Below are 57,671 nucleotides of genomic sequence, written 5' to 3' on the forward strand. Positions count from 1 at the left end.
TAACCTGTTTCACCATGAATATTGACTTCGGGTAATCCTCCAATATTTGAACTGATCACCGGCACACTGCAGCTCATCGCCTCAAGTGCGGCCAGCCCAAAAGTTTCTGACCCTGATGGAATCAAAAACAGATCGGCGATTGACAAAATATCCTCAACTTGATCCTGCTTACCCAAAAAACGAACATGATCACATATCCCCAGCTCGCGGCAACGCTTTTCTGCTCGTTGTCGATCAGGACCATCACCAACCAAAAGTAGTTTTGCCTCAATATCATTCTCCAAAATTCGTGCAAAAACACTGACTACTTCCGGAACCCGTTTCACCTCCCTAAAGTTAGATACATGTACTACTACCTTTTCACCATTCGGACAAATGGCCTTTTTAAAATGGTTTTTATCTGATTTTTGAAAGCGATCGAGATCAATAAAGTTGGGAATAACCTCGATATCCCTTTTGATATCGAAACGTTCGTAGGTTTCCTCACGAAGATACTCAGACACTGCCGTAACGCCATCGCTCTGATTGATCGAAAAATCAACCACATTCTTGTAGCTGGGATCGCTCCCCACAATGGTAATATCGGTACCGTGCAACGTTGTAATGAGAGGGACGTGCTCTGCCTTTTCTCCTAATATCTGCTTCGCCAAATAAGCGCTGGTTGCATGCGGAATAGCGTAATGCACATGTAAAATATCAATCTTTTCGTACTCGATAAGGCTCGCCATCTGGTTTGCCAGTGCCAAATCGTACGGTGGGTATTCAAACAGCGGATAGGTATTCATGTTCACTTCGTGATATGATATGTTTGTCCGAAAGGTATCGAGCCGGGCCGGACGTGCATAACTTAAAATGTGAACATTATGATCGCGCTTGCCCAATCCCTTAGCTAATTCCGTAGCAACAACACCGCTTCCACCAAAAGTGGGATAACAAACAATTCCTATATTCATCTAATAGTTACTTTAAAAAATTAAGCCGGTATTACTGTTTTTGTAATACTTCATTGAGTTTAACATTTCATCCGAACAAAATAACAGTGTATCTCATTTCGTACAATCCCATATTAGGTGCAAAGTCAGTTATCTATTATATTAAAGGCTTAGGATTTTTTTGGAGATCCCCTGTACCCAAATACACTTTTTGTTCAAAAAACAGATATCAACCTATGGCTGGTCATTCCAAATGGTCTAATATAAAGCATAAAAAAAAGAAAGAAGACAAAAAGCGGAATAAGATTTTCAACAAGCATCTGCGTGAAATTTCTGTTGCTGCACGCGAAGGCGGCGGCGATCCGGAAATGAATCCCAGGCTTGATACAGCCATCAATAATGCTAAAAGCGATAACGTTCCGAAGGATAATATCGAGCGTGCCATCAAAAAAGGTACGGGCGAACTCGACGAGGGCGACGGTAAATATGAAGATGCCACCTATGAGGGATACGGTCCCGGTGGTATCGCTTATTTTATTGAAGTAACGACTAACAACTACAATCGTACGGTAGGTGAGATTCGCCATATTTTTTCGTCCCACGGCGGCAACTTGGGCACGGACGGCTCCGTCGGCTATTTATTTGAACAAAAAGGAATGATCCGCATTAAAAAGGAAGAGCAGGAGCAGGAAATCGACGAAGAAGAATTTATGTTGCAAGCCATTGATGCCGGAGCAGAAGATATTGATACCGATGGCAAGGTTTTAAACGTAACAACCGGCCGCGAATCGATGTACGAAGTGAAGGATGAGCTCGAGGACATGGGCTACGATATTGATTCGGCCGAGCTGATTCGCATACCCATGACCGAAGTGAAAGTAGAACCTAACGTGGCAGAATCGAACTTTAAGCTGATGGAAAAGTTCGAAGATAATGATGATGTATCCAATGTATTTACGAATATGAAAATGGATGACGAAACACTGGCTATAGCGGAGCAGATAGAGTAAGTTTTACAATTTTTAGTTAACCTTTTTCGTTAATGCGATGAACAATAATTAAGGACAGTACAATGAGATACGTTTGGGCTTTGATGATAAGTTTTTTACTCTTGGGGGCGTCCCTCGAAGACGCCCGTAAGGCCAATGAGGCCTACAATGAAGGCAACTACGAAGAAGCCATCTCACTATACAAAAAAGCTATTGATGCCGATCCTGAAAATACAAAACTCCATTTCAACTTAGCTTCGGCCCTGGCTAAATCGGGACAAAGTGAAGAAGCCATCCGCGCGTTCGAGCAGTATAAATCGATGACCAACAGCGCCGAAGAAAAAGCCAAAGCCAATTATAATATTGGTAAAGTATTATCTGATAATAAAAAGTGGGATAAGGCTGTTGACTATTTTAAAAAATCGCTTCGTTATATGGCCGGGGATGCCGATGCAAAACATAATTTTGAGCTTGCCAAGAAAAAGAAACAAGAGCAACAGAATCAGCAAAATCAAAATAAACAGAACCAACAAAACCAGCAGCAAAAGAATAACGAGCAGAACCAAGATCAAAAACAAGACCAACAACAGCAGCAAGATCAACAAAATCAGCAGGGCCAGCAGCAAAACCAACAGGACCAGCAAAATCAAAATAAGCAGAACCAAAAAAAGCAGCAGCCCCAAAAGATGAGTAAAGCCCAGGCACAAAAAATATTAGAAGCCCTGGAACAGAAAGAGAAAGAACTGCTTAAACAATTTAAAAAACAGAAAACGGAGTCCAGCAATAGTTCCAATGAGAAAGATTGGTAAATCATTTTTAACAGTCGGCTTTTTTCTCGTTTTCGTACTCCTTGGGAGTCCATTCAGCTGGGCACAATCGAATGTTACTGTTGAAGCCAGCTTGTCTCAAACCACCGTATATACTGGCGAACGTGTTAGCCTATCGATTGAAATAAGTGGCAATTTCAACAATGTATCCCGGCCCGATCTGCCCCAGTTTCAAAATTTTCGCTTACTGAGCGATAATCCATCCACCTCCCGAAGCTATCGTTATGTAAACGGTCAAAGCTCCGTGTCATACACTTATAGCTACTATCTTATCGCCCAGGAAAAAGGGGAATTCCAATTACCGGCTGTCAACGTTTCTATTGATGGGGAAACCTATTCCACTGATCCCATTCCGGTAAATGTGATTGATCGCAACGAGTCGGCCACGTCAGAGGATTCTTCGGAACAACCGGATATTTTTCTAAAGCTCGAAGTTTCCGACAAACAACCGGTAACCGGCCAACAAATTATTACTGATGTCATCTTGTATTTCAGGGATGGATTAGAAGTCAACTCTTACCAGCCCGTACCCGGATGGAAGGCTGAGGGATTTTGGAAAGAGGAACTGGAAAATTCCGGACGTCCCCGAGCTAAATCTACTGTTTTAGATGGTGTTCGATATCGCAAAGCTCGGCTGCTCCAATTTTCGCTATTCCCTACCAAATCAGGCGAACTGGAAATTAGTCCCTATAAAATTGTTGTTGCCGTCCGCTCGGCCCGATCCAATAACGATCCATTCAGCAGTTTCTTCAGCGGTTTCGGCAGCAACCAGCGTGAGGTCGAACTATCCAGTGATCCCATAACGGTAGATGTTCAACCCCTTTCGCCCACTAATGATGCCACCTACTTGGGTGCAGTCGGTGATTTTGATATTTCCCGAAGTATCAGTATCAGCAATGCCCTTGTGGGCGAATCTATCGAAATTGAAACGCGCGTAAGAGGCTCGGGCAACATCCCGCTTATTTCAAAACCTAATTACGATCTGCCCGACGGACTTGAAATTTATGAGCCTCGGGAAAACACGCGACTTAATCGCAGAAACAGTACTATTAGCGGCAGCAAATCATTTACTGATGTTATAATTGCTCGTTCACCGGGCAATTACACTATCCCCGCAAAAACAGTTTCATACTATAATCCATCGCGCGACCGATATATTACCACCACCCTCGAATCGCTTACCTTTTCTATTGACGAAAATCCGGAAGCCACAACCGCCTCAGAAAGTCCCGGACAATTCCCCATTTCACCTATTACAGGACTTGCCAGCTGGATTACCGTATCACCAGAGCCAACAAATCTTCTGGGAGTATGGTGGCTTTGGGGGGGATTAATTATACCACTGATTATTGCTGGAATAGCATACTGGAGAAAATCGTATGCCGAAAAAATGCAAACGGATACGGCCTTTGCCCGATCAGTCAAAGCATCCGACAAAGCACAGCAACGCCTCGAGAAAGCTGTTGAAGTTTCTAAACAAGGAGACATCAAGCAGGCCTATAATTTACTACAAAAAGGGATCACAGGATTTATTAGCGATCGACTGAACATGCCGGAAGCAGGATTGTCTAACCAGGATTATATAGAAGCGCTCAAAGAACAAGACATCGAAGAAAATTTAGTTAAGAACGTACGCATGCTATTGGATAAATCTGCTTCTATAAGCTACGCTCCTAATACCACCCATGCTTATCTTAAATCGCATGTTGGATTGGCTAAAAGTACGCTCGAAAAACTGCAAAAAGTATTATAACCGTGTTTACCAATCGATTTACAAAAACATTTCTTTTCCTATTTCTTTTCGGGGGATTGGCTACCCTCAGCTTTGCCCAGCAAAATGCACAAGCTCTTTTCGATAATGCCAATGAAATGCTCCAGGAGGGTGACTATCAACAGGCCATATCGTTGTATCAAAATCTGGAGGAACAAAACACTGTCTCAGGTGCGCTATTTTTAAATATGGGCATCAGCTACCAGCGTATCGACTCGCTTGGAAAAGCAAAATATTACTTTTTAAAAGCTTCCCAATTCGAGGAGACAGAGCAACAGGCTCACAATGCACTGGAGTTTGTAGAATCACAATTCAGCCGCCAATCAGCCGTGCTCCCCAAACTGCCTTGGGATATAGCTACCGACTGGCTGCAGGACCATTTCGGGGCTAAAAACATTCTACTGATAGGAATCATCACCCTGAATATTGGAATATTTATTTTTATTGCACATTGGTTTTTACAGGCCTATCCCAATGTATTACGTATCGGGGGCATTTCTCTTATTGGGGCAGCACTAATTATCATCGCCACCAGTTTTTACACGCAATACATTAGCGAACGATACAGCAAAGCAGTGATGGTAACCGAAAAGGTATCTGTCTTAGAAGAACCTACCGAGGAAGCCCCCATTGTAAGTCGCGCTTATGAAGGATATACATTCACCGTAGACCATCGTCAAAGCAATTCACAACAGGGCTGGGCGTATGTACGCATGAGCAATGGACTGTATGGATGGATTCCGAACCGTGAGATACTTATACTCTGATTGTTATTGCGTATTCTGTAGCGCGTTTTTATTTACCTAAACGGAATACAAAATACGCAACACAACAATCTCCTAACAAGGACAAATCACAATCATTTTATTATGTCTGAAGTAGCCGATTATATTGATATGAACAAAGAACAGTTCAAGCACGAGCTGTTCGATTTTTTACGCATTCCCAGCATTAGCACCGATTCGGAATACAAAAACGAGGTCATCGACGGCGCAAACTTCCTGCTCGATAAGCTCAACAACCTTGACCTTGATCGTGCTGAAGTTTTTGAAACCGACGGTAATCCCATTGTTTACGGTGAACTCATTACGGATGAGTCGAAGCCTACGGTATTAGTGTACGGACACTACGATGTACAACCGCCCGATCCTATGGATTTATGGGAAACCCCACCCTTTGATCCCAAAGTACGCGACGGCGATATCTATGCCCGCGGTGCCGCAGACGACAAAGGACAATTATATACTCACATAAAGGCACTGGAAGCCTACCAGAAAACCGACACCGACTTTCCGGTAAATATTAAGTTTATTTATGAGGGCGAAGAAGAGGTAGGATCTCCCAACCTTGTGCCATTTATCAAGGAGCATAAAGAACTGCTCGAATGCGACATGGTGCTCATTTCAGATACGGCCATGTTTGCCGAAGATACGCCATCGATCACCTACGGACTTCGCGGACTGGCGTATATGGAAATAAATGTTCAGGGTCCCAATAGAGATCTACACTCCGGCGTATATGGCGGAGCCGTTGACAACCCCGCTAATGTATTATGTGAAATTATTGCTCAGCTCAAAGATGACGACGGGGTTATCCAGATTCCCGGATTTTACGATGATGTGATTAAGCTTACCGACGAAGAACGTGAGACATATAGCAACCTTCCTTTCGACGAAGAAGAATACAAAGAAAAACTGGGCCTTAAAGCGCTCAAAGGCGAAAAAGGATACAACACCTTGGAACGCACCTCCGCTCGTCCCACGTTGGACGTGAACGGCATGTGGAGCGGTTACCAAGGTGAGGGGGCCAAAACAGTACTTCCTGCAAAAGCCGGAGCCAAAGTAAGTATGCGCTTGGTGCCCGATCAGGATCCCAAGAAAATAGCAAAGCTCTTTAAAGAACATGTCGAATCGATAGCTCCGGATACTGTTACCGTTGAAGTAGACGAGCATCACGGGGGGCATCCGGCTATAACAGATTTAACATTTTATGGACTACAAGCTGCAGCCGATGCTTTTGAAGCAGTCTATGACAAAGAGCCACTCTTTACCCGCGAAGGAGGGTCGATTCCTATTGTCGCCGATTTTCAGAAAGTGTTGGGCGCACAATCCATCTTGATGGGCTTTGGCCTGGACAGCGATGCCATCCATTCGCCCAATGAAAAGTTTGCACTTAAGGATTTCTATCGGGGTATTCACACTTCGGCTAAATTCTTTGAGGTGCTGCCCAATTACAGCTAATATTTAAAATCGGGAACGTTCCGCACCAGAGGTACGGAACGAGAATTATATACTGTAAATCTATCAAAAACTTCATCTGGTCACGGACCTCTGGTTCGTGACCTTTTTTTATTTCGGCAACCTAACCCAGTAGGGTTTTCTGAATAATAAGGAAGTATTTATTACAGACTCATCTAATTGGAAAAGAACCCTGTGGATTGTACCAATCAATATTTAAACGAACTATTTATCCGTACGATATCGCTCGAACCAAGCGATAATGTTTTCAACTTTATCGATAAGCTGACTCGGACGATTGGCAATAAAATGTGACGCACCGGGCATCTCAACATAAGCGGTTTCAATCTTGCGAAGCTGAAGCGCGCTATAAAGTTGTTTAGCTTCGGAAGGTGGTGTGCGCAGATCATCAGTCCCAACCATCACCATCGTCGGTGTTTCTATATTACCAACTAAAGAAACGGGAGAATGCTCCCAGTATGCATCAAAATTTTCCCATGGCTGACCCGGATAGCGGTAATGGGCATAGCCATAATAATTATCGGCCGTAAGTGTTTTACTGATCCAGTTCATCACCGGCTTAATAACCGCCGCAGCCTCAAATTGATTGGTCTTACCAACCATCCACGAGGTCATCGTACCTCCGGCACTACCGCCAGTAACAAACAAGTTGTCTTCATCTATATATCCTTTTCCAAGCACTGCATCCACTCCATCCATTACATCATGGTAATCATTGCCGGGATAGTCGTGGTAGAGTAAGTTTCCAAACTCTTCTCCGTAACCGGTACTGCCGCGTGGATTGGGATAAAACACCACATAACCGGCCGAAGCGTAAAGTTGAATTTCAGGAGAAAATCGATCGCCGTAATTCGAAATTGGTCCGCCATGATTTTCGACAACTAACGGATATGTTTTATCGGGATCAAAGCTGGGCGGCTTCACAATCCAGCCCTGAATTTGACGTCCGTCAACGGAAGAAGTGTACCAGATTTCTTCTACCTGCCCCAGCTCACGATAGTTGAGCAACGCATCATTTAGCCCTGTGAGCCTGCTTCGTTCTCCTTGATTTCGCTTGGTTACAGCCAACTCTGCAGGGTAGTATGGCGTGGTTTCATTATATGCAATCGTGCCATTATCGGCTACCGAATAAGAGCCGCCACCATACGGACGAGCAACCGTAGTTCCGCCCACGTTATTGGCCACTACGGACGTTTCTCCTTCGAGCGTAGTGTAACCAATTTTGGTATTGCCCTCATCATCGTACATAAAATACAGACCCTGCCCGTCTTCATCCCACTGAATAGACGAGATACTTCGATCCAAATTTAGTTCAATTTCCTGTTTGCTACTTCCATCAGCATCCATCGTATAGAGCTCAGTTAGCTGATAGGTCTGTACCTTGTCATCATACCCCAGGTACGCAATTGTTTCTCCATCAGGCGATACTCTTGCTCTGTAATCCGGCCCATCTCGATCAGTCAACTGTTCAATATCACCGCTTTCGACATCCACTGTATACAACTCTGACTCCCTTCGATCACGCTCCCAGTCCTCGTTCAAGTTGGCCGAGAAAAACAACCGTTCGCCGTTACTACTCCACACAGGATCGCCTGAGTAATGATAATCACCTTCAGTAATTTGACGCGGCGCTCCACCCTCGGCCGGCACGGTAAATATATGTGTAAAGCCCGGATCAATATAGCCGGAGCCGTCAGACTCGTAATTAAGTCGAGTCGTTACTCGAGGACTTTCAGCCCACTCAGCTCCTTCAGGAGGGGGTTTAGAATCTGCCAGTTTAGGATTAGCCTCCTTCACCTTCATATTAAAAGCCAGATGCTCTCCATCGGGCGACCACGTTATGCCGCTCGGCGACTCCTCCAGCTGAGTGATACGAGACAAAGCACCACTCTCCACCCAATAAATATAAATTTCACTGCCGTCATCTTCCGATGAAGAAGTAAAGGCAATCCGGCTGCCGTCGGGCGACCATCGTGGATTGCTTTCGTTGATATCCCGACCGGTAAGCTTACGGTGATTGGAACCATCGGCACCCATTATCCAAAGCCGAGATATGCGTTTGTCTTTCATTTTGTCCATCTGCCCACGAGAATAAACAATGTGTTCTCCATCCGGAGAAATTTGTGGGTCTTGAACCCACTGCAATTCAAACACATCCATGCCGGTAAAAGGTTGCTCAGATTGCGCAACCGTCATGAGAGGTAATAAAATGAGGATAAAAAGAGGAAGCAGTAAACGTTTCATAAAAAATTATTTTGTGAATCTGAATCAGCTATACAACAGTAATTCAGCAATTATAGCTAAAACAATGATAGTTAATTGAATGCCGTGCTTCAATCTATATTACCACAGATAAACAAACTTTTACCTAATATTTCTCAGAAAAGCCCTCTCTTGATAAAAAACCATCAAAAATGCATCCTGCCGGGTTGGAGTAATTCTATTGTTAATTCAACTCCCAGGTTTGATACACCATTGATTATTATTTGCTAACAGAATTATCCACTACTCCCTTTTCGAGGTCATACTTAGTGGCATATTCAGATTCATCCACAATAGTTTTGGGATCATTATTCTCATCCACAATAACTACTTTGGGCTTGAAGTCCTTGGCTTCTTCGGGCGTCATCTCGGCATATGAAATGATAATAACCCGATCGCCCACCTGTGTTTTTCGTGCAGCAGCTCCATTCAGGCAACACACACGCGAACCGGCATCTCCGGGAATCGTGTAGGTTTCAATACGTTCGCCGTTGGTAATATTTACGACCTGTACTTTTTCGTAGGGAAGGAGGTCCGCTTCATCGAGTAACTCTTGGTCAATCGTAATGCTTCCCTCGTAATGAAGGTTTGCCTCTGTTACCTTCATCTGATGCAATTTGGATTTGAACATCGTCAGCTTCATGGTCGTAGCTATTTTTCAATAATAAGATTATCAATTAAGCGTGTTTCCCCCAAGTAAACGGCTCCGGCCAAAATATATTTGCTGCCGGATTCCGGCTTTACAACCGGTTTCATCTTCTCGAAAGAAAACAGGTTAAGATAATCAATTTTGAATCCTTTTGCTTCTAATTCATTTTTTTGATGCTCCAGCAGCAGCTCAACGTTCTTAGCCCCGTCAGAAATTTGTTTTCCCACATATTGCAGAGAGCGATATAAGCCGGGAGCCAGCTTACGCTGCTCATCATTCAGATACTTGTTACGGCTACTCAGTGCCAGACCGTCATTGGCCCGTTTAATTGGACCCATAACCAGTTCTACATCATGATTAAACTCCGTTACCATCTGCTGCAAAATACGAAACTGCTGAATATCTTTCTGACCAAACACAGCAAAGTCAGGCTCAATAATATTAAATAGCTTATTCACAACCAGCAGGATTCCCTCAAAAAAACCGGGCCGCGAACCCCCGTCCATATATTCATTAAGCTCCTCAATTTCGATACTCAAATACTGCTCCCCGGAATACATAATTTCATCCGTAGGAGCAAAAACTTCCGCAATCCCTTCTTCCTCACACTTTGCCAAATCGTTTTCGAGCTCACGGGGGTATTCCTCAAAGTCCTCGTCGGGAGCAAACTGCTCGGGATTTACATAGATAGAGGCGACCACTTCATCGGCATGTTTCTGAGCCAGCCGAAAAAGAGATAAGTGTCCCTCATGAAGGGCGCCCATGGTAGGGACAAACGCAATGGTATTACCCTCTTTTTTCAGGGATTGTACCTTCCCACGAATGTCATCAATGGTTCGCTGTGCTTCCATGGCAATCACAAAAAAGAAGGGGCTTATTGCAATAAACCCCTTCTTCCATATTATTATAATTTGAGTTGTCTAAACCGCACGTTCGGGATCAAAATCCTCCAACAATCCCTTAACACGATTGAGAAATGCACCACCGTGAGCACCGTCGACAATACGGTGATCATAACTCATCGACAGATACATCATATGGCGGATCGCAATCACATCGCCTTCGGAAGTTTCGCGAACAACCGGACGTTTTTCAATAGCACCCGTTCCCATAATTGCTACCTGCGGCTGGTTGATAATGGGGGTTCCCATTAAGTTGCCTACACTTCCGTAGTTGGTAAGCGTAAAAGTACCGCCCACAAGATCATCAGGATTTAGATTTTTATTACGCGCTTTAAGAGCTAAATCATTGACCGACTTGGCCAGCCCAACCAAGTTCTTTTCCTGTGCTTTCTTAATAACAGGAACAATCAATCCACCCTTACCGCCTTCGCCCAGCGCAACGGCCAAGCCAAAGTTTATATCGCGCTTCAGGATAATCTCATCATTCTCGGTATCCACCGAACTATTAATAAGCGGAAATTCGCGCATTGCCTGTATAATCTTTTCAATAAAGAGCGGCGTATAGGTCAATTTAACACCGGCTCGCTCTTTGAACTCCTGCTTATGAGCTTCACGCCAGCGTACAAGTTTAGTGACATCCACCTCGGAAAATGTCGTAACATGTGCCGAGGTTTGCTTAGAGCGAACCATATGCTCGGCAATCATCTTACGCATACGATCCATCTTAACACGTTCCACGTTTTCGGATGGACGCTCAATATCGAGTTCCCCGGCAGAAATAGAACGCTGTTCACCTTGTGCAGGGGCCGCCTCTTTCTTGCCAGGCTTGCTCAGTTCAGGCTCCTGTGCAGCAGGTTGCGCTTGCTGTGTTGGCTGGGCCTTTCGTTCCTCAAGGTAGTTCATCATATCTTCCTTGGATACGCGTCCGCCCTGCCCCGAACCTTCAATACTTTCCAGCTCTTCCTGAGAAATGCCTTCCTCTTTTGCAATAGATCGCACTAATGGTGAGTAAAATCGTCCGTCACTGCCAATACGCTGCGGCTCAGACCCACCGGATGGCGCTCCATTAGAACTTGTAGTTTGAGCAGGCTGAGACTCTTTTTTCTGTGTAGATGTAGTTTCTTGTTTCGTTTTTTGAGTATCGGAAGTAGAAGCACTTTTCGTATCGGCAGAAGCTGATGCTGCTTTTCCGGTTGCAATAATTGCAATAGTCTGACCAACTTCAACGGTATCACCCTCTTCGACCAGAATTTCTACCAGTGTACCGGCCTGTGGTGAAGGCACTTCAGTATCTACCTTATCAGTAGAAATTTCGAGGAGCGTTTCATCTTCTTCGACTTCATCACCAACTGACTTTGCCCATTCGATGACCGTTCCTTCCATCACGGATTCTCCCATTTGAGGCATCTGAACCTCTATGCGTTCTCCTTCCTCATCACTATCTCCGCCAGAAGGTTCTTCGGATGATTCCTCTGCCACTACTTCTTCTTGCTGTGGCTCTTCCTCGCTTTCCTCGGCCTGCTCTTGAACTTCAGCTTCTTCAGCAGCTCCACTTCCACTATCAGAAGTATCCGCTGCATCAGGGTCGGTTTCGATAACCGCAATGGCCTGACCAACTTCAATAGTGTCCCCTTCTTCGGCTAACATTTCGATGAGGATTCCGGCTTGGGGTGAGGGCACTTCGGTATCCACCTTATCGGTAGCAATTTCCAAAAGGGTTTCATCTTCTTCCACTTTGTCACCTACTGCTTTCGCCCATTCAATGACAGTCCCTTCCATTACCGATTCGCCCATCTGGGGCATTTCTACTTCAACTCTGGCCATCGTTACTCAGATTATATTATTAAAATTTTGAATATAAATACCTTCAATAAAAATACTGCTTTCAGCGTTCAGAAAACAGCTCCCAAAGATCACAATAAATGGGGTTAGATCAAAATATTTAGGACAGTAGGACAAATATTTAAGTAACTGTTTAGTTAACTCAATTACTATTCCGAAACTACTTTATCGAGTAGCTAAACCAATAAGCGCCAAGCTAACAGAAGGCAAGTGGCGACAAACACAATCCCAAAAACACCAAATAAACGATCGGATAACCATTCCGGCAAAAACAGGTCTGCCACCGATCCGACTTCAGCACCATGTTGCTCGGCCAAATCGGTAAGCGGACAGCGCCAGTTATTCAACAATAAGACTAACAGTTCTACAATAGCAACTCCAAATGCCCACCAGGTAAGCGCATTCACCTGATCCAACACTGCCGTTACTAAAACACAAACGGTACTGATCCCAATCAGTAAAAAGAGGAAAGAATGAACCAGTTTTATGTAAAATACGATTTTGGACATCTTTGTGAGATTTGTGCGGATTTCGTATTGCTTAATCAGGTTAGATAATACGCAATACGTACCACGCTTTACGCTAACGCTTGCTCCAAATCCTCCAAGAGGTCATCTGCGTGTTCTAAGCCAACGCTGATGCGAATTAAGTTTTCAGGTGTAATTGAACCTTCGCCCTCACTGCTACGGCGATGTTCCCAGGTACTTTCTACGCCACCCAAACTGGTTGCCCGGCCAATCAGCTTAGATCGTCCAACAATATTAATCGCTTCATCAGCATTGCCGTCAATCAAAAATGAAATCATACCGCCAAACCCGCTCATCTGTTGTTCGGCAATTTTGTGGCCAGCATGTGTCGCCAAGCCAGGATAAAACACCTTTTCTACCTTTGGATGATTTTGCAGAAAACGAGCCAGCGTTTCAGCATTTTGGTTATGTCCTTTCATGCGATATGGCAACGTTCGCGTACTGCGGGCCAGCATCCAACAATCATCAGGGGAAGGCACCGCGCCGCCTACGCGCTGAACCAATCGGATCTTCTCAAAACGTTCATTCTGTTTTTTTGCTATTACTGCCCCGCCCAAAATATCACTGTGTCCCCCAAAATATTTAGTCGTTGAGTGTAACACCAGATCAGCCCCCAGCTTCAGTGGCATCTGATTGATGGGGGTCGGCCACGTATTATCTACGCAAACAATCGCTCCATTTTCATGCGCTAAATCGCTGATCGCCTCAATATCCATAATGCTAAACAACGGATTCGAAGGCGTCTCTATCCAGATCAACTTGGTATCATCATTAATATGATCTGCGATATTTTGCAGGTCGGTCATATCGATAAAGTCTGCCTGCAACCCCCAAGGCTTCATCAGCTTATTAACCAACTTCCGATTCCCGGCATACACATCTTCGGGAATGATGATATGATCACCCGGATGCAGCGCCCGTAGAACGGCCGAAGCTGCTGCCACTCCACTTGAAAAAGCCGCGGCTGCTTCGCCTTCTTCCATCACTTTGAGCACCTGCTCCCACTGCACCCGGTTGGGATTTTCAAGTCGCGTATAGTGCCAGTCGCCCTCGGAGCGGCCTTCTTTATCAAGTTCATAAACAGTTGACCGATGTACCGGCGGAACGATATCCGGATTATTATTTGCCACTTCCATGGCGGCGTGAATAGCTTTGGTCTCGGTACGCATAATAAGTGAGAGGTCTTTTTTAGAATGATGTAATATTCTTTTGCACAATTTAAAACACGAACAGTAAGGTCGTAAAGTTCTTCTAATTAGAAAAACCCGATCCCAGTAATTAGGGATCGGGTGCAAATTTATGTTTTAACAACACGCTTTTTCTTCAGCCGTGTAACTTTCACTTTCTCCGAAAGTATGAAAAGCCTCCCACTCTACGCCTTGTGGATCGCTAATCCAGCTTTTATCGGAATTAGCGTAACAGCAGGTCGTTTCACCTTCATCTCGGGCCAGTCCATGCGTGCTATCAATATTGGATCGCAGCTCTTGAAGCTCTTCTTTAGTCTCGGCCTCGATCCCAAGATGCTCAATTCCTTTAGCTCCCTCACGTTCGGCTATTGAAAAATTTACGCGGGGATCATCGAGCATCCACTTCGCGTAATCCTCCTTTTGCTTCGTTGGGGCTACGCCAAAGAGCGTGCTGTAAAATTCCACTGATTCATTAAGGTCATTCACTTTTAACATTACGTGCATACGTTTCATAATAGTCACCGTTTTGTTTTAGGATGATTGTTAATACGTCTTCACCCTATGTAGTCGTGGACCAATCGAAAAAGACGCAAAATTAACTCAGATTATTTTTAATTATCTGTTGAGCCTGTTTTGTACCTAATGGAATTAAGAAAATGAAGTATTTGAAGGAGGAGATCGCTTGCTATAAATTTTTCCGACCTAATTAATTATAATTGCAGAACAGGGGGGATAATTTCGTAACGGTATAGTAACAGAAGCAAGCTGGATCGCTCCATATGTTTAGCTTTACGATTGTAGGTCGGCCTAAGAATTGGAAGCTGAGACAAAAGAATGTGATTGTGGATTTTGTACCGGTAATTTTCTAATCTCAGGGACATATAGAAAAAGGACCATCGAAATCCACCTATTCTTTAGGTGAAGCTGGTTTACAATTCTTGAGCCTTGATCTTTTAGTCCCTTTTGGATCAAGCCAAAAGGGACACCACCAAATATTCTTGATTCGTATTTTCTTATGATAATAAGCTCAAGAAATTTCTATCAATCTTCGCAGGATTCATCTTTATCCTCATCTCTAATTTTGTGATAGGCCACAGCACGTCCCTCTTCTCCAAATTGCACCTCACAACAGGCCGACAAAACCTCACCCAGCTTTTGTCGCGCCCGTTGAACTCGGGATTTTGCCCCCGATAGCGACAATCCCAGATAATTAGCAACCTCCTGCTGGGGTTTGCCCTCCACATCTGCCATTTTTAGCGGTTTGCCATACTTTTCCGGCAGTTCATCAATCATCGGTATCAGCCATGAAAGCACCTCTTCGTGCACATCATGCTCCCCCTCGAACTTATTCAAATCCAAAATCGGATCTTCATCCCCATCCATTTTAATCTCAGTACCGGCTGGCTTTTCCTTATCTCTTCCTTTTTGCCGATAGTGATCAGCCAAGGCACGACGGGCTATCCCAAACACCCATGACTGCACACGATCTTCGTGCCGCAAATCCTCAATTCCTTTATGGATACGAATAAAAATATCCTGGAGCACATCATCGGCCTCCTCATCATTTGACACTTTGGAACGGATAAATCCCCGCACCTGGTCACTGAATTTTCGCCAAAGTAATTCGGTATTGAGCTGGTTGTCTGACATACGTCTTAAAATACGAATTTCAATTTTTTGAGATATAAATTAAGCCGATTACATCGTTTCAAAAAATCAATCCTCCTGTCCTCCTTCTCCAAGGAGGAACTCGTTGTTTAAATTGATGAATCTTTAAGTCCCTCTTGGAGAAGAGGGATTTAGGGAGATTGATGAACCATTATAATTTAATCCTTCTGTCTTCCTTTTCTAAGGAAGAACTCTTTTACTACATTAAGTACCTATAAATACTCAGTAAGAGAAAAAGAGATTACAATTACGAATACATCAAGAGAAATGAGTAAAAAGAAATCACATTACAATAAGGAACACAAAGAACTGGCTAGAAAGCTTCGAAAGGATGGAACTAAAGGAGAGGCTATTCTTTGGAATAAAGTTTTACGAGCCAAGCAATTCCACGGCTACCAATTCAACCGCCAATTTTGCATCAACGATTATATCGTAGATTTCATTTCCAGAAAACTTAAACTAATTATCGAAGTTGATGGCTACTCTCACAACTTTAAATTTGAAGAGGATAAACTAAGGGATAACAGCTTAGAGAAATTGGGCTATACTACTGTGCGATTTTCTGAGACGGAAATTCGTAATGATCTTAATAATGTTATTCGAGTCTTGGAAAGTTATCTGCCAGGTAACATGTAATTTCAATCCTCCTGTCCTCCTTCTCCAAGGAGGAACTCGTTGTTTAAATTGATGAATCTTTAAGTCCCTCTTGCCTGTCCCGAGTATTCGGTGGGAGAAGAGGGATTTAGGGAGATTAATCTTACAAACAGCATCTTGTCATTTCGAATGTAACTATGCGAAATGAGAAATATTAGTTTTTAACTTACTGCTATTTATCCAAAACAAAGATCGCTCCCTTCGGTCGAGATGACAGGGTTCTCTCATTCCATAACACTACTGCGGGTCGAGACCACGATATCTGTGTTAATCTGTAGCCCTAATCGCTTTTATTCGCTCCAGCACCGGGGGATGTGAATAGTTCAAAAACACGTAAAACGGATGAGGCGTCAGGTTCGACAAGTTATCCTTTGAGAGCTTTTTCAAGGCGTCGATCATCGGCTCTTTTTTGTAGGTCTTCGAAGCAAACTCATCAGCTTCGAACTCATATTTACGCGACAGTATCTGCATAAAGACCGACACAATCATATCTATGGGCGCATAAAGCATCCCAAAGAAAATAAGCCCCGCATAGACCGACATCTGCTCCATAAAGAACGCATCGAATAAGCCCTCCGAATTCAAAAATATCGACAGCAAAAAGAACATAATACCGGTCTGAAAAATGCTGATCCCCATATTCTTAATGATATGCTTCTTTTTATAATGACCGATTTCGTGGGCCAGCACCGCCACCAGTTCATCTTCCTCATGATTTTCAATCAGCGTATCGTAGAGTGCAATACGTTTGTTCTTTCCGAACCCTGTAAAAAACGCATTTGATTTACTGCTTCGTTTGGAACCATCCATCACATACACCCCTTCCATAGCAAAGTTTACCTTGTCAGCGTAATCGCGAATTTTCTGACGCAGATCACTCTCCTCATCGAGTGGTTCAAAATCGTTGAAGATCGGCATAATCCAGGTAGGTGCTATAAACTGAATAAAGAGCGTAAAGGCCGTCACCGCACCCCATGCGTACAACCACGCATATTGATCGATAAAGGTAAAAAATACCAGTATCCCACCCAGCAGCGGACCGCCCAGCAGAATACTTAGTCCCAATCCTTTAACCAGATCCAATACAAACGTTTTAGGCGTCGTTTTGTTAAAACCGTATTTCTCTTCGATCACAAAAGTGGAATAAATACTGAAAGGCAGAGAAAGCAACTGTTTAGCAAAAATTAAAATCCCAATATACACCAAGCCGGTCCAGATAACTCCCAGCTGCCAGCTTCGAACGATCTCATCCAGCCATTGAAATCCACCGGCAAACCAAAAGACCAGCAACAGTGCCAGGTTAAATACCGAGGTTAAAATGCCAAACTTCGTCCGCTCTTTGGTATAGCGCTGGGATTTCTCATAGGTCTCTTCATCATAGACATCGCTGAACTCGTCGGGCAAACCCTCGTCCAGTGACTTTAGATTTAGGTAATCGCTAACCAGATTGAGGATAAAATCAATGGCCAGTGTGGCTAAAATAATGACTGCAAAAATGTTCATACTAAACTAAAAATTTGAGAGCGAGAAATTTAAATAATGTACTCAATAAAGAGGATCATAAAAGATAAGCAAAATTGTTCGGATGAAATACCTACTCATCCATCTCAACGGCCGTACCCCAGCCATCATAATTTCCATTCTTGGCCTTTGAAAGCCGCTCAAAAAAGTTTTTGAGCTCTAAAAGTCGACCCTTGGTAGGTTTGATCTCTTTTTTTGCCAGGCACAACCAATTTTCAGACGATTGGGAATAATGCACCGAAGTATCAAACTGTAAATTCATCAGACAAGACTTGGTTACATAAGCATCCCACTCGGTTGGGAAATACAAAAAGAACTCCATGGATTGCTCTACGTCCAGATCACCATCCGGCGTTTCGATATTATTAACTGCCATCTGTTCTACTGTTTTTCGTGCCATTGTTAGTGAAATTAATTTTAGGCTCTGATTTTTTTCTTAATTCCATCACGAAAGGTACAGAAAGTGAACGATATCATTAAATTCGTAATTACAATAATCTGCCATTATTGCGAATATCACAGAAATTTGTACCTTTGTGCGTCTTTTAAAATTTAAGTGAGAAAATATCCCATATGTCAGATACTCCTGCGGACCAAGAGTTAGCACGCGATCTTGGATTTTTAGAAGCCTATACGATAGGCGTAGGCACCATGATCGGAGCCGGAATTTTTGTTTTGCCGGGTATCGTTGCTGAAAATGCAGGTCCCGCAGGCATGATTTCTTTTCTTATAGGCGGATTTGTCTCGCTGCTTACCGCCCTTTCACTTTCTGAACTTGCTACCGGGATGCCCAAGGCCGGGGGAAGCTACTACTATGTAAATCGCGCGATGGGTAGTTTCTTTGGCTCCATTGTGGGATGGAGCATGTGGGGAGGCCTCATGTTTGCCACCGCCTTTTATATGCTTGGCTTTGGCCAATACTTAACCTTCTTTTACGGCAATATGCCTGTTGCCGCTTCTGCGCTGGTGATGGCGGCCATGCTTGTTGGCATCAACTACCGAGGGGTTAAAGAGGTAGGGGCCTTCCAAAATATTATCGTAATTTTACTCATCGGATGTATTCTCGTATTTCTTTCGTTTGGCGTTTTTAATATCGACTGGGATGTTTTTCAACCATTTAATCCCAGTGGATGGGGAGCCGTTGCAGCCACCGCAGCTACCGTTTATGTAAGTTTTGTGGGATTTGAAGTTATTGCCACCAGCGCCGAAGAAATCAAAAATCCGGGTCGCAACCTACCGCTCTCAATGATTGCCTCGGTCCTTACCCCAACGATCTTCTATGTTTTTGTGATGCTGGTATCCACGGGAGTACTGCCTGTTGCAGAGCTGGCCGAATCATACATACCGGTTGCCGATGTAGCTCGTGAGTACCTCGGTCCCATAGGTGCCCTGATGATGGTATTGGGAGCCGTACTGGCAACGGTTTCGAGCGCTAATGCTTCCATTCTTTCTGCGGCACGAGTTAATTTTGCCATGGGACGCGACAAAATTCTTACGAGCTGGCTTAATAAAATTCATTCCCAGTATCGTACTCCCTTCCGGGCTATTCTTATTACCGGGGCCGTTATTCTCGGACTCATTGCTTTTGGGGTGGGTCTGGAAACTCTGGCGGATGTAGCCAGCTTCTCATTCTTAGTCACCTATATGCTGGTGCATGTAGCTGTTATTGTGATGCGGCGCGCCCAGCCCGAGGATTACGATCCCGATTTCAAAATACCCACCTGGGCATATCCAACCATCCCGATTGTTGGAGCCATTTCATGCCTCGTTATAGTTACCCAAATGCGCCCAATGGTTCTTTTCGTGGGAACTTGTATTATCCTTGTAGGCATTATCTGGTACCTGGCGTATGCTATCAGACATGCCACAAAACCCAGTCTCGTTGGGGATGCCATTGCTGCACGTGATCGGTCACCTGCACCAAGCGAACGGTATCGAATTGTCATACCTATCGCCAACCCCAAAACAGAACAACATTTAATTCAAGTGGGTGGTATTATTGGTTCCAGCTTCGGAGATGCGGAAATTGTTGCACTAAGCGTACTGGAAGTTCCTCAACAAACCTCCCTTGAGCAAGGCATACAGTTCGAAGATGATCGTATCAAGCGGCAAAAAGAATTGTTGGATAATGCCCGAAAGACTGCTCAAGATGCTGGGATTGGACTTCGCACCCGTGCCCTTGTTTCGCACAGCGTAAGTTCTTCGGTTTTAAACGTCTTAAAAGAAGAACGAGCCCAACACCTTGTTCTTGGCTGGAGCGGCAAACGAAAACCGTATCAACATATACTGGGATCCAATATCGACAATATTGTTAATAATGCAGAGTGTGAAATTTCTCTCGTAAAAGCCGGTAATGATCCTGTTCAAAACATTGTTGTACTTGTTGGTACCGGACCTAACTCGGCCTTGGCTATAAAACGAGGGCAAGACTTCAAAGAGAATACCGATGATGCAACTCTCACATTACTTACGGTTCAAGAACCAACAGGAGAAGATTCGGCTGTTGATCCCCAACAAGAAGGCAAGGGCTTAATTTCATCCATGGCTCATCAAGTTGGTGTTGATGAAAACAGTTACTCGTCTAAAGTCATTATATCTGATGACGTTCGGCAGGCCCTACTCGATAATATTGATGAATATGATACGGTTATAATTGGGGCTACACGAAGTACAGCTGTTCGTCAGGCGCTGTTTGGCTCTATTCCTGAAGAGATCGGAGAAAAGTCTGATGCAAATGTGATTATAACCCGGGGACGAGAATATAAGCCCCGTACCGTTACGGAAGGAATTATTGAACGGCTTTCGCGCTAATTGGTATCCAACAGCTTGTCAACATCATCTTTACTGCCTACCAATAACAAACGGTCCCCTTCTTTTATTTCAGTGCTTCCCTTCAGCATGCCAATTGGTTCATACTGTTCCGGGAGCCCTACTTTTTGATCTGTTTTGCTCAGTCGTTTTATAGTAATCAGGTTTAGCTGATATCGTTTTCTTATTTGCAGCTCTTCAAGCGTATATCCCGCCATGGAATCCGGTGCTTCCACTTCAAACATGGCCAGCCCTTCCCCAAGATCAAACACATCCGACATACCGCGTCGCACCAGCGAAACCCCCATACGTTCAGCCACCTGTCGCTCGGGATGAATAACATCTGTAATACCAATCTGTTTTAAGATCTGTTCTTGGGTGTACGAACTGGCGCGCCCATATACTTCTTTAACTCCCGCATTCAACAAGTGCATGGCAATAAGCGCCACTGGTTCAAATGTTTCTCCAATTGAAATAATCGCTACATCAACATTCGTAATTCCGTGTTCTTCCAATAATTCGGCATCCGTACCGTCAAAACAAATGGCATCAGAAACGTAATCCTTTATCTGTTCGATATGTTCCATATCATTGTCGATGGCAATGACATAGGCTCCTTCTTCAGAAAGTTTTTTTGCCAAAGCCTTTCCAAAAGCACCAATTCCAATAATAGCAAACTGCAGTTCGGTCCGTCGTTTCATCATAGCTGAAAATTAGTAGTTAACGTTACGATACCATAATACTTTCTTCGGGATATTGATATTTTCGGTTGTCGGCACGGCTTGCAAAAGCCACCATAAACGTCAGAATACCCACCCGGCCGAGAAACATCGATACAATAATAATACTTTTGCCCCATGAGGTTAAATCGCCCGTTATGCCCCGCGAAAGTCCCACCGTGGCAAAGGCTGAAACTTCCTCAAACAAGAGATCCAAAAAGGCGTGATCTTCCACAATAGCAAGCAAAATGGTACTTATACTGATGCAGGAAACTGCCAACAAGATAACCGTCATCGCCCGAAATATCACGGAGTTGGGAATTGTACGTTTGAATAGCTCCATGCGACTGTATCCGCGAATACTCATTGTCATCGATCGAACCAATACGGCAAAGGTAGTTGTTTTGATTCCCCCCGCAGTGGAGGCCGGGGACCCGCCTATCAGCATTAAAATAAGCATCCCCAATATAGCCGGTATGCCTATGGCACCGGTATCCATGGTGTTAAAACCCGCTGTACGCGTGGTAATACTCTGGAAGAGTGACAGCAAGAGCTTCTCCGCAGTGGAATGACCCGCCAATGTTTCATTCCATTCCAAAATCAAGATCAGTGCGGTGCCTATCACAATTAAAACACCTGTGACCGACAATACCACACGAGTATGTATTGATAAATGGCGGCGCCATATTTTCTTTTCTTTTCTGCGCTGGATAAGCTCCCAAATAACCGTAAATCCAAGTCCGCCCAATACAATTAAAACCATTGTAGTAATATTTATGGGCCAATTGGTAGCATTATGGGCATCGGCCAAACTATTGGTAAAAAGCGAAAAACCAGCATTACAAAAGGCAGATATGGCGTGAAATACAGAAAACAAAAAACGCTGTCCCTGTGACGAGAATTCCATATCCCAGCTGACATAATAGGCTACTACTGCGATGGCCTCAACCAGAAACGTAAAACCGACTACTTTTTTCAACGTAGCGGTTACCAAGCTGGTATTCTGTTCGGCAACCATCTCTTTAACCGTATTCATTTGTCCCACGCCAAGCCCGCCGCTGATAAACAGAAACAAAAAGGTGGCAAAAGTTATAATACCAATACCGCCGAGCTGTATGAGCGTCAAAATCACAAGCTCTCCAAAGAGGGTAAAATGAGTAGCCGTATCCACCACAATCAGTCCCGTTACACAAACGGCACTTGTAGAGGTGAACAGCGCATCAATAAATGCCAGTCCATTACCATCCTGTGTTGCTCCTGGCAACATAAGTAACAATGTCCCAGCGGCAATAATCGAAAGAAAAGTATATACAAGAAAACGCGCGGTATTTTTTTGATCTTCGAGCAGCTCCGGCAAGTACTGCAAAAATTTGACTATAACAATAAAAAGCAGATATCCCTTTAAAAACTGCAAAAAGAAACCCTCAGGATCTTCTACAATAAAGACCAGCGATCCTATAATATTTGCAGAGGTAGCAAAATCAGCTAATACAACCAGTGAAAAAGCGGAAAGCACCCCTTCAAACCAGCGCTTTCGTAGAAAGGCTTCTCGAGAGGTTGTTAATATGAATTTAAGCAAGAAGTTCAAGACAAACCCAAAAACCAGCCATCCCTCAACTTGCTGATTCAACTGCTTCATCTCGGGCGTGAGTTCAAATCCCAAGGGAATAAGTAAACTAACAATTACGAGTACTATGAGCAGTGCTGAAAAAACTCTCAGATAGGGGTGGGCAACCTTATCAATTTCGTATATATCATCCTGCACATAATGAAAAAAGAGATTCGCCCTCTTTTTAAAATTCTGCCAACGCTCTTGCAGTCGATTCCATTTTTTTCTCCACTTATTGGGTCTTTTCATAGAGACCAAAGATAGAAATTATTAGAACTGAATAAAGCACTTAATTATGCTTTACATTCTTCGATCTCTATACAATGGTTTTGATCCTTCTGTTCTATATTTTTTGCCTGTCGAATGTAATATGTATGGATCGGCTTACCTTCATCAGAATATTGAGACACCTTGATTTTAATTCCGGAAACGGGCACTAACTTTCGAGTTTGTAATTTCAGTGCTGATAATTGCCGCTCTATTTTAAGCTTATTGATTTCAACCTCTTCCAGTTCTTTTTCATATTGATCAACCTGTTTTCCAAACTCAATTGATTCCTCATAAGAAAGCTCATTTTTATCACAGGTGGGCTTATTGCGGTGCAGCTTTGCCTTTTTCGCTTCCCAGTCACGAAGCTCATTCCGCAATTCTTTTATACGCTGTGCTTTCTCAGCCAGCTTGTGTTCTTTGTACTGAAGGTCATCTATCGTTGCAATCATGGCTCATGATTCATTTTGGAATTCCCCCGTTCCGGGATCAAGCTTATTTAGATTGTGCTCAGACAAATAATTATCAATTTTATTCTTTACGATTTTTATTGCCTTTTGCTCTTTAGTTGCTTCCCCAATAAAGTCAAGGAGTAAATTTTCTTCTTCGGGATGCCTACTTTTGGCTACTACTTTATAATTCAAAAGCTGGGCGTCTTTTTCATCCAACTCATTGGCTTCATAAAGAACCGCGCCGCGGTATGTTTCTAACTTTTTGATGGTTGTACCTCGCAATTTTTAAACTGCTTTCGTAATTATAGACATGAAAAATCTATGCCACTTTAGTTTATAATTTTACTAACCATAAAAAACATCTTGGAAAAGGTTATAGGGCCATATTTTCCTGAAGTTTCCAGAAAAGCTTATGAGTAGTGTCCCATTTTGGGTGATCGGCCTCCCAATTTGGAATATTTTTTTTAGAGATCGTATTCTTCAATTTTGCGATATAAAGTGCTTGTACCAATCCCCAAAATTTCAGCGGCCTTTGTTTTATTTCCCTCTACCTTCTCGAGCACCTTTTTGATATGTATTCGCTCGACTTTTTTAAGTGAACTCTCAGTTGTAATACCAACGTCAGCCGATGTCTCCTGATAAAATTCCCGGGGTAGCAGATCGGGAGTAATTGTTGTGCCTTCCGCTAAGATCGCCGCCCGCTCAATGATATTTTTTAACTCGCGGATGTTCCCCTGCCATGAATACTGTTTTAAAAGCTGCATCGCTTCCTCATTTATAGTATTAACCTTCTTGTTCATCCGCTGCAGGAAGAAATTAGCCAGCAACCCTATATCTCCTTCACGATCCCGAAGGGGAGGAATTTCAATTTTAAATCCCGCCAACCGGTAGTATAAATCATCACGGAACTGCCCGTTCTCCGACTCTTCTTTCAGTTTCTTGTTGCTCGCAGCCAATACTCGTATATCTACCTGACGCTCTTTGGTTTCTCCCAACTTGGTAAACTTTTTATTCTCCAAAAAGCGAAGCAGTTTGGCCTGCAACCCGATATCCATTTCTCCGACTTCATCAAGAAAAAGTGTTCCTCCGTCGGCCTCTTCAATCAACCCCTTTTTGGATTCAGTCGCCCCGGTAAAAGCCCCTTTCTTAAATCCGAATAATTCTGACTCCAGCATATCTTTGGGGAACGCGCTGCAGTTAAGAGCAACAAAAGGGCCATTCTTTCGCGTGCTGCCCTGATGTATAGCCTGCGCAAAAAGCTCTTTCCCCGTTCCTGTTTCGCCCTGCAATAACACGCTCATATCTGAATCAGCCACCTTCTTTGCCATCTGAATGGTTTCTTCAATCTCCTCAGATTCTCCAATAATATTTTCAAACCCATACTCGCTTTCCACCCGATCTTCGAGATGCTGTAGCTTTGCATTCATACTGGCCTTTTCGGCCGCACGCTCTACCACCACATGAATGTGATCATCATTATCTCCCTTGGTGATATAGTCAAAAGCTCCCTGCTTCATGGCATTGACACCATCCTGGATGGTGCCGAAAGCGGTTATTAATATCACTTCTATTAATGGGAACTCTCTCTTTATGTGCTCAAGAAGATCCAACCCATTGCCATCAGGCAGCTTTACATCACAAACAACCACACTTACTGATTCTTCATTAAGGATCCGCAGTCCTTCTTTGGCATTTTTAGCTTGGTGTACCTCAAACCCTTCTAAGCCAATAATTCGAGACAATAGCTTCCTGAACCGCTCTTCGTCATCAATAACTAATATATGATTACGCTTCATAATCCTATTGCTCTGTTATATTTAAAGCTTTGCTTAACGTAAAATAGAAAGTACTTCCTTCACCCGGCTCACTTTCAACGTCTATGGCGCCCCCCTGTGCGTTAATGAATTCTTTCGCAATAGCCAGTCCCAATCCACTTCCACCGCTGTCTTTGTCACTATTTATCTGAACATATTTTTGAAATATTTTCTGCTGAAATTCCTGTGGAATTCCCTTTCCGAAATCAGTTACTGAAAATCGAATGCTTCTGGGCCTATTTTCTGCTTTTAGGACGATGTCTTTTCCTGATGAAGAATACCGAATGGCATTCGAGATCAAATTAACCAGTACCCAAACCGACTTTTGCACATCTGCCTTAACCGGTGGCAAACCTTCTTCATATTCTATTTTCAACTCAATTCCATTCTGATTAGCCTGCATTATCATGGTTTCATATGCATACTCCAGCAAATTCACGGGGCGGACCAACTGGCTATTAAGCTGAATATTTCCCGTTTCTATTTTTGATAAATCCAACAATTCGCTCGTTGTCCTTTTCATTCGGTCGGTATCATTTCGGATGCTATTTATGAGATCTTCTTGTTCCTCGTTTAATACACCTACCCGTTCATCTTCCAACAGGCGTAAACTCATATTTATGGAAGCAATGGGTGTTTTTAATTCGTGAGAAACGACTGCTATAAAATTCGTTTTTGCCTCATTAATTTTCTGAAAATGCGTTACGTTTTTCAACGTGATGATGGTTCCAATCTGCTTGCGGTCATCATTGGCATTCTCTTCATTCTCCATCACCACAGGCTGGGTTTCACGGGAATAATAAATTACCCGATCCCCAGATAGTACCTTAATAAGCTGTTGTTCCTCATTATCATTCTGTTCATCCTCATCATCCATAAGATCTTTTAGCAACTCTCTCATCAAATCGTTTTTAGAAGCAATACCGGGTGCATATTTGCCCACCAATTGCTCCCGGTTCAAACCCGTTAATTCCTCAGCTTTGGCATTCACAAACAGGATATTCATTTTCCGATTCAGCCCAATAACGGCTTCACTCATTTGGTTGATTATGGCCTCAATACGCTTTTTTTCATTTTTCAACTTTGCCAAATTCATTGACTCATACTCCTGCAACCGCTTTGCCATCGTATTAAATGCTTTGGCAAGCTCCTCATACTCATCTCCAGTCTCAAAGGTCAATCGCTGATTATAATTTTGATCTGATATTTTTTTAATTCTTGCAATAAGTTCCTGTATGGGATTCACAATATAGCTGGGATATTTAATTAACAAGACCAAAGCTAACAGTGTGCTTACAACCCCGATTGCCGTCATATATAGAATAATATTGGCGGCCGAATGCTGAGCATCTTCATTCTTCTTTCGGATGGCATCTAAATTTTTATGTGAAATTTCCGCCACTATCATTTGTATATCACGATATCCCGACATAAGGTCACTATGCTGCTCCATACTCAATGGAGATTGCAGAAAGGAACTTCCATAATTCTCAAAAAATTGCATTAGCTTTTGCTCAAGATGATTGGTGAGTTCGGCCTCTCCCTTTTCAGTAATATTTTCCTGCTGGTTCTTCAAATTCGTTTCGACCACATTCTTCAAAGAATCGATGTGTTCTTCTATCTCCCTGTTCTCTTGGTTGTTCAATTCTTGCAGTGTCGTTAACTGATAATCGACCAGTGCCTGCTCAATGTTCTGCATATAGGTCAGCGTGCGATTGTTATTTTCAATAATCGCTGACGAGCTATCTGCCATCATATTGATGAACACCAATCCACTGCTCCACAACAAAACAACCAACAAAGCCAGAAATCCCAACCCGGCATATAATTTTGTTTTTATATTCATATCCATATCAATACCAGAAATATACATCCGCAATGCAATAATGTAATAATACAGGGATCATGCCAAGCTATTTCACCCCTTCCTGTAACTTTCAAGTGACATGAGCCTTATTAAGATACAAATTACTCTCCCATTTTGGGATAACATTAAACTTACAGAGATATATCGCTCTATGGAAGGAACTTTAGAACCAACTCTTAATCCAGCTTTTAAATCTTTTTAATTTGCTATCAGCCTGATCTTTCAGATCACGCTCCCTGATAATAATGTTTACATTCTCATCCTTTGAAAACTGTTTTATAGCATCGTTCTTGTCATGTGCAATTCGGACGGCTGAACTTCCCCTACACCCTGCACGCTCTAACATGTCTAATCCCTCACTTAGCAAAAGCTCTCTCTCAGTAATAAATCTTTCTGCAGCCGATGGGGGAAGCTGATACGGTATTTCAATAATATTCAGAAGGATAACTCTCCCATTATGTGTTGTTGCCAAATCAATAGCAGTAGGCAACAACACATCGAATTCCTTCGAATTCTGGATGGGAACCAAAACTGAGTACCCATCTTTTAACTGAGATGAACCGCTTTTTGATGCACTGTTCATGCCCGTTCTTTCATTTCCTTTCATAAACCATAACTAATTAAGAAGTTATTGTAAGAGTAGATGGAAAAACCATGCCAATGCAACAGGCATACTCATTTATAAGCCTAAGCCACTGTCAAACAACCACTTAGGCAATATCCAATCATTTATTTAGCTTGGTATCACCGTTTCATTATGATAGGTTAATTCCCAATATTGAAGAGTCATTCTACTGTTTTCAAATCTGTTGGTTCTGATCTTTTCATCATCAGGATTGAACGCCTGTACCATTGTTAACGTTACTTAGTTCAATATCAAACTAAATAAATGATTGCTATGAATTTAGCTGATCAACATGTAATTGTAACAGGAGGGGCCGGATCGCTGGGAACGGCCGTAGTACAATTATTATTGGATTCCGGTGCCGCCTGCAGCGTGCCCTGCTTTAATCAAGACGAGTTCGATTCTTTTCAGTTTTCTGATCACGAAAAGGTATTTACAACAGTAGGTGTAGATCTTACCGAAGAAGAACAGGCACAATCGTTTTTCGATGATGCAGTAGAAGCCAACGGCCCACTCTGGGGATCTGTTCACATAGCCGGCGGTTTTGGAATGGGGGCCATTGAAGACACGCCCAAACCGGCCTTTATGAAACAGATCAACCTCAACCTGGTCACCTGCTACAATAGTTGTCGCGCTGCAGTACAGCATTTTAAATCACAGGATAGTGGCGGACGTATTGTCAATATTGCTGCCCGTCCGGCCCTGGAACCGCGACAGGGTAAAGGCATGACTGCCTATACCACGGCCAAAGCAGGAGTTGCTGCGCTGACCGAATCGTTGGCTGCCGAAATAGTTCAAGAGGATATTTTAGTCAATGCCATAGCACCTTCGGTGATTGACACCCCACAAAATCGCGAAGGCATGCCCGATGCCGATTTTGACAAGTGGCCCAAAACCGAGCAGCTGGCTCAACAGATTGTCTACTTGGTGTCTCCCGAAAATGAAATCACGCGGGGCAGTGTTATTTCAGTGTATGGAAAGAGTTAACCTACTTTAGCTGTGCCTCTTTTAACGAATCCATAGCCGCCTTATACCCTCGCTCTATCATCTCGGCCGTATTTTCCGTATCCGAACGGCTAAACTCTGCCAGGTTGGGCTGAATAAGCAGATCTATCTCTTTCAGATTTACATTCGCCAGGTGCTTGAGTGCAATTTCAAGAGTATTGTTTAGTATGTCTAAAATATTTTCCGGACGCTCATAATTTCTATACGCATTAAGATCTACCCCAATTGTAAAATCCGCTCCCATATCTTGGATAGCCGAAAGCGGTACACTCTCCTTCAGTCCGCCATCAACCAATAACCGACCATCAATTTCTACGGGTTCAAAAAGTACGGGTATGCAGGTACTGGCTTTAACAGCATCCGAAACATCCCCTTCTTTAAGAACAACCTTTTCTCCGGTTGAGATATCTGTCGCCACTGCAGAAAAAGGAATATCTGCCTTATCAAACTGCACGTCTCCTAAATATTTGTCAAGCAGCTCTCCCATGGCACCATTCGTCAACAGTCCCCTTTTAGAAAGGGCAAGTCCGGAAATATCCGGCCAGTCGAGCTCCAGGGCAATCTTCTCAATGTCATCCACCGACATCCCAAATGCATAAAGCGCCCCCACCATTGCCCCAATGCTGGTACCTGCTATACAATCGACTTCAATTTCAGATTCTTCTAACGCCCGCAACACGCCTACATGGGCAGCCCCCAAGGTTGCTCCACCGCCCAGTGCTAATCCAATTTTTTCTTCTGTTTTAAAATCAAATAATCCCATAGCGATAACTCATTTCGAATTTTAAATCTATTTCTATCGTCAAAAAGTACAATTATTAGCAACAATAAGGGAATAGAATAAGGACTTTTAGTGTTTAGTGAAATCAATTAGATGCATTGAAACTATCTATTTTCTTGCTAAATAGTTTAACATTAAATTATATTTCTGCACAAAAGGAATTTATTGAACCTAACAAAGGAAGTTTTATGAGCAAGCAACCACTGTTAACCACCTACAATTTATCCGGAATAAAATTAGCCAACCGTATTGTAATGGCTCCAATGACGCGGAGTCGCGCCGGAGAAAATAATATACCTACCGACCTAATGGCCAAATACTACCGGCAGCGATCATCTGCGGGTCTTATTATTAGCGAGGGCACACAAATTTCGAAGCAAGGCATCGGGTATCCGTGGACACCCGGCATTCACACTGATGAGCAGGTCGAAGGATGGAAGAAAGTGACCAAGGCCGTTCATCAGGAAAATGGAAAGATCTTTGCTCAATTATGGCATGTGGGACGTGTTTCGCATCCGCGATACCACAACGGTGAACCACCGGTAGCACCTTCTGCCGTTAAGCCCGAGGGACAGATTTTTACAGCGGATGGGATGAAGGATTTTGTGACGCCACGTGCCCTCGAAACAGACGAAATTCCGGGTATTATCGGGGATTATACCCAGGCTGCCCAAAATGCAGTTGAGGCTGGTTTTGACGGTGTGGAAATTCACGGTGCCAACGGATATCTCATTGATCAATTTCTAAAAGACGGTACGAATAAACGCGATGATCAATACGGGGGTAATCTAAAAAACCGCACCCGCTTTGCTCTTGAAGTAGTAAAATCTGTTATCGAAGCCATCGGGGCAGATAAAACAGGTGTTCGATTTTCACCGGCCGGACGTAACCAGGGCATCAGCAATTCTAATCCTAAAGAAACTTTTGGCTATCTCTTTAAACAACTTAATGATTTCAACCTGGCTTATGTCCACCTTATGGAGCCGATGAGTGATGTTAGCGATCTCAATAATTATCCAACTGAGGTCACCAAATACTTCCGCAAAATTTATGAAGGCACTATCATTACGAATGTGGGTTATGACAAAAAAAGCGGCAACAAAGCTATTGAAGATGGATTAGCTGACTTAGTAGCTTACGGACGACCGTTTATTGCTAATCCCGACCTTCCCGAGAGATTCGCTGCAAATGCTGAACTTAACAAACCCGACAAAAGCACCTTTTACGGCGGAAATGAAAAAGGGTACACCGACTACCCATTCATGAATAAATCCACCGAAATGGTGGCAGAGTAAAAATAAAATTAGATTACATACAAATGGCCACCAGGTTTCCAATATAGATTTTTCACCTTCATCCGCTATCTTTTGCATACGATTTATAGGTAACCAAAAGTTTGTATTAAGAATTTATGTCACACAGCAAAGGAATCCATCACATAACCGCCGTCGCCGGAGATCCCAAAGAAAATCACCGGTTTTATACTGAAGTTCTGGGACTTCGGCTCGTAAAAAAAACGGTCAACTTTGACGATCCATCTGTTTATCATCTGTATTATGGAAATGAATCGGGTGAACCCGGTAGTATTCTCACTTTTTTTCCTTGGGAACACCTGCAAAACGGTGACCCCGATCGCGGACAGGTAGTAGCCGTTTCGTTTTCTATCCCAACAGGTGCTAAAGCTTTTTGGCTGGATCACTTACGCAGCCAAAATCTTGATATTGAAGAACCTTTTTCCCGTTTCGGTAAAGAAATAATAGGCCTGCAGGATCCTGATGGATTGCATCTTGAACTTGTACTCGATCCCAAGGCGAATAGTTTTGATGGGTGGTCCGGTGGACCGATCCCCCAAGAACATACTATCCGCGGCTTGCATGGAGCAACCCTGGCAGAAAAAAACTATTCCGGAGCGGGAAGATTGCTCGAAGAAGACTTTGGATTTAAGCTAACCAATCAGTTAGAAAATAGGTACTTGTACGAAACAGAAGCTGACTTCGGTTCTGTTGTTGAAATTATTGACGGATTCGATCTCAACGGTCGGCCGGGCAAAGGTACCGTGCACCACATCGCTTTTAGGGTAGCAGACGAAGAAGAGCAACAGTCACTCAAAAAGAAGCTCCTAAACAAAGGTTATTATCTTACCGAAGTGAAAGATCGCGACTACTTTAAGTCGGTCTATTTTCACGAACCGGGAGGAGTATTGTTTGAAATTGCTACCGATCCCCCCGGCTTCACAAAGGACGAGCAATTAGAAGAACTCGGCTCTTCTCTTAAGCTGCCCGATTGGCTCGACCAGCACCGAGATACTATTGAAAACGAACTACCACAATTAAACAGTTAGTTAACCTTTATGTCCGAACACAGAGGGCTACATCATATTTCAGTAATTGCCAGCAATCCTCAAGACAATTACGATTTCTACGTAAAAAAATTGGGAATGCGAATGGTTAAAAAAACAGTCAATCAGGATGATCCCACCAAATATCATCTCTTCTATGCTAATGCCGAGGGCAGTCCTGGTTCCAGCCTGACCTTTTTCCCCTGGCCGCGTGCCCGACAGGGAACGCCCGGATCGGGAGAAGCCACAGAAGTATCGCTGGTAGTCCCCGAATATTCCCTTGACTACTGGCAAGGACGGCTGGATGATCAAAATATCCCCCACAGTAACCCATTTGAACGCTTTGATCAAACACACATTTCTTTCAAGGATCCTGATGGACTTCAACTTCACTTGGTTTTTGATAATCAAAAAAGCGATCTAAAGTCATGGGATAAGTCTCCTGTTCCTAATGAATATCAGATCCAGGGTTTCTGGAGTACCACCCTTAAATTGGATCGCGTTAAAGAAACGGAAGAAGTAATAACTTCTGTATTAGGATTTGACAAAATAGACACCGAAGGCAATTTGACACTTTATCAAACCAATAGTGAACTTGGCCATTCCCTGATTATTGAACAGGTAGATACACAGCAAGGACAAAACGGAGCGGGCATCGTTCACCACGTTGCGTTTCAAACCAAAGACGAGGAGGATCTTAAGGAGATGCGCTTTAAGATCATTCGGATGGGCATGCAGCCTACTGAAATTATCGACCGACACTTTTTTAAATCAGTTTATTACCGAACACCCGGTGGCGTTCTTTTTGAAATGGCAACCAACGGCCCCGGTTATTTTGTCAATGCCGATCCTTCCGAAGATCAGGCAGAAAAACTGGAATTAACGCCATGGCACGAGCCAAAGCGAAAGCAAATTGAAGCTGCTCTGCCTAATATTAACATTTAAAAACTTTCAATCCTCCTGTCCTCCTTCTCCAAGGAGGAACTTCTTTATTTAATGCGACCAAATTAAAAATCCCTCTTACCTGTCCCAAGCATTCGGCGAGAAAAGAGGAATTTAGGGAGATTGATATCAAAGATTCATGACTTAATCACTAAAAAATAAAATTCAATATGTCCCTTTTTAGAGTTGATCCCGAAACTCCCTTTAGTGGCCCACACCAAAACCAGCAGGTAGTAACCGGTGGGTCTAATATCGATGAAGCTAAAATGGCTATGATTTTGACTCACGGTCGCGGTGCATCGGCCCAGAGCATGATGATGTTTGCCGATGAATTCGATGCCGATGATATCCATTATCGGGCCATTCAGGCAAAGAGACATACATGGTATCCGCGCTCGTTTATGGCTCCCAAAGAAATGAATCAGCCAGGTATTAAAAGCGGACTTCAGGGTATCCATGATCAGATTTCAGAATTAAATGAGTCCGGCATCTCTACAGATAAAATCATGCTGCTTGGTTTTTCACAGGGGGCATGCCTGACAACTGAATTTGCTGCGCGTCATCCGCAACGCTATGGTGGAATTATTGGCCTCAGCGGCGGGTTAATCGGGGATGAGATCCATCCTCAAAACTACAAAGGGTCGATGGAACAAACACCGGTGTTTTTAGGATGCAGTGACCGCGATCCCCATATTCCACAGGAGCGTGTTGATCTGACCGAAGAAATATTCCAAAAAATAGGTGCTGATGTCACTAAGAAAATTTATGTGGGCATGGGTCACACGGTCAACCAGGATGAAATTCAACACGTCCGAAATCTGATCAATCGAATTCTTAACGCTGAGTAACTATTTATAGCTGAATTATTATAGCATTTTTGATCTCAAGGCCATCAGCCGAAGTATTTCTTAATCCGGAATGCTGGTTTAACAGTAACTAAAACATTCTACTGTGGATACCACTAAAATTATGAAATCATTTTTCGCACTTTTACTCCTTGCTGTTTTAAGCTTTCTAAATCATTATTCATCATTTGCTGTAAATGATACCACTGAAGTTCAGCTTAATGAACCCAGAACTTTAAATTCCGGATTATTTGCAATAGCCAATGAGGATACCAGCAATTACATAACCATTGGTGGTGCTCTCCGATATAATTTGTACCTCGAAGATTATGGGGGACCCATTAAAGAATCCGATAGTCAGTTTACCTTCGACATGTGGCGTATTAACGTTAACGGACGTGCCCAAGGTATCAACATCAACTTTGAATATCGATTTTATCCCACTTTTGGAACCCACTTTGTCAAGCAGGGCTGGCTGGGTTACGATTTTTCAAAACAGACGAATCTACAGGTTGGAGTCACACAAGTGCCCTTCGGTTTGCTTCAATATGCCTCCCACAACTGGTGGTTTCAACTGCCATATTATTTGGGATTGGAAGACGATCATGACATGGGATTTAAGTTGACCACTTCTCGTGGCAATTGGGATGTTCATCTGGCTTATTTTATGCAGGCCGATCCCAACGGTATTGCCCAATTTGCACCGCAGAATACTGCCCGCTATTCATATGATATTATTGCCGAACCCAGTGAAGGGTTGTCCAACTCCGAGACGAATCAATTTAACGGACGCGCCGCCTATAACTGGGATCACGGCTCGCTTGGAAGTACTGAGCTGGGACTTTCAATACAATACGGAGGCATTTATAACAGTGCTCTTAACGAGGTGAGTGATCACTACGCATTGGCCCCACATATCGATGGCACCTACGGTAATTTTAACGTCAAAGCTGAATACATCTATTATAACCACAATGCTCAAAATGACCACGGCAATCCTGTAGATATCGTACAGATGGGGGCTTATGGTGTTAATACTTATGATGTGGCAGCAGAAGGACATATGTACGTGCTCGGCATTTCGTATTCCAAAGATGTTGATTGGGGACCAATTTCAAACCTTACATTTTACGATAACTATACCTATCTGGATAAGACCAACGAGATATTTACTGATACCCAGCATAACGTTCTTGGAATGATGGTCACCGCCGGAAAAGTATACACCTATTTTGATATTGCATCCGGAAAAAACCAGCCGTGGCTGACCGATAACTTTGGAGAGGGATTGGGAGCCGGCGTAAACGATCCCCGCTGGAAGACGCGGTTTAATATCAATATTGGGTACTATTTTTAAATGCTTACTACCCTTTTGCTGATTGTTGGATGAATAGTTATCCGCCTGTCTCTACCTGCATTGTCATTTCGAATGGATTGTAACGGAATGAGAAATCCGTGTTTTAATCACTGCTATTATTACCAAACAAAGATCTCTGGTTTACACTCGAGATGACAGTTTTTTCTCTATTACTTCTAATAAATCTGTAAGGATTCAGCTTCTCCTTGATCTTACTTTATACTTCAAGTCAAGAGAGATCATAATGCCATATTACATTTATATTACAACCAATCCCAGTAGAACAACACTATATATTGGCATCACAAATGATCTTGGTGAACGGCTTAACGATTATTATAAAAACAGAGGTGATCGCCAGACTTTTGCCGGCCAGTACTATTGTTACAAACTGATATACTATGAATCCTATAAAACAGCTCAAAAAGCGATAGAAAGGGAAAAAGAATTATAAAAATGGCGTCGGGAGAAAAAAGAAGCGTTGATTAACAGCGTGAATCCCGATTGGGAATTTCTTAACCATAAAGACGACTTTCGGGTTGGTCGGATTTGATTTCTATGTCATTTCGAGCGGAATGCAATGTAGTGAGAAATCTATATTTTATATGACTACTACTGCCATAAACAAAGATCTCTCCCAGCAGTCAAGGTGACATAAATAAGACATAAGATCACCTAATTGTCATTTCGAACGAAGCGTAGCGAAGAGAGAAATCTGTGGTTTGCTCTTTAGGCACTTTTAAAACAAGGATCTCTCACATACGTTCGAGATGACATGATCGGGATATTGGTCTACCGTAGTTGTCATTTCGAATATAGCGAAAATAGAAAAAGCCCGGATCATTAAACCCGGGCTTTTCAAATTAAAAAGTATTCCCTAATTAATTACTGACTGGCTGCAAATACTCATCCATCTTGATAATATTATTATCACGATTGATATCAGCCATGCGTTTCGTGGGATCAATCTCAATACTTTTTATCTCCTTAGCCGGACGAGGAACTTCGACCGTGTATGTAGGATTCACCCACGGCCAATCCTTTTTGATGGTGCGGGGAATATCAGGATTTTCATTCGGCTTGGTATTCCGCATAATGCGCATAGGAATATAAAACTGTTCCTTGCTGCCATCCTCATAAGTAACCATCAGGTCGATCGGCATCGGCATCAGATCTTCGCGCTTCAACGTTACATAGGTAGATCCATCAACGCCAAGGAGTGAGGTAATTCCATAATCAATATGCTTGGTACTCTCGATAAAGTATTGATAGTACCAGTCGAGCACCATATTTGACTCTTCTTCCATGACACGCAGAAAATCACGCCCATCGGGATGCTTAAATTTCCACTCTTTGAAAAAGCGCTTCATCCCGCGATCGAACGTTTCACCACCAATGATATAGCGTAACTGATTTAGAAAAACAGCGCCTGTAGAATAAGATGCCGTTCCGTAAGCGCGGTTAGTATGAAAGTGATCGGCGTGCGTATCGAGCGCTTCCTGCTTACCATCTTCAATGATATTATAATACGATTGATACGAACTCCGGTGCAGATTTTCACCTTGTCCATCATTAAAGAGCTCATCCATGGTAAGAGCCGATGCATAAGTTGTAAAACCTTCATCAAACCACGGGTAGCGACTTTCATTATTAGCTAACACGCCATAGTACCACATGTGAATAAGTTCATGAACCGTTACGCCCACCAAACTGCCCAGTGACCGATTTCCGGTAATCAAGGTACCCATGGGATATTCCATTCCTCCGTCTCCACCCTGTATAACTGAGAACTTCTCGTAGGGATAGTCCCCAAAGTTTTCACTCATAAACTGAAACGCTTTGACCGTATATTCTGGCAACTCTTCCCAGTTTTCGCGGAGCTGCTCCTGCGAATAACGATCGGCATTTTCAGCAACTGTGTCTTGCTGATAGAAAAAATGCAACTTAGGTCCATTTGGTACCTGGGCTGTCGTATGCGTAAAATCAGGATCGGCGCCCCACATAAAGTCGTGGACATTATCAGCCTTCCAGTGCCAGGTTAATTTTTCTGAGTCGGGTCGGTCATACTCATCGGCATAACCATGCCCTATTTCTCCGGGATTTTGCAGGTGTCCCGTTGATCCCATGACGTAGGAACTGTCAATCGAAATTTCAACATCAAAACTTCCGAAAACACCGTAAAACTCCCGGCCTACATAAGGATTGGGATGCCAGCCGTTATCGTCATATTCCGAGAGCTTCGGATACCACTGACTCATCGAAAACTCTACCCCTTCCTTGTTCATCCAGCCACTGCGACGAATTTGTCGCGGCACCTGACTTTCAAACTCCATATCAAAAACGGCAGATTCACCCGGGGCAATAGGCTCATTCAGAGTAACTTCCATGATAGTGCCTTCAACACTGTAAGAAACAGCATCACCATCCTGTTTTAGACTGTTAATATGATGATAACCGATTTCATCATCAGGGAGCTTCTGAATACGATCACGAACGCGACTATCCGGATCTTCGATCGTACGCGAGCGGACATCCATCATGCTGTTAGGCTGAAAGGCATTGAAATACAAATGGTAGAATACCCGGTGCAACGTATCAGATGAATTATTGTGATACGTCAACTTTTGGGTTCCGGTAAACTGGTGGTTTTCGACGTCAACGTCGATATCCATTTCATACTCTACCTCTTGCTGCCAGTAATGTTCATCCTGTGCATGAGCAGAGAACGTTATCCCCAAAAAAAGTAGCGGTAAAAGTAGATGTCGTAAATTCATAATATTGTCTTTGATTAATTATTCGATATCAAAAAGTATTGCGACTCGCAAAAGCGCGTCCCAACGTGGCTTCGTCAATAAATTCGAGTTCCGTTCCCATAGGAATCCCATATGCAATGCGGGTTACTTTCACATCATCAAAAGGTTTGAGCAGTTTATTGATATAATAAGATGTAGCCTCGCCTTCTGAATCGGGATTGAGTGCTAAAATAACTTCGCCAATCTGTTCGTCATCCTCATTGATCCGCTGCATGAGCTGCTTGATGCGAACATCATCGGGACCAATATTATCAAGAGGGGAGATGACACCGCCGAGTACGTGATAGCGACCGCGAAACTCATTGGTTTTTTCAATCAGAAATACATCCTGCGATTCTTCAACCACACAAATTTGCCCGGTTTCACGCTTTGCATTTTGACAAATGGAGCAGGGATCTCCGTCACTAATCACCCCGCAGGTAGAGCAACGAGTAATAGATTTTTTGAGACTTATCAGCGCCTCCGCCAAATTAATTACCGACTCGTCATTCTGTTTTAGCAGGAATAATGCAATACGTCGTGCTGATTTACGCCCCGTTCCCGGGAGCTTGGCCAGCTGCTCGATAGCCTGCTCCAGTATTTCCGAAGTTCCTTCCATGTAGCAATTATTTTTTTTAAAAGCCACGTGTCACCCTGAATTTATTTCAGGGTCTGTTTACATAATAGATGCTGAAACAAAGCCTGTCCCGACACATCGGGATTCAGCATGACACGGTAGTTACATTCCTAATTTACTCAGATCCATACCGGGAATGCCACCACCGGGCATTATATCCTTATAGGTTTCCTGCATGCGTTCCTGGGCCGCTTCTTCAGCTTTATCCAGCGCTTTATTAACGCCGGCTACTACCAGATCTTCCATCATTTCAGCATCATCGGGGTCAATAACATCCTTATCCAATTTGATGCTTAAAATTTGGCGCTTGCCGTTGGCTTTAACTTTAACCATACCGCCGCCGGCTTCGGCCTCAACCTCAAGCTTCGAAAGTTCCTGTTTTGCTTCTTCTACCTTTTCTTGTAGCTCGGAAAACTTTCCGAACATGTTAGCCATATTTTGATTCATAACAATAGGTTTTAGCGTTTTGTGATACGTTTAATTCGTTCAACACAATCTTTCATCGATTGTATAAAGATAAGAGTCTTAAACTACTGATTTAAATTATAATCCAATTCGGCGCCAAAAAGTTCAACCAGCTTTTTAATAGTGGGATCACGTTCCTGGAGTTGTTTAAATCGCTCATACGGACTCATTGTATCCTCCCCACTCTTTTCCTGCTTCTGAACAATACACGTAAGGTTGAGGAAAGCCCCAATTTCGTCTTCCAAAAGTTTACCGAGCCGGCGCCTGTTTTCATCCACAATCTTCTTGGCAAAATCATCGTTTGCCCGCAGTTTTAAGTCCCCATTTTTTAATTCAACAGGATCAACACGCTGCATCTGAAAGTAAAGCATTTGCGGGACGTGTTGACGAAGATTATCTAAATACTCATCCCAACAGTCGTTGATTTCTTGAAGCGAAACATCTTTAGGCGCCCGCTTTGTTGCCGTTACCGTTTCACTTTGTGTACTCTGTTGTGGTTCCGATGTCTTATTCTCATCCCCATTTTGAGGCTTAGGATTGCCCAGCGACGAGGCCCCAAATAAATTTTCAAACTCATCTTCTTCCTCATCAGAATGCTGTTCCTCTTTTTTCGCTGATACCTCGCTTGTTATCGGCTGCTGCACTTCCGTTGTGGGTTCTTCGTTGGACGGCGCCTGACCACTCGAATTAGATGTTGCCGGAGTGCTTTGGGTTTCTTTTGGCTCTTTATCTGTTGATTTTGCTCCTTCTTTTGGTTGAGACTCCGATTCTTCCTCCTGCGAAGCGGGTTGCCCGTTTGAATCAGAAGTCGAATTTATTGGTGCTGATGCAGCACTTGATTGCTGCTTTTTCTCTTTTGGAGCATCACCATCCGAATCCGTGTTAGCTGATGCAGGAAGCTCAGAATTATTTAGCTTTTTTTTTAACTGTTCCAGCTCAGTAAGCAATGTATTCAGCTTTTGAGTACGCTCCATATGGATAAGTTTGAGGAGCGTTATCTCGAACTGGATTTTAGGCTGATGCGCTTCTTTGATCTTATACTGGGCTTCACTCACAATATGCAGCATCCGCATCAGATCATCCTCTGAAAAGCCTTCTGCTGATTTGCGATATCGTTTTTTTGTATCGGGCGATGCTTCGACCAGGTGCATCTGCTCTGAGCTCTTGGCAACATATAAATTCCGCAAGTGCTCAGTTAATCCAACCAGATATTCCTGGATGTCATAGCCCTCCTGCAGCAGCTCGTTGATCAACTCGAGCCCGTGGCTGGCATCCTGCACTTCCACCGCATTCATAAATTCAAACATCCGTTCGGTGCTCACCACATTGAGCGCTCGAAGCAACTCTTCGTGCTCAATATTATTGCCGCAAAAAGCAATGGCCTGATCCATTAGTCCGAGAGCATCGCGAAGCGCGCCGTCCGCTTTTTTCGCAATAACATGAAGCGATTCCTCATCGATGTTGATGCCTTCATTTTCGGCCACATTGGCAAGGCGCTCAACGATTTGGTCAACACTGATGCGTTTAAAGTCGAACCGCTGAACACGCGATAAAATCGTAGGCAACACCTTGTGTGGCTCGGTGGTAGCAAATATAAAAATAACGTGATCCGGTGGTTCTTCCAGCGTTTTAAGCAGAGCGTTGAATGCCGACTTGCTCAGCATGTGAACCTCGTCGATAATATAGATCTTGTATCGCCCGTTTTGCGGAGGAATACGGACTCGTTCACGCAGGTCACGAATATCATCTACGCTGTTGTTCGAAGCCGCATCAATTTCAACAACGTTTAGCGTCTGATTCAACGATTCACCATCAACCTCGCGATCAATATCGTTTACCGTTCGTGCCAAAACACGCGCCATCGTTGTTTTTCCAACCCCGCGCGGACCACAAAACATATAGGCATGGGCCAGCCGACTTTTTTTGATGGCATTTTTCAGCGTACTGCTTACGTGCTCCTGCGATACAATATCATCAAAAGAAGTGGGGCGATAGGTACGTGTTAACGCGCGATAGTTATCAGACATCAGAGGCTCTTGTTGAGCTATTGGTTATTGCTTTAAACAACGGATAAATCTACAAAAAATGAAGACCATTTCGCAGATGAATTTAGGTGCAGTAACTAACTATAAATGGATAGAACAGAAACGAACCCAAACAATATGTAAAAGTAATAATCTTAATTTTGGCTATGCTACTTCAGACCTTAATGCTGACTGCTCCCGCTCTTGACGGTACGATTCCCCATGCTGAAGGCTCATAAAATCCTTGTCTGAAACGTAGTGCTTTCGGCGTGCTTTTTCCAAATCCTCCAACGGTTCATACATTCCGTCATCGGCCATGGGAAACGTACCAAAGTGCATACCAATACTTTTTTCGGATTGCAGCTCTTTATGAGCTTTAACCGCTTCTTCGGGCGACATATGAATAGCTTCCATAAACCAACGGGGTTTATAGGCTCCGATGGGTAGAATTGAAGTATTTATAGGACCTATCTCTTGCTTAATTTCTTTAAGAAAATCTCCATAGCCCGTATCTCCGGCAAAGTAGATATTGCCTGACGGATTTTCTAACACATAGCCACACCAGAGAGTTTTATTGCGATCAAAAAGTCCGCGACCCGAAAAGTGTCGCGCCGGTACAGCTGTCAAGGTCGTATCATTGCCCAGGCCATATTTGTCCCACCAATCCATACGAATCGTTTTATCTACTCCCTGGTTGTGTAAATATCTTTCTACACCAAGAGGAACAATGAATTGAGGATCAAATTTGTTTTGCAGACGCCTTACTGTATCAATATCTAAATGATCATAGTGGTTATGGCTTAGTAAAACGGTATCAATGTGGGGCAGATCTTCAAAATCAATGCCCGCCGAACGTTTTCGCTTGGGACCAACCCACTGATACGGACTTGCCCGAAAGCTCCACACGGGATCAGTTAGAATATTTTGTCCCCTAACTTGAATTAAAAAAGTAGCGTGATTTATAAAAGTAATCTGATGTTTTTCCTCCTCAACAGATGATTTCGGAGCAGGATAATCGGGCAAATCACTCTTATCATACGTATCCCAGATACCCTTATCATTGCCGCCCAGCCACCATTTTAGAACTTCTCCGTAATGGTGAGTTCCGGCGCCATCAGGATTGACAAATTTTTTTCCGTCGAAATGGTCGGAGTTGTCCTCGATATATTTTGGGGCAGACAGTAACTTATCCACAACAAAAAGGGCAGAGACAAATGTGACTGTGATTACGAATGTCCAGATCATTACTTGTTATATGCTTGTACTAAAAATTTTCAAAAGGTTGCTACTAATACAGCTTCGTTTTGTTCCCCTGAATTTAATCCTCCTCATCCTGAAGATGTTTGTTGAAAAAGTCAAAAATACGCGAGTATTCGTCAAACCACGCATCCGCGTCTTCAAAACTATGTCGTTCCGAAGGATACATCATCATATCAAACTCTTTATCCCCGGTTTGAATAAGCTTTTCTATATATTGCGCTGCATCCTGAAATCCTACATTGTTATCGGTCAATCCGTGCAGGATAAGAACAGGATCTTCGAGTTGCTCTACGTAAGTGATAGGGGAACTGCGGGCATAGTGTGCAGAATCAGCTTCGGGCGTACCCAATCGCGGTTGCGTGTACCACGGATTGGTGTGATAGTAATTTTCCCAATTGGTGACCGCACGTAAAGCCGCGGCCGCATCAAAATACCCGGGAGCGACGCTTGTAGCATACAGCGCCATAAATCCGCCGTAACTACCCCCGTAAATACCCACTCGGGATGTATCAGCCTGCGGATAATGCTCGGCGAGATAATCGATGCCGTCAATAATATCACGAGTTTCATACTTGCCCATCCAGTTTGTAACATCTTCGCGAAATTCACGCCCATAGCCTGTGCTATGACGATAGTCTACCTCGATCACATAATAGCCACGCGCCGTTAAATACTGGTGAAACATAAATTCCCGATAGTAGTTGTTCGACCAACCCTTGTACACATTTTGCAGGGAGCCCGCTCCGTGTACAAACACAACCACCGGGTAACTGGATTTTCCTTTTTCATTGATGGGTTCCAGAACCGACATCGACAGTTTAGTTTCCCCATCTCTGGCGGTAAAACGTATATAATCTTCTTTCTGCCAGTCTATCTTATTAAATCGCTCGGGAATGGTTTGTGTCAATCGTTTCTCTCCGGATTCATTTCCCAAATTTAACGAATACAGTTCAAACGGCTCATTAAAATAACTGTACTGATATACGAGGTGGTTTTTGTTTTCACTCAGCTCAAAGTTCTGGCGATACCCCGTCTCGGTCGTTAATTTTTCCGTTTCGTTTCTCTTAATATTCATCCTGTATATATGGCGTTCTCCGGGTCCCACTTCAGTTGAGGCGTAAACAACAGTTTCACCATTGATCCATTCTGCCCATGATACTTCATATTCTCCTTGGGTATGTTGCTGCAGATTAGATCCATCGGGATTAATGGTATAAATATGATTCCAGCCGTCTTTTTCGGATAAGATCATCAGTTTATCACCGGATGGAGCAAAAGCTATTTCAGTGTTATAAAGCCAGCCTTTCGTCGAGTCTTCAAAAACAGTAGTAGGTTTCTTTGAGGAGAGCTCAAAAAACGTAATCTCTCGTTTTTTCATGGGTGGACCAGTAACATCAATAGCAAGGTAATTGCCCTCAGCACTTATATCCGTATCAATATATCCTTTATTCTCAATTAGAAGATCAACCTTATTGGTTTGCAGGTTAGCTACCGACACAAGCTGACGAGCAATACCCCGTCGGGTAGATCCAGGTTTTACATACTGGCCTACATATTCCGGAAAATAGTATTCCTCATAGTCTGAAGTATCATATTGAGTAAGAACGAGCTTGTCATTTCCTGCCCAGCCCTCAACGCTGAATCCCGGTTCATCTTCCTTTTTGCTTGTGATTTGGGTCAGTTTTGACGTTTTGATATTAATCATCCATATATCCCCGTCCTGAACAAATGCAATCCGCTCACTGTCGGGACTCCACATCGCCCCGTACTCCTCTGCTTTAGAATCGATAAGCTGCTGTCTGTTATCAAAATTAAGGTCTGCTATCCAGACATCACCTTGATCAATATACAGCAGTTTTTGGCGGTCGGGTGATACACGAAAATTCTGTTCAATATTCTCAGAAACAAGGGTCCGTTCTCCGCCAGTAACAGGGCGTTTGAACATTTCCTCCTTCGTCATCGACGAATCATTGGCCTGATAATAAATATGGGACTGATCGGGAGAGAAAGAAACGATGTCGGGCCTGTTGCCGGCCAGTAGGGGATCATAGAAAATTGATTCTAAACTTAGGGTGTCAAGACCACTTTGGCCAAAACCCAGTGCAGGTAAAAAAAGAAGTATAAAAATAACTCTTATAAATGATCGCATAGTGAATACAACTGTTCTTTGTTAACTGACCGATAATAAAGAAAGGTTTTCTCAGATGGGCAAAGAATACAACAATTTTTACTCTTTTAGCTCTTTCAATCCAATATTAACGATTATACAGTTTATTCTTATTATGGGCAGCAACCATCGCAGCGCCAACAATACTGGCATCATTTAAAAAACTGGCTGCTTTAAATGCCGTATTAATTTTAATAAACGGAAAGGTTTTATCGGCCTTTCTGCTTAACTGGCCACCCAAAATGAACAGGTCTGGGTGGAAGATTTCTTCAAAATGCTCAAGAACGAGCTGCAATCGTTTAGCCCACGTTTTTTTGCGAATGCCTTCTTCTTTACGCGTTTTATTTGAGGCACGTTCTTCAACAGTAATTCCCCGAATTTCCATGAGTCCCAATTCCGTATTGGGCACCAGTTTCCCATCCACAAAAACAGAAGAACCAATACCGGTACCTACGGTTAGTACAATTGTTACGCCATCCTGATTTTGACCCGCCCCAAAATGCATCTCCGCCAGACCGGTGGCATCTGTATCGTTAATCACAGAAAATTCATTATCGGTAATCTCAGAAAAAAGTTGCTCGGCATCGGCATCAACCCAAGAATCGTTAATTCGCTTGGCAGATAGCACAATACCCTTATTAACCGGGGCGGGGAAGGCACAACCTACGGGGCCATTCCACTTAAATTCCTTGCTCACAATTTGATGCATCTGTGCAAGTATCTTATGGGGCGTAGTATCATCGAGGGGCGGCGTACTATTACGTTCTGATATAATTTCTCCCTTCTCGGTATCTACAATACAGCCTTTTATACCATAACTGCCAATATCTATTCCTAAAACTTCCATATAGATTTTCTATTTCTCAATAAGCACCCAGCCTTCTTCATCGATCATGCGCTTGGCTTTTTTCCATTTGATGTCGATGACTTTACCGCTGTTCATGTTTTGAATCTTAACATAGTCATTGCGGCCGGGCTCTTCTTCAACAGTTACGGGTTGGGGCTTCTGATCACTGCGTTGTTGCTGTTGGCCTCCATTTTGTTGAGCTCCATCTCCTGATTTAAAGCCCATGTTCGTTGCATCCGAATGCTCCGTTTTAGCACGATTCATATCCACTTTGGCACGCTCTTCGGGCGCTTGCTTCATTTTCTCCTCATCAGCCTGCATTTCGGGTATCGCCTTCCAGATCAGTGATATAGCCTCCTGATTGATTTCGTCAAGAAGCTGTTTAAACATTTCAAACGCTTCTTTCTTGTATTCAAGCAGGGGATCTTTCTGTCCATATGCCCGCAGACCAATACCCTCTTTCACCGAATCGAGCTCACGCAAGTGGTCCATCCATTTGCTGTCGATAGTTGAGAGTACGGCTGTTCGCTCAAGAGCTCGTGCAACCTCCTTGCCTTCGTTTTCATAGGCTTTATCAACATCTACAACTACTCGTAGGCGGCGAATACCATCAGTAAAAATAACCTGTACTTTGGTTGGCTTATTATCAGCATCCGACTCTTTAATATTTTTAATGACCTGATACAACGGCTTGGAGATCATCTCTTCTTTCTGACCATACACCTCGTAGGCCCGCTCGATAATATGGTCAATCAGTACATCGGGACCCATTTTACCCATTTCTTCGCGATCCAGCTTAATATCTACCGCCAAGAATCGCAGAATAGTATCGCGCAGCTTGTCAAGTTCACCCTGTGGATAATGTTCTTCAACAACACTTTCCACGAGGTCTTCAAGCATGTCATAAATATCGCTCCGAAGCTCATCTCCCTCCAGTGCGTGTTTGCGACGTTTATAAATAACTTCACGCTGGTTGTTCAACACATCATCATATTCCAGCTGTTTCTTACGAATGCTAAAGTTATTTTGCTCAACCTTACTTTGGGCACGCTCCAGTGATTTGGTAATCCAAGAGTGCGTAATGGGTTCGCCTTCTTCAAAATTAAGGCGTTCCATTACATTGGCAACGCGATCAGATCCAAAAAGCTGCATCAGGTCGTCTTCAAGAGATACAAAAAATTGTGATTCTCCCGGGTCACCCTGTCGACCGGCACGTCCACGCAGCTGTAAGTCAATACGTCGGGATTCGTGGCGTTCAGTTCCCAATATTGCAAGTCCACCGCGCTCCTTGACCCCCGGAGCCAGTTTAATATCGGTACCGCGACCAGCCATGTTCGTAGCCACCGTAACAGCACCCGGCTGACCGGCATTTTCAACAATTTCACTCTCCTGGGCGTGATGCTTGGCATTCAACACATTATGCGGAATTCCCTCGCGTTTAAGCATCCGGCTGATCGTTTCCGAAACATCCACGCTGGTGGTACCCACGAGCACCGGCTGTTTATTTTCATGATATTCACGAATGCGTTCAATAGCCGCGTTGTATTTTTCGCGCTTAGTTCTAAATACGAGATCTTCTTTATCATCCCGGATCACCGGTTCATTGGTAGGGATGATAACAACATCGAGGTCATAAATCTCGTTAAATTCGCCCTCCTCCGTTGCTGCCGTACCGGTCATTCCAGCCAGCTTATTATACATGCGGAAATAATTCTGCAGCGTAATAGTTGCATACGTCTGTGTTGCTGCCTCAACGCTCACATTCTCTTTGGCCTCAAGTGCCTGGTGCAATCCGTCGGAATAACGTCTTCCTGAAAGAACACGTCCGGTGTGCTCATCAACAATCTGGACTTTACCATCCTGCACAATATATTCCTCTTCGCGCTCGAACAGCGTATAGGCTTTAAGCAACTGGTTTACCGTATGGATACGATCACTGCGTTCGGCAAACAGGCGGTGTAGTTCATTCAGGCGTTTTTCACGTTTCTGAGCCACTTCCTGCTTCGCTTCTTCAATCTTTTCTTCTTTGTATTCCTCACTCCACTCCTCATTCTCTTTAATTTCCTGAATCTTCTCTTCCCGAAGCTCATCCATCTCTTCATCGAGATCAGTGGTTTCGGTTCCGAGATCGGGAATTACAAAAAACTCTTCCTCTTCATCGGCTTTGGTAATAAAATCCTGCCCCTTCTCAGTCATTTCGATGTTGTTCATCTTCATATCCACCGAGTAGTAGAGTACTTTGTCAACCTCAGGCAAGCGACGGGCGTTATCCTGCAGATAAAAAGCTTCAGTTTCCTGAACCAGTTTCTGATTTTCAGGAATCTGCATCATTTTGCGGAATTTCTTGTTCTTGGGAAATCCACGTTGGGCACGATACATCGCAAGACCAGCTTTTTCCCTATTTCCCTCTTCGAGATGATCCTGTGCCTCCTTGACAAGATTTGCAACCAATTTTTTCTGGGCACTGACCAGTGACTCAACCCGAGGTTTCAGCTCTTCATATTTTTCGGACTGTGTATCTTCGGGCACGGGACCAGAAATAATCAGTGGCGTTCGGGCCTCATCAATAAGAATAGAGTCAATCTCATCAATAATGGCAAAGTTGTGATCGCGCTGCACCAGCTGTTCCGAATTCACAACCATATTATCACGGAGATAATCGAAACCAAACTCGTTGTTGGTTCCATAGGTAATATCGGCTTGGTATGCTTTACGGCGCGGCTCGGAGTTCGGGTCGTAAAGATCAACACAATCTACTTCGAGGCCGTGAAAATTAAACAGCGGCTCGTTCCATTCGGCATCACGTTTAGCCAAGTAATTATTAACTGTGACGATATGCACACCGCGACCGCTGAGTGCATTCAAATACGCCGGCATAATGGCAGCCAGCGTTTTACCCTCACCCGTTTTCATTTCAGCAATTTTACCTTGATGCATCGCAATGGCACCGGCAATCTGCACATCGTAGGGTACCATCTCCCACTCGTTCATATTGCCGCCAACCATCCATTTTTCTCCTAAAAATCGGCGGCAGGTATCCTTCATCACAGCAAAAGCTTCAGGAAGAATCTCATCCAGCACCTCTTCAATAGTATCGGTTTGTTCTTGCTTAAGTTCATCTAACTCTTCAGCAAGTTCGCGCCGACGATTTACGGATAGCTCCTCATCACTGTTGAGAGTCTCTTTTAAAGACTCAATTTCTTCATCAATTTCTTTGGTTGCATCCGATATTTTCTGACGGAATTTTTCTGTTTTTTGCTTTAGCTCCTCGTCAGAAAGCTGGTCCATGCCCTCATAGTGTTCATTTACTTCTTCAACAATGGGCCAGATCTTTTTAAGATCGCGATCACTTTTGGTACCAAAAATAGAGGTTAAAACGTCTCCAACCGTTTCGGTGAATGTATCGAACATAAAATATTACGGGTCTCGTACAATTTTTGTGATTTGTGAAAGTTACAGTTTACGTAGTGCCTGTTCAAATTATTTAACGGCAGATCAGGTAATTTTTAAATTCATGCTAATACCCATGCACTTTAATGTAACCGATAATTTAGGGTTCTTATTGTCTAATTTTATTTTTATTTTAGAAATCTATCTAAGAATTGAATTTTCATAAACCGATTTTAACAATGAAACGTACTTACCAACCAAGCAGCAAGAAGCGTAAATCCAAGCATGGTTTCCGTAAGCGTAATAGCAGCAAGAACGGAAGAAAGGTATTGAAGAAGCGTCGCAAAAAAGGACGTCACGGCTTAACCGTAAGTGATGAACAAGGACCCAAGTAACCATATTTCTGGCTCGGATAATGATGCAACTTTGCCCCGAGCCAAAATATTAAGAGGCCGGAAGAATTTTCAGCGTCTATTTGAACAAGACGCAAAAACCATACGTAATACCGTTGTTGATTTGCGATTTAAGATTTTGGAAACAGATTCTTCCGGTTGCCTTATGGGATTTGTTGTCAAAAAAAGCTTGGGAAAAGCAAATAAGCGAAATCGCATGAAGCGTCTTCTCAAAGAAGCATATCGGCGTCATCAGAATATCTTATCTGAAGCTGTTGAAACTGCTGATATCACGTTTCATGGAGTGCTCATGGCAAAAACCATTAATGCCAATTACGCTGATATAGAACAAAATACTATCGCTTTGCTTAGCAAAGTTCGAGATCAACTCTCTACTATTTCGCCCGGCCATTCATGAAGTATCTCTTAATAGCAATTGTCCGTTTATATCAATTAGTCATTTCTCCATGGACACCCAGCAGTTGTCGGTATCATCCAACCTGTAGCCAATACAGTATTGAAGCATTTCAAAAACATGGTGCATTCAAGGGGTTATGGCTGACGATAAGACGAATTGGGAGTTGTCATCCCTGGAGTAAAGGAGGACATGACCCTGTACCGGAACCAAAAAATAATTAATAATACAGACTGAGGATTTCTTTTGGATCGTAACACTATAACCGGATTTATATTAATTTTTTTAGTAATGGTTGCATGGACCTATTATTCCATGCCATCGGAACAGGAACTACAGCAACGGCAGGCCGAGCAGGCTCGTCAGGATAGTATAGCTGCTGCCCAGGCCGATAGCCAGCAACAAAAGCAGGCACAGGCAGAAGACTTAGCCCAACAGCAGGAAGAATCTCAACAAGATGAGGAGGAGACGACCCCCCGCCTAAGCCAAGAGCAGGAAGAAAAACCCGAGATGGGGATATTTTCTGAAGCCAGTATCGATGATACTACAAAATTAGTAGTTCATTCCCCCCTGTATAATGCCACCTTTACCAATGTTGGTGCTGGTCCATCCAAAATTACTTTTAAAGACTACGAGACATGGGATCATAAACCGGTTCAGATGATCAAAGATACTACTGAATCGGCATACTCATTGGGGTTCCTCACCAGCGAGAATTACAATGTAGAAACTGACAATCTGGTTTTTGAACAAGTTACACCAGGTAACTCGATCTCTATTGGTAAAGATGATTCTACCGAGGTTAAATATGCACTAAATATCAGCGATGATAAGCGCCTGATTTACACATACACCCTTTTTGGAGACTCACATCAGATCAAATTAGATGTTGAATTTGAAGGACTTCAGCGACAAATCATTGGCGGCAATTTTGACTTTGGATGGAAGTCACCGCTCAATTTCACCGAAAAAAATCCGGCTACTACCGAGGCTACCTATGCAAAAGCATATGTATATACCGGGGGAGAAATGGAACAGCTTAAGCTTAGCGAAGCCGGACGCAATACCCAGGATTACAATGGTACGATTGACTGGGTATCTACGCGAACCAAGTTTTTTGCCCAAATTATAAAAACGAGTAACACTACAGAAGGGGCCCACCTTATAGGTGAACAGAGTGGGGAAACGGAACTTTCAACCACCGAACACCGATATCAATCATTTATAACAACTGATCTTTCACAGCAGGGTACCGCCTCATTCCACATGTTCGTAGGACCCTTAGACTATTACGCCTTACAAGATTATGAGGGCACCACATACAACATGGTTGACACGGGTTACAGCTGGCTTAGCTGGCTTTCTGATCCCATCGTTGAGTATCTTGTTATTCCCTACTTTGGTTTTGTTGATGGTTATATGGGGTACGGTTTTGCAATTATCCTGTTCGCGGTACTGATTAAAATGGTGCTATATCCACTGACCAAGAAAAGTTATCGCAGTATGGCAGCTATGAAAGAGCTGCAACCCAAGATGCAGGAGATTAAGGAGAAATATGAGGATGATCCCGAGAAGCAACAGAAGGCCACCATGAAACTGTATAAGGAAGAGGGCGTTAATCCGCTGGGCGGTTGTTTACCTAACCTGCTGCAGTTACCTATTTTAATTACCCTCTGGCGTTTCTTCCAGAATTCTATCATGATTCGTCAACAGGAATTCCTGTGGGCAAGTGACCTCTCGGCACCGGACTATATTTTAAGCCTCCCTTTTAGCGTGCCCTTTTTGGGTGACCAAGTAGCAGGCTTTGTACTCCTCATGACTGCGGCAATGTTTGCTCAAAGTAAACTTACTGGCGGTATGGGGCCCGGCGGCGGTGGCGGTGGTAGCGGACCCGGCGGCGTTAACATGAAAGCCTTACAATACGTTTTCCCATTTATGCTGCTGTTTATTTTTAACAATTTTGCAGCCGGACTAAGTCTTTACTACCTGATTTATAATGTCGTATCCATCGCCCAGCAGTTAATTATCTACCGCCAGATGGATAAGGAAAAAGAGGCAGCAGCAGCGTAAGGAGAATTACAAAATTTTAGTTTAGTATAATAAAAGGCCCCGGAATTCTGGGGTCTTTTATATTTTTGCCAAGCTTTTTGTACAAGAAAATGACCTTCTCGAAGGTAAAAAAGAGGTTCCTATTTATAGAGCTCCAATCATAAAGACACAGATTTCCCATTCCGTTTTCGCTACGGTCGAAATGACAGCATGCTTAATTTATGATCAAATATCACATGAAAATTGGCAGTTCATAAATCATCCCTATATTTGGCCTTATGGCAAGTATTGCAAAACATATTTATCCTCGGATAATTTGGCGTGACCGTGAGAAAAAGCTATGGAATCCCATCCATAAAAAAGCCCTCAAGAACCTGCCCGAGGAACGAGTGCGTCTGCGGATTATGGAAGCCCTGATCAAAGCGGGCTGGTCTAAACATCGTATATCAACCGAGGAATCAATTGGAAAACTGGGTGATACCTCCATGCGAACCGATTTGATCTGTTATTCCCAGCAGTTTGAACCCAAATTGTTAGTGGAATGCAAGGCAGAGTATATATCCATATCTGCAAAAACCGCCGAGCAGGTAGCGCAATACAACCAAAAGGTGGGTGCTCCCTATTTGCTGATGACCAACGGTATTTCGGATTTCTGGTACGCCATCGATAAAACATCGGGCAAGGTAAAAAAGTTGAACGGCCATCCAGACTTTTTGGATGAGAAACAAAAGCAATTAGCATACGACTTTGATGACTGGAAACAGCGTGGTTTTGCCGGCAAAAAAGCATCCCCGGAGCTGCGATTATGGCTCGAAAAAATATTGCCCAATATCTGGTTGTCGAACAATGATGCAAAAGTCCAATTTTTGACATTCAGCAATAGTCCCTCTGACCTCGACCTCAATCACTATTATCGAATCGTACAAACATTAGAGAACCGACGTTTGGCTTTAACGACCCTAAACACGGCCTTCGGAGGCAATCGTCTTGTAATTATTCTCAATAAAGAAAATGAAAACAGGGCCGTACTGGAAGTGAATCTGGATGTGCTTTTTGCCGATAAAAAGGGAAATAGTTCGGTGTATTCCCGGCAGGGTATTAAAACTTTTGATCTTAGTAATTATATGGACTTGGAATCGAAGACCAAGGTTGATGATATGGTAAAAGAGATCGACCAATTATTTATAGAACATGTCGATTAATTTTCGCTTTCAGCAGTTTGTTGGATACAATTTTTACTGTAACTTCCATCTCTCATTTTCATCAAAAAATTTTGTTCTATGCATCATTTACACCGCGAAAAACTGTTCTCACTGCTTGATGACGAGGAATCTGCCATCGTTTATATGAAGGGTGCTGAATTAATGTATCGTTATGATACGGATTATGAGTTTCCTTTTCGGCAGGAGTCGAATTTCTGGTATCTGACCGGTGTAAATGAACCGGATTTCCATCTCATCCTCGATCTTAAAAATCAGGATTATCACCTGTTTGCTCCCAAACGTGATGCCCAGTACGCAGTCTGGCACGGAAGAGTAAAAACAAAAGATCAGCTTCAGGACGAATACCAACCCGATCATCTGCACTACGAGAACAAACTACCACAAGTACTAAAAGATTTAGAACCTGAAAAAATTTATTGTATTGAGGAAGAACAGGCCGAATTTATCGAACAGTTTGAGCGGGACCTACCTATCGATCTGGATACGTTAGATGATGCCATTACTCACTGCCGCGTGTTTAAAACAGACTGGGAACTCAACCAGATGCGAGAAGCCGCTCGTGTAAATAATATCGCTCACAAAGCTGTACTGGAAGCGTTGGAACCCGGCAAACATGAGCACGAAATCAAGGCGGTCTTTGATTATCATCAGATAAAAAACGGACTGATGCAAGATGCCTATAACGGCATTTTTGCGGCGGGAGAAAACAGCGCCATTCTCCACTATGTGGAAAACAACCGCGAAATAAAAGACGGCGACCTGTTTTTGATTGATGCCGGATATGAGTGTAATGGCTATGCTTCGGACTTTACGCGGACGTATCCCGCCAACGGAGCATTTACGAATACACAAGCGGAAATTTATGAGGCGGTGTTGGAAGCTCAGAAACAAGTTATTGACGCAGCAAAACCTGAAGTAAAAATGGAGGATCTACATATTCTGGCAGCGCGGGTGATGATGCAGGGACTTAAGGATGCCGATATCGTAAAAGGTTCGATCGACGACCTTATGGAAGAGGATATTTTCGCGCTTTTCTTTCCACACGGACTCGGCCATTTTATTGGGTTAGATACCCATGACGTGGGGGGATATCCTAAAGGCGTAGAGCGTATTGAACGTCCGGGTATTAAATATCTGAGAATGCGCCGAACGTTACAGCCTGGTATGGTGCTGACGGTTGAGCCGGGACTCTATTTTGTTCCAGCGCTCTTAAAACCTGCTCTTGAAGATGATAAAGCCTCAAAGTTCTTGAATGCTTCGAAGCTGAACGATATGATGGACTTTGGCGGTGTTCGCATTGAGGATAACATCATCGTAACTGAAGATGGGTGCGAAAATATGACGACCGTTCCTAAAGAGCGGGATGAAATAGAAAAAGTAATGGCTGGGTAAGTTGCTTGTTATATAGATAAAGTCCACTTCCCAGGTGGACTTTATCTTATTTCTTATTTATCCAAAATTCTGATAGATATGACTTTTAGCAAGAGAGTTAAAAAGTTAGAAAGTATATTTCTTCGTCCTCTGAATTCTGCTCTTTTATTATTTTTGGCAGTTTGCTTGATCCTTTTGAGTTTGCCGGCTGGTACAGCAACCGCCCAAAGAGTTGGTCAAACTTCCGAAGGCATTACTTCTTTTTCTATAAAGGTTAGCAGCATCTCTCCTGCTGCAGGAGTATCCTACGGGATGAGTAATACTAGTGAATTGAGAGTACTTGGCTTTGTAACGACTTATTCAAACCTATCACCGCATGACAATCAACTGTTTTTAGATCTTAGTTATCTTCGCTATACCAACTGGGTGAATAGTGAAACGTTGAATACCTACTGGGGACTTAATGTAAATATGCTATTTGAAGATTCGCTTATTGGACCAGGGTTACTGTTAGGATCTTCGTATCAGCTAAGTTCTAAATTTGCTATTTTTGCAGAGGTTGGCCTTAATGCTTTTATAGATGGAAATGGCAATTCGACCATTGGGCTACACAATTCTGGAGTAGGACTAAAAGTGAGTTTTTAGATTTGTTTGAAAATAGCATCTCTTATGTAGTTGGCCTACTTTCTTGTAACAGCTAAGCTTCTGAATACTCTTTAATTGTCTACAAATAAACCTCTTTTAATTTGATTGGTATGTTCAAAAAATATTTCGCTGTATTATTTGTTCCTTTTTTATTCTTCGCCACAAATACAATAGCTCAGGATAATGCTCAAAAAGCATCAAGCTCAAAGTTTGATGCCGTAGTTAAAATATCTGGTATTGCCCCAACTGTTGGAGCATCCTACAGCTCTGGAAGCTATGGCAGATTGCGAGCAACGGGATTCGTTTTAGTTAATTCTTTGGGGAATAGTATATTGGATAATTACTTATTAGATCTTAGCTATCTGAAAAATACAGAAAGAATGTCATCTGAATCCATAACCACCTATTGGGGCATAAATCTGCACATCCAATTTGAGGATCCTGTAATTGGGCCTGGATTAGTATTGGGTTCGATATATATGATGGATGAACATTTTGCCATTTTTGGAGAACTGGGGTTCAATGCGTTCATCTTTGATGATGGAAATAATACTGAAGTGGGAATGCTAAATTCCGGCATCGGAATTAAGATAGGTTTATAAGTTTAACCATAAGAGAAAGTCCACTTGGGAAGTGGGCTTTATCTAAATAGAGAATACTTTACTCGTTAAAACTGTCCGGTAAATCATTTTCAAAAAGTACTACATCGCCTTCTTGAGCAAAGTCTTGCATTGTTTGGTTAGCCTCATAAAGGCTACTTACCGTTTTTACATGTTCCATTTCAAAACCGGTTGATGCAACCCCTTCCTTGATAGCCTTAGTTTGGCTTTCTCCCACCAGAATTACCAGATCTAAGCCGGCATTACCAATTTGCTCTCCAAATGCACGATTCTTTTCCTCTTGTAGATCACCCAATTCAATCATCCCGGGAGTAATAATAATTTTACATCCGCTATCAAAAGCCGCAAGTGTTTCAACGGCATTTTTAGCACCAACGGGATTGGAGTTAAAGGCATCATCAATTACAGTAATACCGTTCTGCGACTTCAGTTCCAGCCGGTGTTCTACGGGTTCCATGCGCGATGCGGCCATTGCCATGGTGGTGAGACGTAGTCCGAATGATCGGGCAACCCCCACGGCCAACAGCATATTTTGCACGTTATGGGAACCCAGCAGCTGCATCGTAAATTGCTGCTCTTCCTGATCATCTACAACTACTGAAAATCTCATTCCTTCGGGTCCATACTGAATATCATTAGCACGGATATCACCGGATTCCAGCCCTACAAAAGTGAACTCCAGATCATCCCGAAGATCAGCCATAGCTATAACGCGTTCATCATCAGCGTTAAGAACGGCTTTCCCTTTTGGCTTGGTACGTTTTACCAATGTGGATTTCGTTCTGGCAATGGCATCCTGTGAGCCAAAAGTTTCGAGATGAGCAACTCCTACATTGGTTACAACCGAAATATCCGGCTCGGCAATATCGCAAAGATCATCGATATTACCCTCGTAGCGAGCTCCCATCTCAAGTATGAGAATCTGATGGCGAGCTTCCAGATCATTGTTAATGACTTTGCAAATGCCCATTGGCGTATTATAGCTACCCGGTGTTGAGCAAACAGCATATCGTTCGCTCAGCAGGTCGCGAATCATAAACTTCGTGCTCGTCTTTCCATAACTGCCGGTAATAGCAATAACTGTTAAATCGGGCATCTGGGAAAGCTTTTGCTTGGCCAACTTGATAAAATGTCGGTGGACGTATGCCTCTATAGGTTTAGTAATTAAGGCAGCCACAAAAATGAAAAAGGGAACCAGTGCATTACCCAGTACCCATCCGAAAGAAAGCAGATACATATCGGCGGCATACAATCCCGAACTTTTAATGGTCATTGCAGTGAATGGGATATATCCAGCATACGAAATAAAGGTCACTGTCACCGGTATTAAAAGTGATAGTATTGCGAAGGGAATCGTCAGGCGAATCATTCGCGGGGTAAATACAAGCGGTTTTTTGGATTCTTCTCCACCGTAATAATTGAAGGGGCCAAACCAGGAAATCCCAAAAACAGCCAGAATGATAATAGCCGCGCTACCTGTGACCGTATTAGAGAGAAAGATCAGCAAAACAAAAATGATAACATTGTACAAAACGTGCTCAACTGTTATGACACGCTGATTCCAGTGCTGGACAAGCCAGTGCCAAAACTCGTTGAGTTTATAGCCGTTCTGCTGAAAAATGTGCAGAAAATAACGTCCCCTGAGCAGGGTATGACGTGCCATAACCAGCACGAAAACCAAGATCAGGATATCAATAAAATTTAAATACCAGTTCAATATACAGCAGTTAGATTAAAAAGATAGTAAGTGATGAATGGTCGCTAAAGTTTGGAACATCCATTATATTAGTGTGCTAAACAAAATAGATAATCTTTCATCTAAAATTCGTTCAAATATATGAAATTAATAATCCCAATGGCAGGTCGAGGAACGAGAGTTCGACCCCATTCGCATACCGTTCCCAAACCGTTGCTGCCCGTCGCCGGAAAGATGATTGTGGAACGTATTGTAGAAAC

General features: G+C 43.2%; 51 protein-coding genes (2 of these 51 running past the window's edge). 23 read left to right on the forward strand and 28 right to left on the reverse strand.

Going from position 1 to position 57,671, the window contains the following annotated elements; genetic code table 11:
- Positions 1-953, reverse strand: partial view of an N-acetyl-alpha-D-glucosaminyl L-malate synthase BshA gene (gene bshA / locus ACQ4LT_RS07460; RefSeq protein ID WP_445665401.1) — the 5' portion only. 199 nt of this gene lie to the left of the window's left edge; 953 of the gene's 1,152 nt are visible here — the first part of the coding sequence; it begins with the start codon at positions 951-953; the stop codon falls past the left edge of the window.
- Positions 954-1,168: 215 nt separating this feature from the next.
- Between bshA and ACQ4LT_RS07465 the strand changes: the two genes are divergently transcribed.
- The 5 genes from ACQ4LT_RS07465 (at position 1,169) to ACQ4LT_RS07485 (ending at position 6,759) form a co-directional block, all read left to right on the forward strand.
- Positions 1,169-1,942: a YebC/PmpR family DNA-binding transcriptional regulator gene (locus tag ACQ4LT_RS07465; protein WP_445665402.1), complete on the forward strand. Its 774-nt coding sequence runs from the start codon at positions 1,169-1,171 to the stop codon at positions 1,940-1,942.
- A gap of 62 nt (positions 1,943-2,004) precedes the next feature.
- Complete coding sequence (locus ACQ4LT_RS07470; RefSeq protein ID WP_445665403.1) at positions 2,005-2,730, forward strand: tetratricopeptide repeat protein; 726 nt, start codon at positions 2,005-2,007, stop codon at positions 2,728-2,730.
- Positions 2,714-4,501, forward strand: coding sequence for a BatD family protein (locus ACQ4LT_RS07475; RefSeq protein ID WP_445665404.1), 1,788 nt, complete (start codon positions 2,714-2,716; stop codon positions 4,499-4,501). Before ACQ4LT_RS07470 ends, ACQ4LT_RS07475 begins: the two co-directional genes overlap by 17 nt.
- Before the next feature lie 2 nt (positions 4,502-4,503).
- Entirely contained in the window at positions 4,504-5,286 is a 783-nt protein-coding gene (locus tag ACQ4LT_RS07480; protein ID WP_445665405.1) for a GW dipeptide domain-containing protein, read from the forward strand.
- Positions 5,287-5,388: 102 nt separating this feature from the next.
- Positions 5,389-6,759 carry a dipeptidase gene (locus tag ACQ4LT_RS07485; RefSeq protein WP_445665406.1) on the forward strand — a complete coding sequence of 457 codons (1,371 nt, stop codon included), beginning with the start codon at positions 5,389-5,391 and terminating at the stop codon, positions 6,757-6,759.
- Between the two features lie 222 nt (positions 6,760-6,981).
- Here the strand turns inward: ACQ4LT_RS07485 and ACQ4LT_RS07490 are convergent, their stop codons facing one another.
- From ACQ4LT_RS07490 to sigZ, 8 genes are all read right to left on the reverse strand, one after another.
- Complete coding sequence (locus tag ACQ4LT_RS07490) at positions 6,982-9,021, reverse strand: prolyl oligopeptidase family serine peptidase (protein WP_445665407.1); 2,040 nt, start codon at positions 9,019-9,021, stop codon at positions 6,982-6,984.
- Between the two features lie 238 nt (positions 9,022-9,259).
- Positions 9,260-9,682 (reverse strand): aspartate 1-decarboxylase, encoded by a 423-nt coding sequence (gene panD / locus ACQ4LT_RS07495; protein WP_445665408.1) that lies wholly within the window; start codon positions 9,680-9,682, stop codon positions 9,260-9,262.
- Between the two features lie 8 nt (positions 9,683-9,690).
- Complete coding sequence (gene panC, locus ACQ4LT_RS07500) at positions 9,691-10,539, reverse strand: pantoate--beta-alanine ligase (RefSeq protein WP_445665409.1); 849 nt, start codon at positions 10,537-10,539, stop codon at positions 9,691-9,693.
- 69 nt (positions 10,540-10,608) lie between these two features.
- Positions 10,609-12,414 (reverse strand): 2-oxoglutarate dehydrogenase, E2 component, dihydrolipoamide succinyltransferase, encoded by a 1,806-nt coding sequence (gene sucB, locus ACQ4LT_RS07505; protein ID WP_445665410.1) that lies wholly within the window; start codon positions 12,412-12,414, stop codon positions 10,609-10,611.
- Positions 12,415-12,608: 194 nt separating this feature from the next.
- Positions 12,609-12,941, reverse strand: a complete 333-nt coding sequence (locus ACQ4LT_RS07510) for a hypothetical protein (protein ID WP_445665411.1) — start codon at positions 12,939-12,941, stop codon at positions 12,609-12,611.
- 68 nt (positions 12,942-13,009) lie between these two features.
- Positions 13,010-14,128 (reverse strand): trans-sulfuration enzyme family protein, encoded by a 1,119-nt coding sequence (locus ACQ4LT_RS07515; protein ID WP_445665412.1) that lies wholly within the window; start codon positions 14,126-14,128, stop codon positions 13,010-13,012.
- Positions 14,129-14,263: 135 nt separating this feature from the next.
- Positions 14,264-14,659, reverse strand: coding sequence for an ArsI/CadI family heavy metal resistance metalloenzyme (locus ACQ4LT_RS07520; RefSeq protein WP_445665413.1), 396 nt, complete (start codon positions 14,657-14,659; stop codon positions 14,264-14,266).
- 528 nt (positions 14,660-15,187) lie between these two features.
- Positions 15,188-15,796 carry an RNA polymerase sigma factor SigZ gene (sigZ, locus tag ACQ4LT_RS07525; protein ID WP_445665414.1) on the reverse strand — a complete coding sequence of 203 codons (609 nt, stop codon included), beginning with the start codon at positions 15,794-15,796 and terminating at the stop codon, positions 15,188-15,190.
- Between the two features lie 285 nt (positions 15,797-16,081).
- Here sigZ and ACQ4LT_RS07530 point away from each other — a divergent pair, with 285 nt between their 5' ends.
- The gene (locus ACQ4LT_RS07530) at positions 16,082-16,450 is read left to right on the forward strand and encodes an endonuclease domain-containing protein (protein ID WP_445665415.1); all 369 of its coding nucleotides are present in this window, start codon (positions 16,082-16,084) and stop codon (positions 16,448-16,450) included.
- A gap of 285 nt (positions 16,451-16,735) precedes the next feature.
- Here the strand turns inward: ACQ4LT_RS07530 and ACQ4LT_RS07535 are convergent, their stop codons facing one another.
- Together ACQ4LT_RS07535 and ACQ4LT_RS07540 are read right to left on the reverse strand one after the other, a co-directional pair.
- Positions 16,736-17,971 (reverse strand): M48 family metallopeptidase, encoded by a 1,236-nt coding sequence (locus tag ACQ4LT_RS07535; protein WP_445665416.1) that lies wholly within the window; start codon positions 17,969-17,971, stop codon positions 16,736-16,738.
- Positions 17,972-18,062: 91 nt separating this feature from the next.
- The gene (locus tag ACQ4LT_RS07540) at positions 18,063-18,389 is read right to left on the reverse strand and encodes a ribonuclease E inhibitor RraB (protein ID WP_445665417.1); all 327 of its coding nucleotides are present in this window, start codon (positions 18,387-18,389) and stop codon (positions 18,063-18,065) included.
- Between the two features lie 173 nt (positions 18,390-18,562).
- Here ACQ4LT_RS07540 and ACQ4LT_RS07545 point away from each other — a divergent pair, with 173 nt between their 5' ends.
- Complete coding sequence (locus tag ACQ4LT_RS07545; RefSeq protein ID WP_445665418.1) at positions 18,563-20,800, forward strand: amino acid permease; 2,238 nt, start codon at positions 18,563-18,565, stop codon at positions 20,798-20,800.
- On the opposite strand, the gene ACQ4LT_RS07550 is transcribed toward ACQ4LT_RS07545, so the two are convergent.
- From ACQ4LT_RS07550 to ACQ4LT_RS07580, 7 genes are all read right to left on the reverse strand, one after another.
- A complete protein-coding gene (locus ACQ4LT_RS07550) occupies positions 20,797-21,501 on the reverse strand; it encodes a potassium channel family protein (RefSeq protein WP_445665419.1) in 705 nt (234 codons plus the stop codon). The two genes, ACQ4LT_RS07545 and ACQ4LT_RS07550, sit on opposite strands and share 4 nt — an antisense overlap.
- 22 nt (positions 21,502-21,523) lie before the next feature.
- Positions 21,524-23,374 (reverse strand): TrkH family potassium uptake protein, encoded by a 1,851-nt coding sequence (locus ACQ4LT_RS07555; RefSeq protein WP_445665420.1) that lies wholly within the window; start codon positions 23,372-23,374, stop codon positions 21,524-21,526.
- Positions 23,375-23,418: 44 nt separating this feature from the next.
- Positions 23,419-23,844: a hypothetical protein gene (locus tag ACQ4LT_RS07560; protein WP_445665421.1), complete on the reverse strand. Its 426-nt coding sequence runs from the start codon at positions 23,842-23,844 to the stop codon at positions 23,419-23,421.
- Positions 23,845-23,847: 3 nt separating this feature from the next.
- Positions 23,848-24,126, reverse strand: coding sequence for a hypothetical protein (locus ACQ4LT_RS07565; RefSeq protein WP_445665422.1), 279 nt, complete (start codon positions 24,124-24,126; stop codon positions 23,848-23,850).
- 182 nt (positions 24,127-24,308) lie between these two features.
- Complete coding sequence (locus ACQ4LT_RS07570) at positions 24,309-25,640, reverse strand: sigma-54-dependent transcriptional regulator (protein WP_445665423.1); 1,332 nt, start codon at positions 25,638-25,640, stop codon at positions 24,309-24,311.
- Positions 25,641-25,644: 4 nt separating this feature from the next.
- Entirely contained in the window at positions 25,645-27,510 is a 1,866-nt protein-coding gene (locus tag ACQ4LT_RS07575; RefSeq protein ID WP_445665424.1) for an ATP-binding protein, read from the reverse strand.
- A gap of 178 nt (positions 27,511-27,688) precedes the next feature.
- A complete protein-coding gene (locus ACQ4LT_RS07580) occupies positions 27,689-28,132 on the reverse strand; it encodes a universal stress protein (RefSeq protein ID WP_445665425.1) in 444 nt (147 codons plus the stop codon).
- A gap of 291 nt (positions 28,133-28,423) precedes the next feature.
- Here ACQ4LT_RS07580 and ACQ4LT_RS07585 point away from each other — a divergent pair, with 291 nt between their 5' ends.
- The gene (locus ACQ4LT_RS07585; RefSeq protein WP_445665426.1) at positions 28,424-29,137 is read left to right on the forward strand and encodes an SDR family NAD(P)-dependent oxidoreductase; all 714 of its coding nucleotides are present in this window, start codon (positions 28,424-28,426) and stop codon (positions 29,135-29,137) included.
- A 1-nt stretch (position 29,138) separates the two neighbouring features.
- Here ACQ4LT_RS07585 and ACQ4LT_RS07590 read toward each other — a convergent pair whose 3' ends face one another.
- Complete coding sequence (locus ACQ4LT_RS07590; protein ID WP_445665427.1) at positions 29,139-29,918, reverse strand: patatin-like phospholipase family protein; 780 nt, start codon at positions 29,916-29,918, stop codon at positions 29,139-29,141.
- Positions 29,919-30,124: 206 nt separating this feature from the next.
- Between ACQ4LT_RS07590 and ACQ4LT_RS07595 the strand changes: the two genes are divergently transcribed.
- The 6 genes from ACQ4LT_RS07595 to ACQ4LT_RS07620 all read left to right on the forward strand — a co-directional run bounded on the left by ACQ4LT_RS07595 (position 30,125) and on the right by ACQ4LT_RS07620 (position 35,872).
- Complete coding sequence (locus tag ACQ4LT_RS07595) at positions 30,125-31,231, forward strand: alkene reductase (protein WP_445665428.1); 1,107 nt, start codon at positions 30,125-30,127, stop codon at positions 31,229-31,231.
- A 116-nt stretch (positions 31,232-31,347) separates the two neighbouring features.
- Positions 31,348-32,277, forward strand: a complete 930-nt coding sequence (locus ACQ4LT_RS07600) for a VOC family protein (RefSeq protein WP_445665429.1) — start codon at positions 31,348-31,350, stop codon at positions 32,275-32,277.
- 9 nt (positions 32,278-32,286) lie between these two features.
- Positions 32,287-33,219: a VOC family protein gene (locus tag ACQ4LT_RS07605; protein WP_445665430.1), complete on the forward strand. Its 933-nt coding sequence runs from the start codon at positions 32,287-32,289 to the stop codon at positions 33,217-33,219.
- 167 nt (positions 33,220-33,386) lie between these two features.
- Positions 33,387-34,064: an alpha/beta hydrolase gene (locus ACQ4LT_RS07610; protein WP_445665431.1), complete on the forward strand. Its 678-nt coding sequence runs from the start codon at positions 33,387-33,389 to the stop codon at positions 34,062-34,064.
- Positions 34,065-34,167: 103 nt separating this feature from the next.
- The gene (locus ACQ4LT_RS07615) at positions 34,168-35,418 is read left to right on the forward strand and encodes a hypothetical protein (protein WP_445665432.1); all 1,251 of its coding nucleotides are present in this window, start codon (positions 34,168-34,170) and stop codon (positions 35,416-35,418) included.
- Positions 35,419-35,662: 244 nt separating this feature from the next.
- Complete coding sequence (locus ACQ4LT_RS07620) at positions 35,663-35,872, forward strand: GIY-YIG nuclease family protein (protein ID WP_445665433.1); 210 nt, start codon at positions 35,663-35,665, stop codon at positions 35,870-35,872.
- A gap of 427 nt (positions 35,873-36,299) precedes the next feature.
- Here the strand turns inward: ACQ4LT_RS07620 and ACQ4LT_RS07625 are convergent, their stop codons facing one another.
- The 8 genes from ACQ4LT_RS07625 to secA form a co-directional block, all read right to left on the reverse strand.
- Positions 36,300-38,192: a M1 family metallopeptidase gene (locus ACQ4LT_RS07625; protein ID WP_445665434.1), complete on the reverse strand. Its 1,893-nt coding sequence runs from the start codon at positions 38,190-38,192 to the stop codon at positions 36,300-36,302.
- 28 nt (positions 38,193-38,220) lie between these two features.
- The gene (gene recR, locus ACQ4LT_RS07630; protein ID WP_445665435.1) at positions 38,221-38,829 is read right to left on the reverse strand and encodes a recombination mediator RecR; all 609 of its coding nucleotides are present in this window, start codon (positions 38,827-38,829) and stop codon (positions 38,221-38,223) included.
- A gap of 120 nt (positions 38,830-38,949) precedes the next feature.
- On the reverse strand, positions 38,950-39,294 hold the full coding sequence (locus ACQ4LT_RS07635) for a YbaB/EbfC family nucleoid-associated protein (RefSeq protein WP_445665436.1): 345 nt from the start codon (positions 39,292-39,294) through the stop codon (positions 38,950-38,952).
- 83 nt (positions 39,295-39,377) lie between these two features.
- The gene (dnaX, locus tag ACQ4LT_RS07640; protein ID WP_445665437.1) at positions 39,378-41,339 is read right to left on the reverse strand and encodes a DNA polymerase III subunit gamma/tau; all 1,962 of its coding nucleotides are present in this window, start codon (positions 41,337-41,339) and stop codon (positions 39,378-39,380) included.
- A gap of 162 nt (positions 41,340-41,501) precedes the next feature.
- Entirely contained in the window at positions 41,502-42,581 is a 1,080-nt protein-coding gene (locus ACQ4LT_RS07645; protein WP_445665438.1) for an MBL fold metallo-hydrolase, read from the reverse strand.
- 73 nt (positions 42,582-42,654) lie between these two features.
- Complete coding sequence (locus ACQ4LT_RS07650) at positions 42,655-44,745, reverse strand: alpha/beta fold hydrolase (RefSeq protein WP_445665439.1); 2,091 nt, start codon at positions 44,743-44,745, stop codon at positions 42,655-42,657.
- 106 nt (positions 44,746-44,851) lie between these two features.
- Positions 44,852-45,610 (reverse strand): polyphosphate--glucose phosphotransferase, encoded by a 759-nt coding sequence (gene ppgK, locus ACQ4LT_RS07655; protein ID WP_445665440.1) that lies wholly within the window; start codon positions 45,608-45,610, stop codon positions 44,852-44,854.
- Positions 45,611-45,619: 9 nt separating this feature from the next.
- A complete protein-coding gene (gene secA, locus ACQ4LT_RS07660) occupies positions 45,620-49,021 on the reverse strand; it encodes a preprotein translocase subunit SecA (protein ID WP_445665441.1) in 3,402 nt (1,133 codons plus the stop codon).
- Between the two features lie 218 nt (positions 49,022-49,239).
- On the opposite strand from secA, the gene rpmH reads away from it, so the two are divergent.
- From rpmH to ACQ4LT_RS07700, 8 genes are all read left to right on the forward strand, one after another.
- On the forward strand, positions 49,240-49,395 hold the full coding sequence (rpmH, locus tag ACQ4LT_RS07665; protein WP_445665442.1) for a 50S ribosomal protein L34: 156 nt from the start codon (positions 49,240-49,242) through the stop codon (positions 49,393-49,395).
- On the forward strand, positions 49,376-49,810 hold the full coding sequence (locus tag ACQ4LT_RS07670; RefSeq protein ID WP_445665443.1) for a ribonuclease P protein component: 435 nt from the start codon (positions 49,376-49,378) through the stop codon (positions 49,808-49,810). The genes rpmH and ACQ4LT_RS07670 overlap by 20 nt, the downstream gene beginning before the upstream one ends.
- Complete coding sequence (gene yidD / locus ACQ4LT_RS07675) at positions 49,807-50,031, forward strand: membrane protein insertion efficiency factor YidD (protein WP_445665444.1); 225 nt, start codon at positions 49,807-49,809, stop codon at positions 50,029-50,031. The genes ACQ4LT_RS07670 and yidD overlap by 4 nt, the downstream gene beginning before the upstream one ends.
- 22 nt (positions 50,032-50,053) lie before the next feature.
- Positions 50,054-51,877: a membrane protein insertase YidC gene (gene yidC, locus ACQ4LT_RS07680; RefSeq protein ID WP_445665445.1), complete on the forward strand. Its 1,824-nt coding sequence runs from the start codon at positions 50,054-50,056 to the stop codon at positions 51,875-51,877.
- A gap of 257 nt (positions 51,878-52,134) precedes the next feature.
- A complete protein-coding gene (locus ACQ4LT_RS07685) occupies positions 52,135-53,058 on the forward strand; it encodes a type I restriction enzyme HsdR N-terminal domain-containing protein (protein ID WP_445665446.1) in 924 nt (307 codons plus the stop codon).
- Between the two features lie 78 nt (positions 53,059-53,136).
- Entirely contained in the window at positions 53,137-54,471 is a 1,335-nt protein-coding gene (locus tag ACQ4LT_RS07690) for an aminopeptidase P family protein (RefSeq protein ID WP_445665447.1), read from the forward strand.
- A gap of 291 nt (positions 54,472-54,762) precedes the next feature.
- Positions 54,763-55,095, forward strand: coding sequence for a hypothetical protein (locus ACQ4LT_RS07695; RefSeq protein WP_445665448.1), 333 nt, complete (start codon positions 54,763-54,765; stop codon positions 55,093-55,095).
- Between the two features lie 110 nt (positions 55,096-55,205).
- Positions 55,206-55,697, forward strand: coding sequence for a hypothetical protein (locus ACQ4LT_RS07700; protein WP_445665449.1), 492 nt, complete (start codon positions 55,206-55,208; stop codon positions 55,695-55,697).
- Positions 55,698-55,755: 58 nt separating this feature from the next.
- Here the strand turns inward: ACQ4LT_RS07700 and ACQ4LT_RS07705 are convergent, their stop codons facing one another.
- The gene (locus ACQ4LT_RS07705) at positions 55,756-57,432 is read right to left on the reverse strand and encodes a UDP-N-acetylmuramoyl-tripeptide--D-alanyl-D-alanine ligase (protein ID WP_445665450.1); all 1,677 of its coding nucleotides are present in this window, start codon (positions 57,430-57,432) and stop codon (positions 55,756-55,758) included.
- A 120-nt stretch (positions 57,433-57,552) separates the two neighbouring features.
- Here ACQ4LT_RS07705 and ACQ4LT_RS07710 point away from each other — a divergent pair, with 120 nt between their 5' ends.
- Positions 57,553-57,671, forward strand: the beginning of a protein-coding gene (locus ACQ4LT_RS07710) for a sugar phosphate nucleotidyltransferase (RefSeq protein ID WP_445665451.1). 889 nt of this gene lie beyond the right edge of the window; 119 of the gene's 1,008 nt are visible here — the first part of the coding sequence; its start codon is at positions 57,553-57,555; the stop codon falls past the right edge of the window.

The sequence above is a fragment of the Fodinibius sp. AD559 genome (genome assembly GCF_052712805.1).

Excerpts from the sequence above, each read along its gene's own strand:
- ACQ4LT_RS07470 (WP_445665403.1), top strand. The coding sequence starts at position 2,005 with ATGAGATACGTTTGGGCTTTGATGATAAGTTTTTTACTCTTGGGGGCG.
- ACQ4LT_RS07530 (WP_445665415.1), top strand. The coding sequence starts at position 16,082 with ATGAGTAAAAAGAAATCACATTACAATAAGGAACACAAAGAACTGGCT.
- ACQ4LT_RS07570 (WP_445665423.1), bottom strand. The coding sequence starts at position 25,640 with ATGAAGCGTAATCATATATTAGTTATTGATGACGAAGAGCGGTTCAGG.
- sucB (WP_445665410.1), bottom strand. The coding sequence starts at position 12,414 with ATGGCCAGAGTTGAAGTAGAAATGCCCCAGATGGGCGAATCGGTAATG.
- ACQ4LT_RS07610 (WP_445665431.1), top strand. The coding sequence starts at position 33,387 with ATGTCCCTTTTTAGAGTTGATCCCGAAACTCCCTTTAGTGGCCCACAC.
- ACQ4LT_RS07620 (WP_445665433.1), top strand. The coding sequence starts at position 35,663 with ATGCCATATTACATTTATATTACAACCAATCCCAGTAGAACAACACTA.
- dnaX (WP_445665437.1), bottom strand. The coding sequence starts at position 41,339 with ATGTCTGATAACTATCGCGCGTTAACACGTACCTATCGCCCCACTTCT.
- ACQ4LT_RS07685 (WP_445665446.1), top strand. The coding sequence starts at position 52,135 with ATGGCAAGTATTGCAAAACATATTTATCCTCGGATAATTTGGCGTGAC.
- ACQ4LT_RS07575 (WP_445665424.1), bottom strand. The coding sequence starts at position 27,510 with ATGGATATGAATATAAAAACAAAATTATATGCCGGGTTGGGATTTCTG.
- ACQ4LT_RS07550 (WP_445665419.1), bottom strand. The coding sequence starts at position 21,501 with ATGATGAAACGACGGACCGAACTGCAGTTTGCTATTATTGGAATTGGT.
- panD (WP_445665408.1), bottom strand. The coding sequence starts at position 9,682 with ATGAAGCTGACGATGTTCAAATCCAAATTGCATCAGATGAAGGTAACA.
- yidD (WP_445665444.1), top strand. The coding sequence starts at position 49,807 with ATGAAGTATCTCTTAATAGCAATTGTCCGTTTATATCAATTAGTCATT.
- sigZ (WP_445665414.1), bottom strand. The coding sequence starts at position 15,796 with ATGTCAGACAACCAGCTCAATACCGAATTACTTTGGCGAAAATTCAGT.
- ACQ4LT_RS07485 (WP_445665406.1), top strand. The coding sequence starts at position 5,389 with ATGTCTGAAGTAGCCGATTATATTGATATGAACAAAGAACAGTTCAAG.
- ACQ4LT_RS07595 (WP_445665428.1), top strand. The coding sequence starts at position 30,125 with ATGAGCAAGCAACCACTGTTAACCACCTACAATTTATCCGGAATAAAA.
- ACQ4LT_RS07695 (WP_445665448.1), top strand. The coding sequence starts at position 54,763 with ATGAGTAATACTAGTGAATTGAGAGTACTTGGCTTTGTAACGACTTAT.
- ACQ4LT_RS07585 (WP_445665426.1), top strand. The coding sequence starts at position 28,424 with ATGAATTTAGCTGATCAACATGTAATTGTAACAGGAGGGGCCGGATCG.
- ACQ4LT_RS07635 (WP_445665436.1), bottom strand. The coding sequence starts at position 39,294 with ATGAATCAAAATATGGCTAACATGTTCGGAAAGTTTTCCGAGCTACAA.
- recR (WP_445665435.1), bottom strand. The coding sequence starts at position 38,829 with ATGGAAGGAACTTCGGAAATACTGGAGCAGGCTATCGAGCAGCTGGCC.
- ACQ4LT_RS07690 (WP_445665447.1), top strand. The coding sequence starts at position 53,137 with ATGCATCATTTACACCGCGAAAAACTGTTCTCACTGCTTGATGACGAG.
- ACQ4LT_RS07625 (WP_445665434.1), bottom strand. The coding sequence starts at position 38,192 with ATGAATTTACGACATCTACTTTTACCGCTACTTTTTTTGGGGATAACG.
- ACQ4LT_RS07535 (WP_445665416.1), bottom strand. The coding sequence starts at position 17,971 with ATGAACATTTTTGCAGTCATTATTTTAGCCACACTGGCCATTGATTTT.
- ACQ4LT_RS07475 (WP_445665404.1), top strand. The coding sequence starts at position 2,714 with ATGAGAAAGATTGGTAAATCATTTTTAACAGTCGGCTTTTTTCTCGTT.
- ACQ4LT_RS07650 (WP_445665439.1), bottom strand. The coding sequence starts at position 44,745 with ATGCGATCATTTATAAGAGTTATTTTTATACTTCTTTTTTTACCTGCA.
- ACQ4LT_RS07520 (WP_445665413.1), bottom strand. The coding sequence starts at position 14,659 with ATGAAACGTATGCACGTAATGTTAAAAGTGAATGACCTTAATGAATCA.
- ACQ4LT_RS07515 (WP_445665412.1), bottom strand. The coding sequence starts at position 14,128 with ATGCGTACCGAGACCAAAGCTATTCACGCCGCCATGGAAGTGGCAAAT.
- ACQ4LT_RS07590 (WP_445665427.1), bottom strand. The coding sequence starts at position 29,918 with ATGGGATTATTTGATTTTAAAACAGAAGAAAAAATTGGATTAGCACTG.
- ACQ4LT_RS07555 (WP_445665420.1), bottom strand. The coding sequence starts at position 23,374 with ATGAAAAGACCCAATAAGTGGAGAAAAAAATGGAATCGACTGCAAGAG.
- ACQ4LT_RS07540 (WP_445665417.1), bottom strand. The coding sequence starts at position 18,389 with ATGGCACGAAAAACAGTAGAACAGATGGCAGTTAATAATATCGAAACG.
- ACQ4LT_RS07545 (WP_445665418.1), top strand. The coding sequence starts at position 18,563 with ATGTCAGATACTCCTGCGGACCAAGAGTTAGCACGCGATCTTGGATTT.
- ACQ4LT_RS07465 (WP_445665402.1), top strand. The coding sequence starts at position 1,169 with ATGGCTGGTCATTCCAAATGGTCTAATATAAAGCATAAAAAAAAGAAA.
- ACQ4LT_RS07605 (WP_445665430.1), top strand. The coding sequence starts at position 32,287 with ATGTCCGAACACAGAGGGCTACATCATATTTCAGTAATTGCCAGCAAT.
- secA (WP_445665441.1), bottom strand. The coding sequence starts at position 49,021 with ATGTTCGATACATTCACCGAAACGGTTGGAGACGTTTTAACCTCTATT.
- ACQ4LT_RS07645 (WP_445665438.1), bottom strand. The coding sequence starts at position 42,581 with ATGATCTGGACATTCGTAATCACAGTCACATTTGTCTCTGCCCTTTTT.
- rpmH (WP_445665442.1), top strand. The coding sequence starts at position 49,240 with ATGAAACGTACTTACCAACCAAGCAGCAAGAAGCGTAAATCCAAGCAT.
- ACQ4LT_RS07700 (WP_445665449.1), top strand. The coding sequence starts at position 55,206 with ATGTTCAAAAAATATTTCGCTGTATTATTTGTTCCTTTTTTATTCTTC.
- ACQ4LT_RS07510 (WP_445665411.1), bottom strand. The coding sequence starts at position 12,941 with ATGTCCAAAATCGTATTTTACATAAAACTGGTTCATTCTTTCCTCTTT.
- ACQ4LT_RS07560 (WP_445665421.1), bottom strand. The coding sequence starts at position 23,844 with ATGATTGCAACGATAGATGACCTTCAGTACAAAGAACACAAGCTGGCT.
- ACQ4LT_RS07490 (WP_445665407.1), bottom strand. The coding sequence starts at position 9,021 with ATGAAACGTTTACTGCTTCCTCTTTTTATCCTCATTTTATTACCTCTC.
- ACQ4LT_RS07670 (WP_445665443.1), top strand. The coding sequence starts at position 49,376 with ATGAACAAGGACCCAAGTAACCATATTTCTGGCTCGGATAATGATGCA.
- ppgK (WP_445665440.1), bottom strand. The coding sequence starts at position 45,610 with ATGGAAGTTTTAGGAATAGATATTGGCAGTTATGGTATAAAAGGCTGT.
- ACQ4LT_RS07580 (WP_445665425.1), bottom strand. The coding sequence starts at position 28,132 with ATGAAAGGAAATGAAAGAACGGGCATGAACAGTGCATCAAAAAGCGGT.
- ACQ4LT_RS07600 (WP_445665429.1), top strand. The coding sequence starts at position 31,348 with ATGTCACACAGCAAAGGAATCCATCACATAACCGCCGTCGCCGGAGAT.
- panC (WP_445665409.1), bottom strand. The coding sequence starts at position 10,539 with ATGGAAGCACAGCGAACCATTGATGACATTCGTGGGAAGGTACAATCC.